Below are 57671 nucleotides of genomic sequence, written 5' to 3'. Positions count from 1 at the left end.
GAAATCTAGCAATGGGTCAAAAAGGTCTGTCTGTAGCTTTCGATTTGGCTACACATAGAGGGTATGATTCTGATCATGAGCGAGTAACAGGCGACGTCGGCAAAGCAGGTGTTGCAATTGACTCGGTGGAGGACATGAAAATCCTTTTTGATGGTATACCTTTAGATCAAATGTCTGTTTCCATGACTATGAACGGCGCAGTATTACCTATTATGGCATTTTACATTGTTACAGCAGAAGAGCAAGGTGTTACACCGGAACAGCTTGCAGGAACGATCCAAAATGATATTTTAAAAGAATATATGGTACGTAATACGTATATTTATACGCCGGAAATGTCTATGAAAATAATTGCTGACATTTTTGCATATACAGCACAGCACATGCCAAAGTTTAATTCCATTTCTATTTCCGGCTACCATATGCAGGAGGCAGGAGCAACAGCTGATATCGAGTTGGCCTATACACTTGCTGACGGATTAGAATACGTACGTACAGGCATAAACGCAGGTATTGAAATAGACTCATTTGCTCCTCGACTGTCGTTCTTCTGGGCGATTGGTATGAACTATTTCATGGAAGTTGCAAAAATGAGAGCAGCACGAAGAATTTGGGCTCAGATGATGAAGAGCTTTGACCCTAAAAACCCTAAATCTTTAGCTCTACGTACTCACTCACAAACTTCTGGTTGGAGCTTAACAGAGCAAGATCCTTTTAACAACGTGACTCGTACTCTTGTAGAGGCAAATGCAGCAGCAATGGGACATACTCAATCCCTGCATACAAATGCTTTAGACGAAGCGATTGCACTTCCAACAGACTTTTCCGCTAGAATTGCAAGGAATACACAGCTTTTCTTACAGGAAGAAACAAACATGACAAAGGTAATTGATCCATGGGGCGGTTCTTATTATGTAGAAACGTTAACAAATGAATTGATGGAGAAGGCTTGGACTTTAATAGAAGAAATTGAAGAATTAGGCGGAATGGCGAAAGCGATTGAAACAGGGTTACCAAAGATGAAAATCGAGGAAGCCGCTGCTAAAAAACAAGCCCAAATAGATTCTTCAAAAGAGATTATCATTGGGGTGAACAAATACCGTCTTGAGCAAGAGGATGCCATCGACATCTTAAATATTGATAATACAGTTGTTCGTCAAAAACAAATGGAACGCTTGGAACGTGTTAAGTCTAATAGAGATGAAAAAGCTGTTCAAGAAGCCTTATCAGCATTAACTGAGGCTGCTAAAATGGGTAATGAAAATCTTCTAGCTGCAGCAGTAAATGCCGCTCGCCAAAGAGCGACTATTGGGGAAATATCAGATGCGATAGAGGTTGTGGCAGGTAGACATAAGGCGGTGATTCGCTCAGTGAGTGGTGTATATAGTGCTAATTTTAGTGACGCAGAAGAAATTGATTCTGTGAAGCAAATGGCAGAGGATTTTAAAGAAAACGAGGGTAGACGTCCTCGAATTTTAATCGCAAAAATGGGGCAGGATGGACATGACCGTGGCGCAAAAGTAATTGCTACAGCATTTGCTGACTTAGGCTTTGACGTTGATATTAGTCCACTATTCCAAACTCCTGCAGAAACAGCTCAGCAGGCAGTTGAAAATGATGTCCATGTAATTGGAGTTAGTTCGCTTGCAGCAGGACACATGACCCTTGTACCAGCATTGAAAGAAGAACTTGCGAAACTTGGTCGTGAGGATATTTTAATCGTTGTTGGTGGTGTTATCCCAGCACAGGATTATGCTTTCTTACGCGAAAATGGAGCTTCTGCTATATTTGGTCCTGGTACTGTTATTCCGGTCGCAGCTCAAAAAGTTATCGAGGAAATTTATAAGCGACTTGGCTACGAGGAAGTGGAAGGCTAATGGCAGATGAGGAAAAGGTAACCTCTTCTTTACATGTCAAGAGCGGTGTAACATCCCAACACGACGGTATGGGAAGGTCTTCGGTTAAAAAATTTTCAAGGAAGACTACTCTTTCTATAGATACTGAAGCGTATAGTTATGAGATTAAACAGGGCTCTCGACTTCACTTGGCCAAAGCGATTACTTTTATTGAAAGCACTACCTCTGAGCAACAAACGATAGGTCAACAGCTTTTGAAACAATTGTTACCTCACACTGGTAATAGTATTCGCATAGGCATAACTGGAGTGCCTGGAGTAGGAAAAAGTACGTTTATTGAGGCCTTTGGAAAAATGTTATGTAATTCCGGTCATAAAGTAGCCGTCCTGGCAATTGATCCAAGTTCATCCCTTACTGGTGGAAGCATATTAGGGGACAAGACTAGGATGGAAGAGCTGGCAAAGCATCCTAACGCTTTTATACGTCCTTCACCTTCTGCAGGTACACTGGGAGGCGTGCATAAAAAGTCTAGGGAGACTATGCTGCTATGCGAGGCTGCTGGATATGACGTCATATTAGTAGAAACAGTAGGAGTCGGTCAAAGCGAGACTATCGTTAGGGGAATGGTAGACTTTTTCTTACTTCTTGCCTTGACGGGTGCAGGTGATGAATTACAAGGAATGAAAAAAGGAATTATGGAGCTAGCAGACGCAATCGTCGTCAACAAGGCAGATGGCGCTAATGAAGCCTTAGCCAAAAAAACGGTAGCTGAATATAAACAAATATTACATTTTCTGGCTCCCTCTGCTCCCAATTGGACAACCCCAGCGCTTGCGGTATCCTCCTTACATGACCGAGGTCTAGATAAGGTGTGGGAGACAATTAAGAGCTTCGAAGAAAAAATGAATTACCAGCATTTTTGGCAAAAGAGAAGAAAAGAACAAACGATTGATTGGTTTAAATCAATGATTGTAGATCGATTGTATGATGACTTTTTTGCCTCAATTGAAAGAAAGCAGACGATGAAACAGTTAGAACAACAAGTAAGAGAAGAAAAAATCACTGTTTCTGATGCTATTCAGGAGTTATTTTCCTCGAATTCATATAAATAATCTGATAAACTTAGTTTGAATTGAAAAAGGAGAGCTGTCAAATGAATATGGATTTTAACTTATTAATGAACGATATGATTATACAAGCGCGTAGTGAAATGGAAAACAGTGGCTATGAACAATTAACTACTCCGGAAGAAGTAGAAGCTGCTTTCGCTAGAAAAGGTACAACTCTAGTAATGATCAACTCTGTTTGTGGATGTGCTGGCGGCATCGCTCGTCCTGCAGCTGCAAATGCTGTGCATTATGACAAACGTCCTGATCATTTAGTCACTGTATTTGCTGGTCAAGACAAATTAGCTACACAACAAGCCCGTAATATGTTCGGAGATGATCATTTGCCTTCATCCCCATCATTTGTAATGTTAAAAGATGGACAAGTAGTAGCAGAAATAGGTCGTCATGAAATTGAAGGGCATGCCCCAACCTCAGTCATTACACATCTTCAAGGTTTATTCGAAGAGTATTGCGAGGAAGTATAGTCTACAAAAAAACAGCGGAAGCATAAATTGCTACCCGCTGTTTTTACATTCATTTATTTCCTATAATACGAAGCTTAGACCGAACAATAATGTGGACATTACCATGACAAATATCATGAGATATACAATAATCTTACGAAATGTTTGATTGCGCATTAAATTCTCTCCTTTTGCTTGTACTCCTATTTTATCAAAATTGAAAAAATGCACAAGAGGTAGAGATTTTTTTTTGTAATATATGTACAATAGTATAGTGAATAGTCAAACAATAGAGGATGTGCAAACAATGGAAAAGGTAGACCATATCGGAATTGCTGTAAAAAGCTTAGAAAACTCTTTACCATACTATACTGAAATTTTAGGCTTGAAACTTATACATATTGAGGAAGTAGAATCCGAAAAAGTAAGAGTAGCTTTTATCGACAGCGGAAATGTCAAACTAGAGTTACTGGAACCAATTGATGAGACTAGTACCATTCACGCCTTCATCGAAAAAAAAGGTGAAGGAATTCATCATGTCGCCTTCGGAGTGAAAAACATTCAGGAGCGACTAGATGAGTTAAAGGAAAAGGGAGTTCGTTTAATACAAGAGACTCCTAAAATTGGGGCAGGAGGGGCTGAGGTTGCTTTCATTCACCCTAAATCTTCTGGTGGAGTTTTATATGAACTATGCGATAAATCAAGGGGAGCGAAATAACTAATGGATATCTACGAAAAAATTAATGATCTATATGACCGTAAACGTAAAGTGGAATTAGGTGGAGGAGACGAAAGAATAGAAAAACAGCATGAAAAAGGGAAGCTGACTGCTAGAGAAAGAATTGAACTGCTAGTAGATGAAGGATCTTTTGTTGAGTTGAATCCATTTATAAAACATCGTACGGTTGACTTTGGCATGGACAAGCAAGAGGGGCCAGGAGATGGTGTTGTTACAGGATACGGAAAAGTAAATGGTCGAGCTATATACCTATTTTCACAAGACTTTACTGTTTTCGGCGGGGCACTAGGAGAGATGCACGCACTTAAAATTTCTAACGTGATGGACTTGGCTGCTAAAAACGGTGCTCCGTTTATAGGTTTAAATGATTCAGGCGGTGCACGTATTCAAGAAGGCGTTGTTTCTTTAGATGGATATGGACAAATTTTCTACCGTAATGCTATCTACTCCGGTGTTATTCCACAAATATCTGTAATTCTCGGACCTTGTGCGGGTGGAGCGGTTTACTCCCCAGCTATTACAGACTTTGTGTTTATGACAGATGAAACAAGCCAAATGTTTATTACAGGACCTAAGGTAATTGAAACAGTTACAGGAGAGAAGATATCTTCAGAAGATCTTGGGGGTTCTAAAGTACATAATACGATTAGTGGTAATGCACACTTCCGCGGTAAAACAGAAGAAGAAGTTTTACAAAGTGTAAGACAGCTATTGAGCTACCTTCCACAAAGCTTTGAGGAAAAACCACCAGTTCTAGAGCCATTAGAAGAAGACGATGACCGTCCAGATTTAGCAGACATCGTACCTTTTGAGGCAATTCGTCCATATGATATTCGTAAGGTAATCGATCAGGTTGTAGACAAGGATTCATTTATGGAGGTTCATAAAGAGTTTGCAAAGAATATAGTTGTAGGCTTGGCTCGTATTAAAGGAGAGGTTGTAGGATTAATCTGTAACCAACCGAAAGTTATGGCTGGTGGACTCGATATCGACTCGTCTGATAAGGCGGCTAGGTTCATTCGCTTCTGTGATTCCTTCAATATTCCATTAATCACGTTTGAAGATGTGACTGGCTTCTTCCCAGGCATAAAACAAGAGCATGGTGGTATTATACGACACGGTGCAAAGATTTTATTCGCTTATTCGGAAGCTACAGTTCCAAAGATGACTGTTATTTTACGTAAAGCATATGGTGGAGCATATGTGGCGCTTAACTCTAAATCTATCGGGGCAGACCTAGTTTTTGCTTGGCCAAATGCCGAAATTGCGGTTATGGGGCCACAGGGAGCAGCAAATATTATTTTTGCTCGAGAAATTGCCTCTAGCGATAATCCTGAACAGGTTCGTGCTGAAAAGATTGAAGAGTATCGTGAAAAATTTGCGAATCCATATGTAGCAGCTTCCATGGGGATGGTAGATGATGTTATTGATCCGAGAGAGACTCGCATCAAGTTAATCCAAGGGCTAGAGATGATGCGTAACAAGAAAGAAACTAGACCTAAGAAAAAGCACGGGAATATCCCATTATAAAGGAGTCTTTTACAAGATGAATCGTTTAATAGAAGAATTTTTTGAGTTAGTGAAGATAGATTCTGAAACAAAGCATGAGCAAGTTATTGCACCAATTTTAAAGAATAAGCTCGAGCAGCTCGGTTTTTCAGTTCTGGAAGATGATTCAGCACAGAGAACTGGACATGGAGCTGGTAATTTAATCGCTACCTTGAAGGGAAATAAGTCTTCGGCAGATAGCATCTACTTTACTACTCACATGGATACGGTTGTGCCAGGTAAGGGAATCCAACCAGTTATTAAAGAGGATGGCTATATTTACTCAGATGGTACCACTATACTAGGTGCTGATGATAAAGCAGGGATTGCAGCATTATTCGAAGCAATACGTCGTTTAAAAGAGCAGTCCATCGAGCATGGAGATATACAAGTGGTCATAACTGCTGGAGAAGAAAGTGGCCTAGTTGGAGCTAAGGAAATGGACCCTTCCTTGCTAACTGCAACTTACGGTTATGCAATAGACAGTGATGGAGAAGTAGGCGGTATTGTTACTGCAGCACCTTATCAAGCAAAGCTTTGGACTACCATTACTGGAAAAACTGCGCATGCCGGTGTTGCTCCTGAAAAAGGTGTTTCAGCGATTACATTAGCTGCTAAAGGAATCGCAGCTATGAAATTAGGTAGAATAGATTATGAAACAACTGCTAATATAGGTCGCTTCGAGGGTGGTCAGGCAACAAATATTGTTTGCGATACTGTTCATATTTTATCAGAGGCTCGTTCTATCGATAAAGAAAAGCTAGATGCACAGGTTGAGCATATGGTAAATACATTTGCAGAAAAAGCAGAGCAATTCGGTGGAAAAGCTACTACGGAAACTAAATTAATGTATCCTGGCTTCCGTTTTGAAGAAAATCATCAAGTCGTGCAGGTTGCAAAGCGTGCGGTTGAAAATATAGGAAGAAAAGCCGATATAAAAACAAGCGGTGGTGGTAGCGATGCCAATGTAATAGCTGGCTTTGGTGTACCAACAGTAATTCTTTCAGTCGGTTATGAGGAAATTCATACCACTAATGAAAGAATGCCAGTGGAGGAACTTGAAAAACTAGCAGATTTACTTGTAGAAATCGTAAAGGTTGCCGCAGAATAATGCACCAGGAGGTTTTAATCCATGTCTTCTCAAAAGGTAGTTGTGTTTCAATCCGGAAATGAAGAATATGCAGTATCTATTGATCATGTAGTTTCTATCGAAAAGCTAGATAAAGTTAATCCTATCCCTCATTTACCGACTTATTTGATAGGATTGATGAAAATTAGAGGAGAACTTGTGCCTATAATTGATTTTGAACAGATTCTATATAATCAGAGTGGTCTTATGAATGCTAATGCCCGTGTTGTTACGATGCATACGGAAGAAATGTCAGTTGGTATTCTTGTAAAAGAGGCAAAGGAGATTTTAGATATCCCTTCTGAATCTTTAAAACAGATGGGTATTATGAATTATTCTAAGACAAAATATTTCACGAATATTGCTAATCTTGAAGATAGAATGATTACAATTATAGACCCTTCTATTTTAGTTCGTTCATTAGAAGGCATACAAGATATACAATCTTATTTAGAAGACAATAAAGGAAACCTTGAAGTAAGTAGTATATAATATTAGACATGGGTAAGTTCTGTTTTTCGATTGGACAGTGGAAGGTAGCTATTAAATGGCTACCTTTTTTCCCTTTTATTTTGAAGGAGTTAAAGATGTAGAAGAGGTGAAGAGACTTGACTAAACGAAACAGAATCATTTTTCACTTAGACATGAATAGCTTTTATGCATCTGTAGAACAAGCACATAACCCTTCTTTAAAAGGTAAGCCAATCGCAGTCGCTGGGAATCCGAAGGAACGTAGAGGAATATTAGTAACATGCTCCTACGAGGCAAGAGCAAGGGGCATTTATACAACCATGTCAGTATGGGAGGCCAAAAGAAAATGCCCGGAGCTAATTTTATTGCCTCCTAATTTTGAAAGTTATAGAGCCGCCTCAAAAGCAATGTTTGATATATTACGGTCTTATACTCCAATGGTAGAGCCTGTCTCTATTGATGAAGGCTATATAGATTTAACCGATGTTGATATACAAGATGATGCAGTAGCATTTGCAAAATCCATTCAACAAAGAATATTGCGAGAGTTAGATTTACCTTGCTCTATTGGCATTGCTCCTAATAAATTCTTAGCTAAGACAGCCTCCAATATGAAAAAGCCGATGGGTATTACTGTTCTAAGAAAACGAGAGGTCTCACAACAACTATGGCACTTACCAGTAATCGAAATGCATGGCGTTGGGGAAAGCACCTCTAAAAAACTAGAATCATTGGGTATTATAACCATTGGAAATATAGCTAGTGCCAATCCTGAAATTTTAAAATCTAAGCTAGGTAAAGCTGGTGCTAGGTTATATAATCGTTCTCATGGCATAGACGATCGTGAAGTAAACCCAGAATCTATTTTTGAAACAAAAAGCGTAGGTAATTCTACTACATTACCATATGATGAAACAAATATGGATGAGCTTCAAAAAGTGCTCAGAAGACTATCTGGGAAAGTCGCGTCACGGTTAGAATCTAAAAACCTCGCTGGACGTTCTATCACCATACATATTCGGGATGCTAGTTGGAAAAATAAAACGAGAAGTAAGACTGTAACTAATCGCCTCTTTAAAGAGGATGAAATATTTCAGCTAGCCTTTCAATTATTTGAATCAGCTTGGGATAGCGAGCCTATTCGACTGCTTGGCGTCACAGTTAACAATGTATTTGATAAGGGAGAATCAGTAGAGCAATTATCTATTTTTAACTATGAAGAGCATGCAAAAGAGGAGCCAATATTAAAGCTTGTGGAGCAGCTTCAGACTAAATTTGGAGCTGGGATTATTAAAAGAGGTATCAAGTTGGATAAAAAACCTTCTTTTGAATCTAAAACAAGTTTTAGTAAAGACTTTTTAGACGACCACGAAAGATAAAAAATCAATTTAATAAGAACAGGGGTTTTACGAGTAGATGAAGAAAACAAAAACACCAGAAATGATAGGCAGAATCATTATGATTATTATAGGGGCTGTAATTGCTGCCTACGCACTAGAAGCAGTATTGATTCCAAACTCAGTAATTGACGGCGGCGTGACAGGTGTCAGTATCATGGGGAATTATTTATTTGAGATCCCTTTAGGAATCCTACTATTTATATTAAACATTCCTTTTATTTATTTAGGTTATAAACAGGTTGGTAAGACGTTTGCTTTATTTAGTATCATTGGTATCGCCGCATTATCAGTCTCAACTGTTTTGTTACATCATATTAATCCAATTTTAAGCGCGAAAGACCCGTTACTTGTTGTATTATCAGGTGGTGTAATGCTTGGGGTAGGTATTGGTATCGTCCTTCGTAACGGTGGTGCACTTGATGGAGCAGAGGTACTGGCCGTTCTAGTCTCACGTAAAGTACCATTTTCAGTGGGGGATATAATATTATTTATTAATGCATTTATCTTTGTTGGTGCAGGGTTCATATATGGTCTAGAGAGTGCACTGTATTCTGCTACCACTTATTATATTGCTAAAATAGTCATTGACGTTATTCAAGTAGGTCTTGAAAAATCCAAATCTGCTAGGATTGTTAGTAAGCATTCAGAGGAAATTGGAGCAGCTATTCAGGATAGACTTGGTCGAGGGGTAACCTATTCGAATGGAAGAGGCGGATTTACCAACGAAACAATTGACATTGTTACGTGTGTCATTACTCGAATGGAAGAAAACAAACTAATTACAATTATTAAAGAAAAGGATCCAAGTGCATTTGTAGTAATTACCGATGTAGCTGAGGTTCGCGGTGGCAGTTTCAAAAAGCGTGACATTCACTAATCAAAAACCGTTAAATGAGTCTAAAACTCGTTTAACGGTTTTTTGTAGCTATCTATAGGTTATGATATATATTTTAGGAAACAATAGCATGTTTGTATAAGTGCTAATCATGAACATACTATTGTCCCAAGCGCTCATAATGTTAAAATGATATATAACGAAGATTATATAAAATAAGGAAGTTGGATATATATGCAAATTTTGTTTTTAGGTACCGGAGCAGGTATGCCCTCTAAGCAACGTAACACAAGCTCAATGATTTTAAAGCTACTGGAGGAAAGAGGGACTTATTGGATGTTTGATTGTGGGGAAGCAACCCAGCATCAAATTCTTCGCACAACTATTAAACCGAGAAAACTAGAAAAAATATTTATCACTCATTTGCATGGAGATCACATTTATGGTTTGCCAGGGCTGCTAGGCTCTAGATCTTTTCTAGCTGGTGACGAGCAGCTAACTATATACGGTCCAAAGGGTGTAAAAGATTGGTTAGAAGTTACTTTATTTACGTCCCAAACTCGATTAAAATATCCTCTTCAAATCGTAGAGATAGAAGAGGGAATAATCTTTGAGGATGAACAGTTCATTGTAGAAGCAAGAATGCTTGAGCATGTTATTCCTTGTTATGGGTATCGTGTAACCCAAAAGCAACTTCCTCCTGAGTTACTAATCGAGAAGGCGGATGCTCTAGGGGTTCCAAGAGGTCCATTATTACGGCTATTAAAATCCGGTGAGGATGTTATATTGCCAGATGGGAAAACAGTCAAGAGCTCTGATGTAACAGGACAACCCAAAAATGGGTTTAAGGTTACCGTTTTAGGTGACACGAGACATTGCGAAAATTCTATTCTTTTAGCAAAGGACTCAGATATATTAATACATGAGGGTACCTTCGACACTGGGACGGAGGAGCTTGCCAGAGAATATGGGCATTCGACAATTACTGATGCTGCAAATGTCTGTGAAAGTGCTGGGGCTAAGCATTTAATAGTCAACCATATTAGTGCTCGTTTTATGGCAGAGGATTTGAAAACCTTGCTAAATCAAGTTTCTTCCTATAATTTCGCTATTTATATTGCAGATGATTTTAATGAGTTCAATTATATAAACGGTCAATTAGAAAAACTGGAAAATTAAACATACCAACATTAGTAGTACAAACCAAAGTCATGGTTTGTGCTACTATTTTTCTATAGTAGAAAATAAGGAAGGTCGACCCGCCTGGGGACGATATAAGAGTTCCTATTATAAATAGACCAGCTTCATCCCTAGTTTGAATGTTTTTATTTGTTTTGGCTATGTTAAAGAGTAGGGTTGATTTATGATACAAAGAAATCATTAAAATTGATTTCCGCTCCAGCCGGACGCTTTCCTCGGGGTGAGCGATAAGCCATCACCCATCGCTTACGCGCGTGGTTGTGATGTCTTATCTGTCTCACTCATCCCGTAGGAGTCGCCGTCTGGCGCTCCAATCAATAATAGGAACATCTTTAATACATCGATAAATTGCTTATAAATTTACTTGCAGAAACAAAGCCGAAAAACATCACAAATCCCAATTTCATCATTTATTTATGATCTTAATAGTATTTGAAGGTCACTTATATAATGTTTACAGTCACTATAAAAAGAATTGTTAGTCAAAATAAACCCATAACTTTAACAAAGCTTTTATTTTTAATCCAGATGATTTTTTGTAAGACATCTCTTCGATTTTATTGTTCGGAGAGGAAGCGGCGACTCCTGAGGGAACAGCGAGAGCTGAAAGCCTAAGCAGGAGCAGAGCAACGAAGAGGTTGAAGCCGTGCCCCCCGGAAAGCGCCTGCTGTAGCGGAAAACAACTACATATCATAGGAGTTAGAAGCCCTGAGCTTTTTATATTGAGAGAATTGCCTCAGCTTTTTTTCTGACAGTAAGTCTATGGATGGTTTCTGATCACCATTTTTTCGTTTCCCTATTCAAATTGTTTCCCAAGAATTCTTGATTTTTGCTGGGCTGCATCTATGCATGCAAAAATAGCCTCGTCGACCTTGTGTGACATGAGCTGCTCAATGCCTGCCTCTGTTGTACCTCCTGGACTCGTAACCTTTCTTCTAAGCTCAGCAGGCTCCACACTGCCGTTCATTAGCATATGTGCTGCCCCCTTCATCGTTTGAAAGAACAATTGACGGGCATCTTCCTTACTTAGCCCGTGCAAAACAGCCGCTGCTTCAAATTGTTCAGCAAAATAGTATAGATACGCTGGTCCGCTTCCAGACAGGGCAGTTACTACATGCATATCCTCCTCTTCTACTAGCATGACAGTTCCTATTGATTCTAATAAGTTTATTATTACCTTTTTAGATAGGTCATTTATTTTGTCATTACAGCAAAGGGCAGAAGCACTCAAACCAACAGAGGCAGAGGTGTTAGGCATAACACGTGCAATTGGCCGCTCTCCAAGATACGACTCTATTGTTTGGATGGAAACACCCGCAATGACAGATACAATTGTAGCCGTCTTATTTATATATAAAGAGATATCTTTGCAAGCGTCTATGGCATCTTTTGGTTTCATAGCAAGAAATACAATGTCAGCTTTTTGCAGAGCAAGCTTTTCTGAGCACATAATATCGATTTGGTACTTTGATTGTAAATACTGAAGGTGTTTCTGATCTGATTTATTCATCACACAAATGGAATCTGGAGAGACTTTATTTTCCTCCAATAAGCCGTGGATAATAGCTTCAGCCATTGAACCAGCGCCTACAAAAACTATGTTAGTCATACATTTATCCTCCTTCAAGTTAGTTTATCTCTACAATTTTCCTTTATTAATAATAAGCAAACGTTAGATAACATTAAATTATCATCTAAATATCCTTTCAATGATCAACAACGAGTTATATCATATGGGGAGTAATAGGATAAAAAAAGAATCCTTCTTATTGCTTTGAATAGGGAATTCCATATCCAGTACATGTATCATTTTTTGAAAGTCTTCCATCTACTCACCCCTAGATTTGAATATAAAAAAACGCTCCCGTCCCTATATTAAATAAGGACGAAAACGTTTGATTTCCGCGGTACCACCTAAGTTTGCTATAAAATAGCACATCTTTTTCCTTCTTATCGCGAAGGTCACGACTATGTTTACATAGTTGCTCCGAAGCAGGTTCCTTATATGAGAGGGAGATGAAATTTTCAGCAGGCATTTCACTCTCTTTACTCCATCATATATGTACTAGTCTTCTTCATAGCAAGAATTATCTGAATTAATGAAATTATAGAGGTCATTTTACAAAAAGTCAATCTAATTTAGTGACTCCTAACTTATTAACCTGTAAAATAAATGAATAGTCATTCATGTAAAGGAGAAACACAAAGATGATACATAAGATAATTATTCCGACTCCTTTTGCTGTAGGGGATGTTAATGCATACCTTATAAAAGGAGACGTACTTACTCTAGTAGATGCAGGGCCAAAAACGGAACAAGCACTAGTAGCTTTAAAAAATGGTATAAACGAAGCAGGTTATGAACTCGATGATATAGAACAAGTCATCCTTAGTCATCATCATCCTGATCATTCGGGTTGGATCGAGGCGTTTGAAAAAGCCCAGATTCTAGGACATGAATATAACCAAGTGTGGCTAAGAAAAGACCAAGCATTTTTATCTTATCATGATGAATTTTATTATAAATGTTTGGTCGAGGAAGGTGTTCCTAAACAATACTTAAAATGGATTGAAAAGATGAGGAGACCATTAAATTTCATCGGTAATCGTTCATTAGATGCGGTGTTGAAGGAAGGAGATACCATACCAGGTCATCCATATATGCAGGTTTTAGAAACTTTGGGTCATGCGCAGAGTCATATTTCCTTATGGGACGAACAAAATGGGGTGTTAATTGGTGGGGATTTAATCCTTGAAAAAATTTCTTCTAATCCATTAATAGAACCACCGTTGGACAAATCCGCACCTCGTCCAAAATCGATGCTTCAGTATAATGAAGCGTTAAAAAGAGTGCAAGCATTGGGCGTTCAAAAGGTATACAGTGGCCATGGAAATGAGGTATTTGGAGTCGCTGATTTAATATCTTCTCGTTTAGTAAGACAACGGGAGAGAGCATTACATGTTCTTGAAATGATGAAGGATGGGGAAAAGACTATTTTTGAACTAACTCAGAGGTTGTTTCCAAAGGTCTACGAAAAAGAGCTTGGTTTGACATTATCTGAAACCATCGGTCAAATAGATTATTTAATGGACGAAAATCTCATTCAAGAAAAGCGGACAGATGAAGGGATTCTTTTATATGAACAAGCGTAAGAGGATTCTCATTACTGGTGCCACAAGTGGAATAGGATTTATGCTGGCGCTACAACTGCAAAAGGATGGTCATCAGGTTTATGCAACAGGGAGAAATACTAATGCCCTAGGTCAGCTGGAAAAGCAAGGAGTCCATGTCCTTGTTGCTGATTTAACGAAAGAAACGGCTTATGAAAATCTCTTTGAGAAGGTGGAAACTCCAGATGTTGTCATATTAAACGCAGGCGTGGGTACCTTTGCTTATCTAACAGATTTAAAGGAAGAACAGATAGATCAAATGCTGAGTGTAAATGTAAAAGCACCTATTATGCTCACCAACTATTTTGCAAGGCTGATGAAAGAGAGAAATTCGGGACATTTTATATTTATAGCATCACAGGCAGGTAAGGTTGCCACACCTAAGGCTTCTGCTTATGCAGCATCTAAGCATGCAATCATTGGGTTTGCAAATGCAGCTCGAATGGAGTTAAAGGAATATGGTATTCATGTGAGCACTATTAATCCTGGTCCGATAGATACTCCATTTTTAGATTTAGCAGACCAAACAGGGGGCTACCGTGAGAAAATGAGCAAACATTTGCTTTCTCCTCAAAATGTCGTAGATGCTATTAAGAAAGTCATTGATAAGCCTGTTAGAGAGGTAGATTTACCTTTTTATATGAGTTTCACTAGTAAGTTATATGCTGTTTTTCCTAAAACCGTTGAATTACTAGGTAAAAGCTTTTTCAATAAAAAATAACGAAAAAACCAATCAATGCTTAGCAATAGTTGATTGGTTTTTTGTATGATCAAGATACTTTTCCTTGATAAACATTCAGTAGTTGATCGAGCTCTTGGCTACATGCTACTACAACAGGATGAGTAAACCCGAGACTTTTTGCTTTTTTGTACATATCATTTCTTTTACTAGTTATTAAGATCAATAAAGATGTTTCATGCCACTTGGTTTCCACTGATATTTTCCTCCGTTTAACAGATTTTTACTGTAATAGTTTCTTGGTATAATGATGAACTTTTTTTATTGTAAAGTATCATTAATGAAAAATTTGTCAAACTGTGGAGGAAACTAAAATATTTTTTATTTTTTTATTGTATTTATGCATCTATGTAGTAGAAATGTTGCTTCCTTGAACTCTAACAAAGAGAATTTGACTAGTATTTTAAGATTCTTGTATATAGCTATTATTAACCTAGGTACTTAGTACTTATTTCAAGTTCTTCAACTGCATACTCCATGCTATTGACAAAATACGCTTTACGGTCAATACGAGAACTAACGGACATATGTAATTGCTCATCCACGAAATGTAAAGCAACTCCATCTTCTACTGCATAACCAGGTTTCATTTTGTTTTCAGCAATCATTTCTTTATAAGCTGGTCTTCTTTTACTTTCTCCATCGTAGTGTGGACAATTACTTCCTTTTAAAATTCCAAGACAGTCAAGCTTATATAACGGACCATTTAATGGATCGGTCAGTCCTTCCTCAAACCAGCAGATAGAACCTGCACTAAGACCTGCTAAAATAATTTCTTTTTTATATGCTTTTAAAAGAATAGAATCTAGTCCCCATTCCTGCCAAAGCACTAACATATTTCGAGTATTTCCTCCACCGACATACAGAATATCTTGCTCCAAAATAAACGCTTCCAAGTCACTAAAGTTGGGCTCGAACAAGGAAAGATGAGAAGTCGAGCACTCTAGCTTATTAAAAGATTCGTAAAACCTGTTTGTGTAGTTATCTTGATCCCCACTTGCAGTTGGTATAAAGCAAACCTTAGGTGATTGCTTCTTTGCTTGCTCTAGTATGTATTGGTCTAACAGTGGATTGTCGGGCTCCATGGAGAAACCACCACCGCCCATTGCAATAATTTGTCTCATTTAAACACTCCTTCTATGGTTAATAGTTATTGTTCTACATAAGTTCATTCTAATGGTGGAAGTAAGGATTTTATATTACATGATACAATTTATGGAAAAGGGGACAGTGCGATGAATCATTGGCAAAATAGCATAGCTCAAATTAGAATTGCAAGACCTACTGATAAGTTAAGTCAGGTTGTTGATTTTTACCATAAAGGCTTAGGATTAAAAATAATTGGAAGCTTCAAGGATCATGACGGCTACAATGGGGTGATGATTGGTTTGCCAAACAAGTTGTACCACTTAGAATTTACTGCTCATAAGGACGGTTCTCCATGTCCTAGTCCGTCTAAGGATAATCTTCTCGTTTTTTATATACCTCAAAAACTCGTTCTAGACACTCTAGTTAATCAATTAATTGATATGGGATACCTTACTGTCTCATCAGAAAATCCATATTGGGAGAAGAATGGGGTTACATTTGAAGATCCAGACGGGTGGAGAGTGGTTCTCATGAACGATTCAGGAATCTGACATATTAAATAGATTGCAAATGAAGAAGCTGGGAAATAAAGCATAGTTGTTTTCCGTTCCAGCGGACGCTTTCCGGGGGCACGGCTTCAATCTCCTCGTCGCTTTGCTCCTGCGGGGCTTTCAGCTCATGCTGTTCCCCCAGGAGTCGCCGCCTTCTCTCCAAACAACAATAATAGAGAATTTTTATTAAAAAATATGTTACCGAAAATAATAAAGACGTGAAATCAAGTTGCTTATTTGACGTCTTTTAATTTATTGATTAGGTATGTCCTAGCCTCTTCAATTTTATATACAACAGGACGCTCCTACTAACACCGCACATCTTTGAGACGAATGTATTTTTATTTAAGAATGCCAGTCGTGTAATTATAATTTTTAGATAATGAAATATTATCATAGTATTTAAGCATTGTGAACAGCGTATGACGACTACTGGTCTTGGGGAATTCATTATACATATAAGTTATGTTGGTTTAGTAATGCTGTACAATCATCTATGAGCAAAAGATTCTATTTAAAGAATAGTTTTTTGTTGACTTTATACCTATAGGGGTATAGTGTAAATGAAGAAAGTAAGTGAAATTAAACCTGATAATTAATCTTTTCAAGAACATTTTCATGTATGGATTGCAGTAGCAGAAGTTATTAGAACTGGCTTACGTAAGCAATGCGTGATGACCAGAGCAGAATATAACCATCGTGTTTTTGAAATAAGGTTCTTGATTATGTAGCTAGTGATATTAACAATCATATGGAGGTAATATGGATGAAGAAAATAGTGGTTATTGGTGGTGTGGCTGGCGGAGCTTCGGCAGCTGCCAGAATTCGACGTTTAGATGAGCAAGCACATATTGTTATGTTTGAAAAAGGTCCGCATGTATCTTTTTCAAATTGTTCCTTACCATTTCATTTAAGTGGGATCGTAGAAGATAGTAAACGTCTACTAATGATGACACCAGATTCCTTTGAATCGAAATACAATATTGATGCACGTGTTAACAATGAAGTCGTTTCAATTAACCGTGATGAAAAAACTGTAACGATTAAAAATGTGGAAACAGGTGAGCTGTCTAATGAATCATACGATAAGTTAATCTTATCGCCAGGAGCAAGCCCAATTATACCAAAGCTACCTGGAACAGATTTACCACACGTATTTACTGTGCGAAATGTAGTAGATATTGAAAAATTACAAGATGCGATTGTCAAAAAAGACGCAAAAAATATTGCGATTATTGGTGGTGGGTTTATAGGTGTAGAGGTAGCTGAAAACCTTCGCTTAGCTGGGCGTGATGTAGCATTGGTCGAACATGCACCTCAGATTCTCACACCATTCGATGAAGATATGGTACAAATATTGCATAAGGAAATGATGGATCAAGGTATTCAGTTGGTGGTAGACGATGGCTTAGCTGAGATTAATATGTCCTCGATTACTTTAAGCTCAGGTAAAGTACTCGAAGCGGATATCGTAGTATTGGCAATTGGTGTTCGTCCAGAGACATCACTTGCAGTGGAAGCAGGACTGGAGATTGGTGAAACAGGTGCCATTAAAGTAAATCAAAATTTCCTAACAAATGATACAAATATATATGCGGTGGGAGATGCAATCGAAGTATATCACCGCCTAATGAATAAACCAACACGTTTAGCATTAGCTGGGCCAGCACAGCGCCAAGCACGTGCAGCTGCAGATCATATTTATGGTATTCCTAATGCAAATAAGGGTGTAATCGGCTCTTCAAATATTCAAGTGTTTGATTATGCAGCTGCCGCTACAGGATTAAATGAACGTACTGCGAAAGAAATTGGTATACCAGTGGATGCGGTATACGTAATTGCTCCAGATAAAGTTGGGCTGATGCCATCCAGCAATCCATTACATTTTAAATTGATTTATGAAGTTCCTACTGGACGTATTGTTGGTGCACAAGCTATCGGAAAAGGTAATGCAGATAAGCGTATCGATGTGATAGCAACTCTAATTACAATGAATGGAACAATTGAAGATTTAAAAGACTTAGAGCTTTCTTATTCCCCAATGTTTTCTACTGCTAAAGATGTTGTGAATTTAGCGGCACTGGTGGCAACGAATATGATGGCAGGACGTTTTAAACAAGTACGTGTAAGTGAAGTACGTTCATTAGTTGAATCGGGAGCTTTTATTGTAGATGTGCGTGAGCCCAATGAATTTGCAAATGGAGCAGTGAAGGGTGCAAAGAATATTCCTTTAAGTCAGTTACGAGAGCGCATGCATGAGATTCCAAAGGATATCCCTGTATATGTTCATTGTCGTTCAGCACAGCGGAGTTATAATGCTGTCATGGCATTAGAACATAGCGGTTATGATAAAGTTTTTAATGTTTCGGGTTCATTTTTGGGAATAAGCTTATACGAATATTTTAATGACCAACAGCAAAATCGTGAACCAATCGTGACGAAATATAATTTTAAATAATGATTTCAGCATTTGCATATTGGGCTACCTTTTTACATGAAGGGAGATGTTTATGACTTATATAACCTTGGGGCAATTTTCAATACCCATTGCATGGATTGCATTTTTTATCGCTATTCTCTACAGCGATTTTAGAAACAAAAATAAAGATGATCATACTGACAAAATAATTAGTCGTCTTTTTTGGTTTTACGTTTTAATCTGGAAATTAAGTTATATCCTATTTTCCTGGGAAAGCTTTGTCCAAGCACCTATGTCAATACTATATTTTGATGGAGGTTTAAAAGGAAATATATTAGCCTTCATGGTGATGATAATTGTACTTGTGAAGCATCGAGCGGGAATTGAGTGGGAGGTGCTATGGCAATATTGGACCCGCTTTGTAGCAGCCCACCAATTCGTAAACTATATCTTAATGGAGCAATGGGTCATTGCAATTATATGGTTAGCACTATTAGTTTTACTCGAAATGAAAGAGAAACAGTGGTTAATAATTGTTCAGTGGCCAATTATTTTATGGGTAAGTGGATGGATGGACGCACTAGTCATAGCACATTTAATGGTCATTTTGTCTTTAATTTTAAAAAAGAAAAGCTATCAGCAAATTGCTTTAATTGGTGTACTTAGCTTAATGGCTATGACAGTGACTGATTTACGTTCGACCGTTTCCACATCTGACAGAGATGCAATCGATTTAAATACTACCTCAAATGATAGATATATTTTATCTGAGAAAGACCAGAAGCTCACAGTGGTGAATTTCTTTGCGACTTGGTGTCCACCATGTCAGGCAGAGATGCCACATTTACAAAATTTTGCTGAAGAATTACCAGATCAAGTGGAATTGATTGGGATTAATTTGACTGACCGTGATAATGGTCCGAAGGCATTAGCAGGGTTTATGTCCACATATGAAGTGACATATCCCATCTTGTTAGATGAAAAGGATCGGTTTGGTAAATCCTATAATATTGTTTCTATACCCACTACGGTAGTTCTAAATAAGGACGGACAAGAGCTAGAACGGATTATTGGGCCGGTAAGTGAAGAGGTTTTACGAAATTTAACAAACAAGTATAAATGATTTATATCTTTAAATTATGGGATGTGGTCCTCTACATCCTATAATGACTTTAATATTCTTGTCTCTCGCAATTGAGGTCCAAAGCTTTTATTCTTTTGTGTTGACATATACCCTATGGGGTAGTAATATGTGTTTAGAACAAATATTGATTAAATGAGGTGAGATGATGCAATATGATGCGAAGGTTACAGCAAGGATGAAAAAAGTAGAAGGCCAGCTTAGAGGTATACTACGTATGATGGAAGAAGAAAAAGATTGTAAAGATGTGATTACACAACTAAGTGCTGTTCGTTCTGCTGTAGATCGTACAATTGGTGTTATTGTCACAGATAATTTAGTTGAGTGTTTATCTAAAGAAAATGTAGAAACTCTTGATAAAAATGCAATGGTTAAGCAAGCAGTTGATCTATTAGTAAAAAGTCGATAAGACTTTTTATTTTACAATAAAATATACCTATACGGGTAAGGAGATAATTATGGAAAAGAAAAGAACAACAATTGTTTTGTTTAGTGGTGATTATGACAAGGCAATGGCTGCCTATATTATTGCGAATGGTGCAGCAGCTTATGACCACGAAGTTACTATTTTTCACACGTTCTGGGGAATTAATGCGTTACGTAAGCAAGAATCAGTTGCAGTAAAAAAAGGATTTTTAGAAAAAATGTTTGCTAAGATGATGCCACGAGGTGCTGAAAAGCTTGGTTTATCAAAAATGCAAATGTTTGGGATGGGTCCCAAAATGATTAAGCATGTAATGAATAAGCACAATGCATTAACGCTAACACAGCTTGTGGAGATGGCTCAAGAGCAAGACATTAAATTAGTAACTTGTACGATGACAATGGATTTACTGGGACTTCAAAAAGAAGAGCTATTAGATGGTATTCAATATGCAGGTGTTGCAGCTTATTTAGCAGATGCAGAAAATGGCAATGTAAACTTATTCATATAAGAGGTGACATATGGAAACCATAATTATTATAGCAGTCGTAGCAGTGTTTTTAATATGGCGCTTTAAACCGACAAAAGGGATTCAAAATATATCTACCGGACAGTTAAAACAAATTATTAACGATAAGGATAAAGTATTTGTCGATGTAAGAACAAAAGGTGAATTCAAATCACGAAATATACCCCAATTTAAAAATATACCACTTGGTTCTGACCTTTCGAAGTTACCAAAAGACAAGGAAATCATTGTAATCTGTCAAAGTGGTATGCGATCAAGTCAAGCGTGTAAGCAATTAAAGAAATTGGGATTTACTAAAGTAACGAATGTCCGTGGCGGCATGAGTGCATATTAGGAGGATATTAAAATGAAAACAATCTTACCAGAGCAAGTACAACAAAAGCTACAAGCAGGGGAAAATCTAAATTTAATTGACGTGCGTGAGGTTTCTGAAGTTGAGGCAGGTCATATCCCGGGTATCATCCATATACCATTAAACTTGTTAGAATTTCGTTTACACGAATTGGATAAAACTAAACCGTATATTATGGTTTGCCGTTCAGGTGGTCGCAGTGGCCAAGCAACAACGTTTTTAGAATCTCAAGGTTTTGATGTGACGAATATGTCTGGCGGGATGCTTGAATGGAAAGGCGAAGTTAAATAAATTACATTTTTTTAAAAAAATTATACCCTAACCGGTATAGGTGGAGGTAACAAATGGTTAAATCAGATGTGCAATTAGATGCAAAGGGCTTAGCTTGCCCAATGCCAATAGTGAAAACTAAAAAAGCAATGAATGAAGTGGAAGAAGGTCAAGTTTTAGAAATCCAAGCAACAGATAAAGGTTCTGTCGCGGATTTAGCAGCTTGGTCAAAAACAGTAGGGCACCAATACATCGGTTCTCATGAAGAAAATGGTGTATTTTATCATTATATACGAAAATGCAATCCAGAAATTAGCGAGCAACAAGAAAAGTCATTTGAACAAACGGTTTCAAATGAAGAAGCAATCGCTGGTGATGGCTTAATCTTAGATGTGCGTGAAGCAGCAGAGTATGGATTCGGCCATATCCCCGGTGCGAAATCGATCCCAATGGGTGAGTTAGAAAATCGTTTATCTGAATTAGATCAAGAGCAAACCATTTATGTCATTTGCCGTACTGGTACTCGCTCGGATATGGCTGCACAGCAATTGACAAAAGCAGGTTTTAAAAAAATATATAATGTCTTACCTGGTATGTCAGGGTATGAAGGCGAATTACAGAAAGAGGTTGAATAATATGTCAAACAAAGTAGCAATAATTGCATCTAACGGCGGTTTATTTGATGCATATAAAGTATTTAATATCGCAACAGCAGCGGCAGCTTCTGATAAGGAAGTAGCAATTTTCTTTACTTTTGAAGGCTTGAACCTTATCCATAAGCAAGGTATGCATGCACTTGAAATGCCAGCAGGCAAAGAGCATTTTGCAGAAGGCTTCGCTCAGGCACAAGTCCCAGCAATTCCGCAATTGGTTGAGATGGCTCAGGAGCTAGGTGTAAAATTTATTGCTTGCCAAATGACAATGGATGTTATGGGCTTAACAAAAAATGATTTTGTAGACGGTATTGATGTAGGCGGAGCAGTTACGTTCCTAGAATTCGCGAAAGACGCATCACCAACATTAACATTTTAATTAGGTAATGGGAGGGGAGTTCCCTTCCGACCTAAAAATTTTTAATAAAAATATACCTATGGGGGTACTTGTTTATGACAGTAAATATATGGACAGCTGCTGATGTAGCTCGAAAAGTAATTGATAATAAAGAATTATTTATATTAGACGTCCGAAATGCAGATGCATTTGAGGATTGGAAGATTGAAGGTCATAAATTTGAGTATTTAAATATTCCATATTTTGATCTTTTAGATGGTGTAGAAGAGATACTAGACCAAATTCCTACTGATAAAGATGTTTTAGTAGTATGTGCTAAGGAAGGCTCATCTATTATGATTGCTGAAATGCTGTCAGATGCTGGCCGTGAAGTTGCATATTTAGCTGGTGGGATGAAATCCTGGTCTATGTATTTAGAGCCAATTAAAGTAGGAGATCTTGCAAATGGTGGCGAGCTATACCAATTCGTACGTTTAGGAAAAGGCTGCTTATCCTACATGACAATTTCTGAAGGTGAGGCAGCGCTTATAGATGCAGTCCGTTTCACAGAAGTATTTACAAATTTTGCACAGGAAAAAGGTGTAGAAATCAAGCATGTATTTGATACTCACTTACACGCCGACCATATTTCAGGAGGACGTCATATTGCTGCTGAAACAGGAGCAACCTATTATTTACCACCGAAAGATGCAGAAGAGGTTGTGTTTGACTACACAGCCCTTACAGACGGTTTAACTGTACAGCTTGGGTCAACAAAAATTGATGTAGGTGCGCTTTACTCACCAGGTCATACAATTGGTTCAACTTCATTTGTGATTGATGAAAAGTACTTATTAACAGGAGATATTTTATTCATCGATTCGATTGGGCGTCCTGATTTAGCCGGTCTGGCAGAGGATTGGGTAGCAGATTTACGCGAAACATTATACTCTCGCTATCGTTCATTAGCTGAAGATCTAATCGTATTACCAGCACACTTTATGATTATTGAAGAGCTAAACGAAAATGGTACTGTAGCAAAACGTTTAGGAGATCTATTTGCAGAAAATCATGGCTTAAATGTAGAGGACGAGGAAGTATTCCGTTCAATGGTAACAGACAACTTGCCTCCTCAACCAAATGCCTATCAAGAAATTCGCCACGTGAACATGGGCAAAATTACACCAAGTAATGAAGAGCAAACGGAAATGGAAATCGGACCAAACCGTTGTGCAGTACGTTAATTTTCATAACAAAGGAAATATTATTCATACACTTGTCTCTTGGAGAGAAGTTTATACTGACAAAAAATAATACGAGAAGAGGAATATAACATGAACATTACTAAAACATTAGATGCAAAAGGATTAGCATGTCCAATGCCAATCGTTCGTACGAAAAAAACAATTGATACGATTAATTCTGGAGAAATACTAGAAGTATTAGTTACGGATAAAGGTGCGTTAAATGACTTTACAGCGTGGGCAGCAGCTGGTGGGCATACAATTGTTGAACAAAAAGAGGAAGACGGCGTGTTATTCTTTTATATTCAAAAAGCTTAACAGTATAAATAGCGAGTAGAATATTCTTCTACTCGTTTTTTTTACAGAAAGAAGGGACAGACATTATGGATCTTTCCATTACATTTATAGTTGTTATTTTTGCCCTTGGATTTATAGGGTCATTTGTTTCGGGCATGTTAGGAGTTGGGGGCTCCATCATTAAATACCCCTTGCTATTATACGTTCCACCACTATTTGGACTGGTGGCATTTTCTGCCCATGAAGTATCAGGAATTAGTGCGATTCAAGTATTCTTCGCTTCTATTGCAGGTGTTTGGGCATACCGAAAAAGTGGTCTGCTCCATAAGGAATTGATCATTTATATGGGTGGGGCAATTTTACTTGGAAGCTTTATTGGTAGTTACGGTTCAGGATTTTTATCGGAGGATGCTGTTAATATTGTGTACGGAACACTCGCTATAATTGCAGCGGTTATGATGTTTATTCCACGTAAAACTATAGAGGAAAATGCTAAAATTTCGTTCAATAAAGTTCTTGCAAGTAGCCTAGCGCTCATTGTTGGAATAGGATCTGGGATCGTCGGAGCAGCGGGTGGCTTTTTACTCGTCCCGATTATGCTTACCGTTTTAAAAATACCAACACGTGTTACAATTGCGACCAGTTTAGCAATCACCTTTATTTCTTCTATTGGTGGTAGTGTAGGTAAAATTATTACTGGTCAAATTGAGTACTGGCCTGCGTTCATAATGATTATTGCAAGTATCATCGCAGCACCTTTAGGAGCAAAAATTGGTCAAAAAATGAATGTGAAAATTCTACAATGGCTGTTAGCTATTATGATTGGTGCAACAGCTATTAAAATTTGGATCGATATTTTACAGTAATACACGAAGAAAAGAATTTAAAGATGTATCTCGTGAATTAAGGTTTTTGTTTTGGATTAACGTTTCACTTTAGCTAAGATTTCTATGAATCTCTATTATAAATATATATCCTAATTAGTTCCTAGATAATCCAGTTCCATCAAATACAGTAATAATTTTATGAAAAGATGGTTATTAATGAAACAACCCATGAAATTTTAAATTGACTCAATAAACTATTTTTTGTTAAATATACGTTTTTTTAATAAAATGATGTATAGTTAAGTTCGATTAAATTTAAGGAGCAAGACATGAAAAATTTTATTGTTATTACTTTGGGTTCGTTATTAATGGCTGTTGCACTGAACTTATTCTTGGTGCCACATGAAGTTATTCTTGGTGGGTTTTCTGGGATAGGTATGATAATAGGGATTCTAACCGGATGGAATATTGGTTGGATAATTTTCCTTTTGAACATCCCCGTGTTTATTCTTGGCTTTATAAGTATTGGGAAAAAATTTGTAGCATATAGTATGTATTCTGTATTCCTTACGAGTTTAGCAATGCAATATATTCCAGTTTATCAGATTACAGAAGATATTTTATTGTCCTCTGTTTTTGGAGCAGTAATAGGTGGTGCTGCTACCGGAATGATCATTAAATTCAATGGCTCTACTGGTGGAATAGATATTATTGGGCTTGTTATTACCAAAAAGAAGGATTTCTCTTTAGGAACTTTAATGCTCGTTATGAACAGTGTCATTGTATTAGCCTCTGGTTACTTCATAGGCTGGGAGCAAACAATGTATACATTATTAGTTCTATATGTATTTGGAAAAGTAGTAGATGTCATTCATACCAAACATGTAAAAGTAACACTTATGATCATCACTGAAAAAGGTGAGGAAGTTCAAGATAAGATGCTTAAAAGCTTAGTCCGAGGGATTACTGTTTTGGACGGAGAAGGAGCATATACTAAACAACCAAGAAAAGTGCTTTTTACCGTCATCACAAGATATGAACTAGGGGAAGTAAAGAAAATGATTAAGGAAGTAGACAGTAATGCGTTTGTAAATATTACTGAAACGATTGAGGTCATGGGAGCATTTAATAAAAATTGATTTTGTAAAGTCCAGAAAACTCTGGGCTTTTTAATTTGCATTTTTATAGAAAATTATATTTGTGAATTTGCCTCTAGGTGTTAAAACATACAGCATTTAAGTGGTGACCTTCATCTCCCCTTCCTAATTGCTGAAGGGCCCATCGTCATTTTCATGCTATATAAATATAATTTAGAGTTTAATAGTCTGAAAACGGGGTAAATACATTATAGTTACTATTTAAGAAAAGGGGAGATGCTAGTTATGTGGAAAAGAATTTTATTTATCTCCGAGCATGGGGATCCACTTGAAACTTTAGGTGGTAAACAGGCTGGTGGACAAAACAACTATGTAAAAGAACTTGCCCTTGCCCTTGGAAGAAGAGGTATAGCAGTAGATGTAATTACTCATTGGAGTAACCCCAGTGCTCCTCAGGTGGAGAAATTAGGAAATATGTCAAGAGTCATTAGATTTGCTGCAGGTCATAAAGGATATATAGCAAAAGATAAGATATATGATTTGTTACCACAATTCTATGATGAAATAAAAAACAATTTATCTATACCAAAATATGATGTTGTTCATTCTCATTATTGGATGTCCGGGTTACTAGGGCTATCTTTAAAAGAAGAGTTTGGTATTCCCCTCGTTCACACTTCTCATTCATTAGGTATCGCAAAAAAACAAGCTACTGGAACTGCAGACCCGATTCGATTAGACGCAGAAAAGAAAATTTTAACATCTGCGAATAAGGTGATCGCCACTACTGAAGTTGAAAAGCAAATAATTCAAGACTTTGCAGGACCACTTACAAATATAGAAGTAATATCAATTGGAGTTGCAAAAGAATTTCAATCACAAGTCAAGAAAAAATCAGTAACTAAACCGTTGCTAGTATATGCTGGTCGTCTGGAAAAGACAAAAGGAATCGGCACACTATTAGATGCCTTTAAGAGATTAAAAAAGGAAAATCCAGAACTGGATGCTAAATTAGTGCTAGCTGGTGGTGATAAGGAAGAAATAGACATCAACTCAGGATTACCTATCAATCCAGGTTTAAGGGAGCAAGTAAAAGGTATAGAGGAATATATTGAATTCATAGGACCTCAATCTCAACAAGGTTTAAGTAATCTTTTTTCTAAAGCCACTTCAGTTATCGTACCATCCTATTATGAATCGTTTGGTATGGTGGCAGCTGAAGCTCAAGCTTGTGGTACCCCAGTTATAGCCTCTGGAGTTGGAGGACTTAAAGATGTCGTGTCTCATGGAAAAACAGGCTTACAGGTAAAGCCAAAAGATCCTTCTCAGCTGGCAACAGCTATGAAAACTATATTAAAAGACAATCTTTTAGCAAAAAGACTAGGCAGAGAAGCTGGAGAACGTGCGAAACGTATCTTTAATTGGTCTTCCATTGCAAAAGAAATAGATCAAACTTATGAGGAATTGTTATATGCAAAAGATTACGCAAATGCTAGCAACCGATCTTGATGGAACGCTTGTTGGTGATGAAAAACATTTAAAAGACTTACTTACCTATTATGAAGGTCTACAAAAGAAAGTTACTTTAGTTTATGTCACAGGTAGGCATCGGGAATCAGCCCTAGAACTTATGAAAGAGGCTAACATTCCAATGCCGAGTATTTTAATCTCGGATGTGGGAACAGGCATATATATAGGCAATGACCTTAAACCAGATGAAGAATGGAATCTTTTAATGAAGAAAAATTGGAATCCAGAGGCTATAAAGAAAATCGCTTCTCATTATCCAACTATTGTTCCACAAAAGCTGCCAGACGAATCTAGGATTTCTTATACTGCGCAAGAAGATGAGGGAAGTGTTGAAAAGCTCAAGCAAGAATTGCTACAAGCTAATATACCGCACAAATTTATCTTTAGCTCAGGAAGGGATATTGATATACTCCCTGAGGCCAGTGGAAAAGGATCTGCTTTGACATACGTGATTGAAAAATATGTAGAAGATCAAGCATCCATATTGATTGCAGGTGATTCAGGTAATGACGAAGAAATGATTAGGCTTGGATATCCATCTGTTATAGTAGCAAATGCACAACCAGAGCTAATAGCCATTCAAGATCACCCCCAATTATTTAGAGCAACTAAAAATTGTGCAGGCGGAATTCATGAGGCTTGGTTGCATTTTTATGATAATTAAATCCTTATTTAAATCACATAAGTAAACTCATTAAGACTACAGACACATTTAAAATTGTCTATAGTCTTTTTTTTTGCGTCAAAGATAAGCATTTTATCTATATTGATACGTTAATACTTCTTATTAATTTTGGCTATGTACATGGCTATGGTTGATTTTTTGTACAACACATATGCCAAATGCATGTTTACGAAATATATATTGTAAATTTGTTTAATATTGGAACTTCTAATTACTTCAACCGTATTAAAGTAAAGGAGTAGGTTAGTTTTGAAGGGTGTTATTAACACGTGGTCAACCATCTCACAGTTGTAAAAGGCAATTCGTGGGGCAGGGAGAGGTGATGAATTGAGTTTAATTCAAGTGACCTATATAGTGCTTATATGGACAATACCTAGTATGGGTTCTTGGTATTCCTTTAGGAAAATGGAGAATGAGAAACAGATAAAGGTTATAAAAGAGTTGAGAAATCCTTTATCAATTTTAGGGATTATTCCCAGTTTTATTGGTTTCCTCGTATATCTTACAGGCTCTGTTGCAGCATCTGATATAAAAGTCTTACGGGATTTAGGGATGGCATTGGCACTATTTGGTTGGTTTGTAATTTGGGGAGTAGGTTTAAAAAAAGGAGAGGAAAATTCCTTTAAGTGTATTACTAAGATATTAATAGGGATTTCCGTACTAATTGCTTATATCTATCTTTTTTAAATAGGAACCTCATTTCGTTTCGAGCGTATTAGAGGAAAAGATAGATGAAGAAAGTTATAAAAGGGGGGAGTATATGAGTGAACGATTTGAATTAAGTTTTAAAAATAAGGAAGTAAGAATGTGGTGCTATTTGATGGTACCAACGTTTATTATAGGGAGCATTTTAATATTTTATGGTGAACAAAAATATCAGTATATTCGTTTGTTAGTATTAGTAATAATCTGGACTGTCTTTTATTTGTGGCGTTATTTTTATCGTAAGAAAATGAAGAAGGAAGTAAAAAATTCTTCTTAAGCTAACAGCTGCTAGCTACAAGAATGAGTAAAGCCTTTTTCTTATTGAACTAAAGTAAGCAGTGCGGATTATAAGTGGGAGTTAGTTGGTATGGAAAACGGGCAACAGGATATGATATTAATCAAAAAATGTTTTGGAGCATATTCAATATTTACTTGGTTTAAGTGAATGATTTTGTACACCTTATGGGAGCATTACTTTAAGTTGGAGTAATGCCTTTTTTATTGATCTTAATGCAAAAGGTTAGCTGGACACGAATGGGAACTTTTACGAAATTTTAAAGTCATACTTAGAAGTTAAACTAATAGGGGTGTTATATATGAAACGATTCAGTATAAGCTCAATAGTCCTAATGTTTATTGGAATTCTATTCTTTATATTAAACTGGTTAATAGATGGTTACGTCGAACCTATTGTACTTACTGGAGTTATTTTTATAGTTATAGGGGCAGTGTTTAGTTTTGTTGCGATCTCTAAAAGAGAAAAAGGAAGCGTGAAATATATATCAATTGCTACTTTTATTATTCTACTATTTTTAGTTACTTGTTTTGAACCTTTTCAAGTTATTAGAATGATGACTTGGTTTAGAAATATTACTTAACTAACCGGTAATTTAACAAATTATTACAAAAACATAAAAGTAATAACAAAGTAAATGAGCAAAGATAAAAATATCCTAGCTCATTTTTTAGTTGTTTTAAAATTAACCTTTACTCATACCATAATAATAGGACTACAACAGTCTGAACTAGCTAGTACTGTTTCATCGAGAGTCGTCCACTCCAGAGCCAAGTATATAGAGACGTTTTAACAGGAACTCAAGTTGCTCTTTATACGTTTTGATTTATTAACTAATTTGTACGAATCTAGTTTTTATGAACATCCTGGAACGATTATAGATGCTTATTATTTTTATTCCTTTTGGTCAGATCGAATCAAGAAAGATTATGTTATCTTAGGTTAAAAGTTATGGTAAGATGTTTATGTTTGTACGCACCATTCCCTAATGGAAAAGGGAAGAAAAGTTGACACGGCAAGGTTGCAATTATATACTAGGTTACGTTATGTAAGTGCTTAAAAATAATTAGAATATAATAGACAAAAATGATGAATATGAATGATAGGTGAATGAAAATGAATATAAATAAAGAAACGCTGACATTGTTACAGGATAAAATAAAAATAATAGAAACGGTTGAGGAGCTTGATCTTTGTTTAGTTGGGCCAGTTAACTTGCCTATTAAGCAAGGCGATTTCCAAACAACCTTTCAATGGTATACCTGGGTTAAAATTGATAAAAATTTATCAAAAGAGGATATTTTAACATCATTGCCACAATCAAATTTAGCTTTTGGCCAACAATCCTCTGTTCTTGTTTATGGTGACTTCGCGAATGAGGAAGATGCTCTTATTCGTATGCATAGTATTTGTCATACAGGAGATATATTTGGTAGTCAACGCTGTGATTGTGGTTTCCAGCTTCATGAATCGATGAAAATGGTAGTAAATCATGGCTGTGGTGCCATTTTTTATTTAGCAGATCATGAAGGCAGAGGAATTGGTTTATTTTCTAAATCACTGGCTTATCTTTTACAGGAGGAAGGCTATGATACGGTTGAAGCCAATCATGCACTAGGCTTTGAAGACGATAGTCGCTCCTATGAAGATGCAATTCGCGTGTTGGAAGTATTAAGAAGCAAGCAGGTGACTTTAATAACTAATAATCCTAGGAAGCTGGCTGCGTTAAAGAACCATGGTCTTCTTGCTAAGGATCACGTGCCTTTATGGGGTGGACTGACTGAAACAAATGAATTTTATTTGAATACGAAAGTGAAAAAATCCGGACATATTGTAGAAGAGAGTCCAAGTTTAAAAGTGTGAGGTGTATACAATGAAAACCGACGAGGAATATATGAGGCTTGCATTAGACTTGGCGGCTAGTGCGAAAGGCAACACGAATCCTAACCCAGTAGTGGGTGCAGTAATTGTGAAAAATGGAGTAATTGTTGGTACGGGACTACATCGCAAGGCAGGCGAGCCTCACGCAGAAGTGCATGCATTTAATATGGCGCAACAGCATGCGGAGGGTTCCACTCTTTATGTAACCTTAGAACCTTGCTCACATTACGGTAAAACACCACCTTGTGCAAATTTAGTAAAGGAATCAAAGGTAAGCAGAGTCGTTGTAGCGACTAGGGACCCTAATCCTGAGGTTGCAGGAAGAGGCATTCAGCTGCTTCGTGACGCCGGCATTCAAGTTGATGTCGGGATATTAGAAAAAGAAGCGCAAAAGTTAAATGAGCGTTTTATACACAATATGCTTACCAAGCGTCCATTTGTTATTTCAAAGTTTGCTATGACACTAGATGGTAAACTCGCAACCTACAATGGACATTCTAAATGGATTAGTGGAGAAGTATCACGTAAAGATGTTCATACGCTAAGAAATGAAGTAGACGGTATTTTAGTAGGGGTAGGTACAGTAATAGCAGATAATCCAGCCTTAACTACAAGACTTTCTGAGCTTGATGGAAAAAATCCTACAAGAATTATCTTAGATAGCAGCCTACGGACTCCTTTAGATGCACAGGTCCTTCAAACAGAGGAAGCCAAAACGATTATAGTAACAAGTAAAGAAGTAGATTCAAACCGTGTTAAGGAATATGAATCAAAGGGAGCAAAAGTATTATTTGTTTCCAAGAGAAATAGTGGATTGGATTTAGAAGAGGTACTTAGCGAATTATATCAACAAGGGTTAACCGACATACTAGTGGAAGGTGGAGGGGCGATAAATTCGGCCTTTCTGAATGCTGGTTTAATAGATAAATACTATATTTATATAGCTCCAAAAGTACTGGGAGGCAAAGAATCCATTACCCCTTTTACTGGTGAAAATCCAGAGTCAATGGATGCTGCCAAGCAATTGTATTTTGACGAATTCCAAAAGTTTGGAGAGGATCTTCGTATAATTGCCTACCCTAAAAATAAATGAGCTACATAACTTTTGATCCAGTATAAAGAAAAATAAATAAAAAGTAACAATGGTATAAGAGTAGGAGAATAAAAATGAAATTTGGTTTTGATATTGACGATACATTAATTAATTTGAGAGAGCATGCTTTTCACTTGTACAATAAGAAACTTAATCAAAATGTGAATCTTGACGTATTTCATGCTTTAAAAACGGTAGAGATTCATGAAGCTTTTGGTTTGGAAAAAGAAGATGGAAACACCATGTGGAGAGATTGTATGGAGGAAATATATTTTACCAATTGCCCATCCTTTGAGGGTGCATTAGAAACTTTAAAATCCTTAGAAGAAGATGGCCATGAGATTTACTATATTACCTCTCGTCCGAAAAAGTATTGCTCTCAAACTCGTGAGTGGATGAAGGCACAAGGCTTTCCAATAACAGATGAAAACTTTTACTGCGGGATGCAGGATGAAGAAAAAATAGCAACAATCAAGGCATTAGAGTTAGATTATTATTTCGATGATAAGCCAGCTGTTCTAGAAACGCTCCAAAACGTAAAAACAAAAGTATTCATAAAGGATCAATCGTATAATCAGTTAATGGATATGCGAAGGCTGAAACAATGGTCTGACTTGAGGGGAATTCTAGAGGAAACAGTCTAACTCGACATAATATATTTCGTGATTCGAATACCCCATGCACATTAGTCGCCAACTAATATGCACGGGGTATTTTTTAAATGGAATAATTTTTAAATTTGAAACAAAGCAAGGGAAGGGCCGTCTAATTAAAAAATACTTAAAATCCAAAGGAAGTGACATTTTGAAAAAAATACATTTCATTATCCCGTTAACATGTTTATCTATTTTACTAATAGGATGTCAATCAATTGAAAGCAAAGAAACAAATCACGATAACCCTCAGCAATCGTCAAATGAACAAGTAGAAGGTGAGGTAATGGAAGTAATCCTATCAAGGTCATCTTTGGAAGACACTATTATTTTTAAAGATGAAGCCAGTATAAAAGAGTTTAAAGATATGATTTCAAGTTCTATAAAACAAGATGGAATTGTTAATATGTCTAATCCAGATTATGATATAGATATTATGTTTAAAAAAGATAAAAAACAAACTTATTATTTATGGGTAGGAGAGAACAGGCAAAACGGATCTTTAATGAAAGCTGATGATACCCATACGATTTATACTTTTGATGAAGAAACGAATAAAAAAATTAGCAAGTTGTTGCAAAGGAAACATTAGACTTTGGGTTCAACCACATGCTTGCCTATTTTTAATAGTAAAAAAAGATATAGGATTAGAATATATTTTTGTCATTCTATGTACTCTAGAGTTGGAGTATAAGTTCAATCCATTACTTTAGTTTTAATGATTCCGCCCAAATTATCCCCTGAAATTTCAAATTTATTGCTTTTAGATGACTCCATACTTTTTAATTGTTCCTGTTTTACATATCTTATTTGATATTGCTTACCTTCAATGGTTGTGTCATATTCGCCTTTTTCTTTTAAAAATGCGAGGTATTCTTCTAACACTAAATCTTCCTTGGTCATAATAAGACTATGTGGTTTTCCAACGTAGCGGAAATGCCAAGGTTCAAAAGCGATTCCAGTTACGTCCACTTTGTTCTCAGGATAACGTAAAATAAAGCCAAATTCTGGTGCATGTTGTGCTAACCAGTCGGCTTCCAGTGTATATTCCATCATTCCTTCGGTAGAACCAATATCAATGGATAAGCCTGACTGATGCTCACTATAGCCATTTGGTAGGGCATACTGTGAACCTAATTCTTCATAAAGTTGTTGTTGGACGATACCAGTACGGAAACCACTATTAAGCTTGAAATGCATAATTTCATCTTTTTCAGCTGCCTCGAACATTTCCTGCATAGGGGTCAGTAAATCCTTATGTACAGTCATTTCTGATTGTATTTCTACGTTATTTGCAAAGTCATTAGGTACCACTTCGATTTCGGTTGGTTCTTGTTGAAGTTTTACCTCGTTATTAATTAATATAAGATTCCCTTCATAAATCTGTTCTTCTTCAATTGTAAAGATTTGTCTGTCTTCATTGGTATAGTTAGTAAAGATCAAATACCCAAATGTTGAAAGGCAGCATAATAAGAAGAATTTTTTCAACTGTCTCACTCCCTTACTAGATATATCTAGCATAGCAAGTAGACTTTAAGATTATGGTACGATAATTCTTAATTTTTTCTTAAGGTTATCATTTTGATAAACATCACCTCTTCACTAAAAACGTAATTAATAATCTATTCAGGTTGCTAGAAAGTAAATTGAAAGTATCCATGCTGTACATGAATATCTTTGCAATTTACTCCCAAAGCAATTTAAATTAATTAGACCCATTTTTTATTTTTTGAAAGCTTGCTATAGAAGCCTGATACAACTTCTCCATTTTTTCCTCTATGAAATTCGTTCTTTCATATAATGAAAATCGAATATGGTCTATCTGCCTCATTATTTTCTCCAACAAGCCTTCTTGGAGATCTACTCGACTTGTTAAATCCTTTTGAGCTTCTTCCAAACCGCTAATCTGTTGGGTAATCGTATGATGGAAATGATGCTGTTCGTCCATTTTGGCCATTGCTTCATGTTGAAACGCTGACACCTGCTCCATACTTGAAAGTACTTCTACATTTTTTAATGAAAGATCGTCTATCTTTTGAACAATCACTCCGGAAGTTTCTTCAGATTTGTCTAATCGAACCTTTATATGGTGTTGTGTTTCATCTAGATGCTCAATATGTTCCATTAAACATTGTTTTCCAAGCTTCTCTTCTGTTATTAAGTGGTGCAACTTCTCGTTTTGTTGCTCTAATTTCTTTAAACCAGTTTGTATTTGTTTTTCAACCTGTTCATGTTGCATATTTAATTTCTTTAAGTACTCAAGTCTTTTGTTAATTTCATTCCAATGGGTTAGTTGTTGTTCTCCATATTGTTGTTGCGAATTATTTAATCGAATAATTTTATCTAAAAAAGACTGGTTAGTTGCTTCTTGGCTAAGCATGAAATCGGATAAGTAGTTACTACGAAACTCGACTTGGTTGCTAGCTTTTAATTCGCCATTATTTTTAAAAACACCTGGATGCTGGCTATCGTTGATGAATAATCCCATTAAATTTCCTCCTTATGAATTATCATATTTATTAGAATATGCATGTAGGTTAAATATAGGGATTGCGAGGCATGCATCAATTGGAATAGCGAAATAGTTTCAATTTTTACAAAATAATGAAAAAGGTATAGTTATTTATTATTAAGCTATTGTATAATATGACCTAGAGGTGTTTTATTTTGAATAAACAAATAATTGATAGTTTGGATATAAAAATAACTGGAGAAATACTTGCACAGTCTTTCCCAAAGCGCCAAGGTGGAACATCATTTACAACGTTTCTTCAGACAAAAAAAGGTCGTTTTGTGTGGAAGGTAGCGACTGAACTGCCTTATCGGAATTGGTTAAAAAGGGAAGCAGAGGTGATGGAGCTACTAAACAATGAAACAAACCTGCCAATTCCTTTGTTTAAGCATTATCAAGAGCAGCCCGAAGAGAATTCACTTCTAATGAGTAAGTTAGAAGGTGTGCCTTTAAGAGAAGCCTTACATGTTGCAAAAACAATGGAAGAAAAGAAATCCCTTTTTTACAGTTTTGGTACTCTCCTAAAATTATTACACGCTACTATGCCTCCTAAAGCATTGTTAATAGAAGATAACTGGCTTGAAAAACAATTACAAACTGCCACATATAACGTCATGCATTATGAGGTCGACGGCAATGAAGAGCTACTGACCTATTTAAAATTCAACCAGCCTAAGCCAGTACCTCAAACACTTATACATGGGGATTGTACGATTGATAATGTACTTGTGAAGGATGGTAAGGTATATGCTTTTATTGATCTTGCTGGAGTAGCATATGGAGACCCACGGTATGACCTAGCTCTTGCAACTAGATCTATACAATCAAATCCACTTTTAGTAGAAGCTTTCTATGAGGGTTATGATTCTACACCTATTTCAATAGAAGAGTTTAAATATTTTGATGGAGGTCTTTATGAATTTTTTTGAAAATGAGGTGACCTTGAAGTGAAGCTAATAGGTCCATTTATGATGATAGTTGGCGTATGCTGCATAGGGTTTGCTTTTTTTGAATTTTTTACGCTGGAATTTTTTGAGGAACCGCAGTATTTTTGGTTATTCTTTGTAGGTGCTCCCATTATCTTTTTTGGATTTGTTTTAACTGGAATAGGTAATCATAAAAAATTAATAGAACTGAATAACGAGGTAATACGTGAACAAATGGCTGCAGCCAGCCAAGGATGGGAGGAGGGACAGTTAAAAGCGGAAGCCTATTGCTCAAACTGTGGCCATCCTGTTCGTCGATCATCCAATTTTTGCTCCGATTGTGGTACCTCACTGCAAACGTAAGTATTTAGTCAGTATGATGGCTTATCTAATGAACTTCGAGTTAAAGGAGTGATACGATTGATCACATGGAAAACGTTAAGTTCCTCGTATATTTTTAAATCCCCATTTGGAAATTTAAGAAAAGACATTTGTGAACTGCCAGATGGACAAGTAATTGATGACTATTATGTAAATGAATATACCGACTGGGTTAAAGCAATTGTCCTTACAAAGGAACAACAAATTATTTTAGTAAGCCAATATCGCTACGCAGGTCAAAATATTTTTTTAGAAATTCCAGCTGGAAAGCCAGAGGGACAAGAAAGCTATCAGAAGGCAATTCTTAGAGAAGTTCAAGAGGAGACTGGCTATACAACCGACCGCGAGCCAGTTTTATTGGGTCAATTTTATGTAAACCCAGCTACTCAAACGAATAAGATTTATACCTATTTGCTACTAGATGCTTATCAAATTAGTGATCAACAACTGGATCCTACAGAATTTATAGATGTTCATACTTTTGATTTTAAGGAAATGCACTCTTTAATAAAGAATGGTGAAATTCAACAGCTTTTCACCGCCAATGCTTATTATATGGCTTTAGATTTCTTAAAGGAGAATGCAATCAAATGAGAAAAGGCTTTGCGACTCGGAAAAATACGTAGGAATACACGTAACGACCAGCGCTCCCTTAAACCTAGGCAAAGATATACAAAAAACAGATGATAGCTTGCGATTCCTAATGAATACGAAGGGCATATTATCAACAATGGTTGGCATGAAGCAAATCGACCATGCCAAGCGCAACATAGCAACGAGCATACGTACAAACATTCAATAGGAGGATAAATTGAGAACGATCATCAAGCGAGCTTTGTTTCTGTTGTTTCCTTTCGTCATTGGAGCGTATACCGTGCAAGCATTTACTATGTATTATAGCTGGAGCAATCTAGTGTGGAGCATATTAATTAGCTGCTTACTTTTTATCTTTTATATGTATTACTTGGAAACCAAACGAGACTTTTCGGTCTCCATTATTCGGCCCACTGTTAGCTTTATATTAACAGCTACCTTATTATGCTCCTTCTACATAGGAGGTAGCGCATGGTCTAATTTCATAGAAGAACCTTATAAAGAGATAGCGCCTCTATCTACTGGAGCAAAGGCAGAAGAGAAGAAAAGCAGAAAATTATTCTCTTTATTTTCAGGAGACTCTATCCAAAAAAATGTGGAGTCTAAGCAAATTGATAGTATCTCTTATTATTTTGCAGCAGATAATATTGCTTCTGTGCAGGAGTACTCCTCGCTATTAGCTAAGGAAAAGGCAAAGTTAGATCGGATTTTCGGTTCAGAGCTAAAGGACCCTTTAAAGATTGAAATATATAATAACTCCTCAGCTATTAAGGAAGTGTCCCCTGGAGCAGTAGGTTATTACAAACGTAGGAATCAATCTATTCATCTAATGAAAATGGATGATGAAAAAAGATGGGAACGGATTTTATTACACGAATATACCCACTATCGTATTCACCAATTTGCGAAGGTTAATGGATTGAGTAGTAAAATGGAGCATCTGCCTTTTTGGTTCATAGAGGGGCTAAGTGAGTACGTTGGTTATCAGGATAGGGTGATTAATCAACAGATCCTAGGTGAAACAGTGGATTATCGCTTACTAGACACAAATAAAACCATACCCCCATCACTGGAGCATTATAAAGTATACCTACAAGGCTACTTTACGGTGAAAAAGTTGGATAATCTATATGGATCAGAAATCATAGCCAAGTTGTTATTATCGGAGTCATTAAATGATTTTTATAACACATTGGAGAAAACTACAGGACAAAGCACAGAGGAATTTCAGAAAACACTTCTAGCGACTTATTAAAAAATTTCTCTTTTCTTATCAAATTAAAAAAGAGCTAGATAACTTATAAACTGTACCCTATAGAGTAGACACTTGAAAAAGAGTCTACTCTATAGGGTCTTTTTGTGTAGAATTAGTTAAAGAGGAACGAGACAGGAGAGTTTGAGATGAGTAAAAAGACATTCACTGAGAAAGAGATTAGCCTATTATCTAAAAATCCTTATGTTAGGTCGGTTAGTGAAAAAGGAATTACATATTCCAATGAGTTTAAGAAATTTTTTATGAATCAATCTGAAAATGGCATGTTTCCTAGGGAGATATTTGAAGCATCTGGATTTGATATAGAGGTAATAGGGATGTCACGTATCCGCAATTCAGCTAGACGTTGGAGAAAAGCATTCAAGCAAGACGGAATTCTTGGCTTGGAAGATACTAGGCTTAATAATTCAGGACGGCCTCTTGAAAGAGAACTTACTCCAGAAGAGAAGTGTTCCAGGTTGGAAGCACAAGTTAATTTGTTGAAAGCAGAGAATGAACTTCTAAAAAAGATACGATTCGCCGAAAGGGGACAACAGAAGAAATAACGCTTACAGCTGAACACAAATTTAATCTGATTCAGTCTGTCATTGTTAAATACAACTTGAAAAGAATGGTCAGTCATCTATGTGGAATAGCCGGCGTATCACGCTCTGGCTACTATAACCACTATTCTGAGGAAGCGGTAGAACAAAGGAAACACAAGGATAAGAAGGACGAAGCTTCACGGGATATCATCCTAAAAGCTTATCGGTTCAAAAGACGTAAGAAAGGTGCCCGTCAGATCAAAATGACCCTGGAGGGTCAATTTAAGGTTGTCTATAATTTGAAAAAAATTGGGAGAATCATGAAGAAATATGACATTGTCTGCCCTATTCGAAGGGCCAATCCATATAAGCGAATTATGAAAGCCAGTCAGGAACATAAGGTAGTCCCCAATTTACTCAACAGGGAGTTCAAACAAGGCATTCCTTTTAAGGTACTACTGACTGATATCACCTATTTGTTTTACGGAAAAGGGAAAAAGGCATATTTATCAACAATCAAAGATTCCTCGACTAATGAAATCTTGGCATATCAGGTATCAGATCAAATCACCCTCGATATAGCCCTCAATACCTTAAATAAGCTGAAGAAAAATCGGAAAGTGAGGTTGGCTGAAGGCGCCTTTATTCACTCGGATCAAGGTGGACATTACACCAGTCCTATTTACCAAAAGCTAGTGAAGAAATATAAATTAGGCCAGTCCATGTCAAGGAGAGGAAACTGTTGGGACAACGCTCCCCAGGAGTCATTCTTTGGGCATTTTAAGGACGAGGCGTATATCAGGCCATGTGATACATTGGATGAGCTAAAGAAGGAAATCAAGAGCTACATGACCTATTACAATCATTATAGATATCAATGGGATTTAAAAAAGATGACCCCTGTTGAATACAGAGATCATCTAATTAAGGCTGCCTAGCTTTTTTTAAAATGTCCTTTACATAGGGTACAGTTTACTTATTCTAGCTCTTTTTTAATGTACGCCTTAACTCAATTTTTATTTTAATTAGATTATTAATCTTCAAATTGCAGGTATTCTAAAATATTTCCAAAAGGGTCTCGAAAACTAATGAATTTTCCTGGAGGACAATCAGTTGGCTCATCTATTATAAAATGTACTTCTTTATCTTTTAAGAATTTAACCTTTTCATAAATATCTTCCGTTTGCAATCCCAATGCAACTCCTGAAGCATTTTGGTTGTTGCTTGCACTATCATTTTCCTCCAAAACAAGTGGTAAGTCTCCGTTAACGAGTGATGCAAGCTTAGGACCATACTGCTTATGTAGTTCGAAACCTAACGTATTAGTATAAAAGTCAATTGCTTTATTTAAATTTGGCACATAAATGCTTATAACACAAATTTGATTTTTCAAATTATCCCTCCTATTAATAGTATTTTTATACATATTCTACATTACTTATTGATTGTCCTTTTTAGAGGATATAAATTTCCTTAGTCGAATAATAAAAGTTAGAAATAATATTTTAATAGTTCAACATCATTTAAACAAAGGAGGATATATTAAGTGTTTATTCGGGAATATAACGATTCTGATGAGGTAGGTTGGGTAAGATGTAGAACACTATCATTTCTAAATACAGCCTACTTTGATAACGTATTGAATAAAAAAGAAAACTATGAAAATCCTGCAATCGAACTCGTGGCAGAATTAAATGGACAAATTATTGGACTCATTGATATAGAGTATGAAAAGGAAGAAAAAACCGTTTGCTCAAGAGGTCACGGTTTAGGAGGTATGGTTTGGCATGTTGCAGTACATCCAGACTACCACCGACAGGGAATCGGTGAGCAACTTCTCCAAGAAGCGGAAAAAAGAGCAATCAATTTAGGGTTGAATCGATTTGAAGCGTGGACTAGAGATGATCGTTGGGTACGGAATTGGTATGAAAAAATGCAGTTTAAAAAAGTCTATTCCTATTACCATATTTATTTCGAAGGAAATGAATTGAAAAATAGAATTCAAAGTACTATTCCTAATCTTCACTTAAAGAATACGTTTGCTCATTATGTAGGAGAAGATATTGAACAATTTTCAGAAAACCAACGAATTCATGAATGCGTTTGCTATGAAAAATATTTTAAATAAAAAATACATCTTATTTACCTAAAGAGTTGAAATGCTTTACCACGATTGTAAAGTGAGGTGTTGTATTGAAAATCAGAATGCTCTTTATGATGATTGTAGGAATATTATTCGTTACAGCTTGTGGGCAGGAAAGTCTTAATGAACGTCACGAAGTATATTTATCAGAAAAAGGTTGGGAGATAAAAGATTCAATTGAAGTTGAAACTTATATATTAGATATTCCCGATGAATTGCTTAGTAACTATGAAGCAAGTGGAATTACATTTTTGAGTGAGTATTTAGGTGAAGAAGTTATACGGCATACTTATGTGTTAAAAGAAAAAGATGATAATGGAGAACGTTTGCAAGCTGTGATATTCGAAGTAGACAAAGAAATTATTGGGGGCTATGGAGTACTTCGGACATGGGTGCCAGGCGTATTTAACTTGGACGATAAGGAACGTCTCATTAAGGAGCAAATGATTAAGTAAAGAAAGTAGATACATATAAAGTCAAATAGAGATTGCAAATATTTTTTTTAGGAGGTAAAAATAATGAATTTGGTTAACGAATTTTTAATCAGTTTAAGAGGAGCATTATCAAAAGTTGAGCTCGACGAATTAAATACAGCACATGGGGCTTCAAAAGAGGATCTTAATACCCTCAGGTCAGAATATCCAGAATGTCCAGAATCACTAATCTGTTTACTGGAAAATATAGACGGTACATATTGGAGGGAATATAAAGAAAATGAAATTGCGGTTTGTATTTTAGGCGCTGATGTTGCTGATGGCGAATATCCATATTATTTGCTATCTACACAACAGATGCTCGATAGTTCTAAGGAAGAAGAAGATGTCTCCTATCTATTAGAATATCAAGATGACGAGGAGGCTGTTGACCCTAAGATAAATCCAGAGGGACTGCTACCTGGTAAATATATTCATTTTGCCGACTGTATGAACAACGGTGGGACATCAAGACTCTTTATCGACTTTAACCCTTCAGCTGATGGTGTAAGCGGTCAAATAGTTCGATTTTTGCACGATCCAGATGAATACAAAGTGATTGCAGACAGCTTTGACGAGTATTTACAGGATATTATTGACGGTAACTTTATTTTTCTTAATAACGAAGAACAGTAATATATTGTACACTTGAATAGTGTTAAAGGGGAGGTTAACTGAAAATAAATTCTATAATTAACAATAAAGTTAAGTACATTGTTTTGTTGTTTATAATAACTTTTTTTCCTTTTTTTAATTTTTTCACTGTTACAGGTTATGCTTGTTCATGTGATGGGCCAAACACCGTGAAAGAAGAATTAGATTTTAGTTCCACAGTTTTTTCTGGAAAAGTTGTTGAAATAATAGATGAGAACAAAAATAAGTCCATACAATCTTCTGCTGATCCTATTGCTGTACATTTTGAAGTGAATGAATATTGGAAAGGGCCGAATCAGTCACCAATTACAGTTTATACTGTAAGAAATACGGAAAGCTGTGGCTACGAATTTGAATTAAATCAAGAGTATTTAGTATATGCAAATGAATCAAATGGAGAAATTCAAGTGAATTACTGTTCCAAAATTACTCCGTTGTCTTTAGCAGATAAGGATCTATCTGAATTAGGAAAAGGTGAAAAACCAATTGAACAAGTTTTTAATGACTCAACTGCTAGCAAGGATGAGGAACAGTTAACTCCTAAAAGTTCTACAAATATGAATAGTATATATATTAGTCTGCTCGCCTTAGGCTTATTACTGGTAATTATATATGCCCTAAAACGAATTAAGAAATCGCCGTAATCTTTTATGACATTTTAACATTTCGCGATTAAAAGCATGGTTATATTAAAATGGCTTTACTGATTGGGTGTTTTCATAATGATCTTTACTTTTATAAAAATCCAAAAGACGGATAAAAAGAAAAAAATGGAGGTGTATTTATGAAACTAGATTCTATAATTTTACCGATTTTAGGTACAATCTTATCTATCTTCGGAATATTACCTTTTATATTTAATTACCCATATAGTGATAGTCCTGATTCTGGTCCATCAAATTTGTGGGAACTTATTCTTATGATTTCTTATGATGGAAAAGGATTGCATTTATTTGTAGGGATTGCTTTGTTGGTTCTATCCTTTTTCCTGATTTTTAGACAAAGAAAATTACAAGTTTGATTTATTTTCCAAAGACCTCTATCGACTGGAGCAAATGATTATTTCAGCGTGTCAACAATCCAATAAAATGAAGAAGTGTATAAAAGACCTCGGTAATGCTTAGAAGGAGCCCCGGATATTTCTCCTGGGCTCCTTCTTGATATTTATAAAGTAGTTTTTATATTTTGCAATTTAGCTCGTTCATGCTGTAAAAGCCATTCTTTCCTCCACAGACCTCCAGCGTAACCAGTCAACTTTCCTCCAACGCTTATGATCCGATGACAGGGTATAACAATAGGCAATCTGTTTTTGTTATTAGCACTTCCTACAGCTCTAACCGCACGATTTTTCCCAATCGTTTCGGCTATATGCTTATAGGTAGCAGTTGTCGCATAAGGAACTTGTGTAAGTGCTTGCCAAACCGACTGCTGAAATGCAGTGCCCTCATAGTTATAGAGAAAAGTAAATTCCATACGGTCTCCATAAAAATACTCATTTAATTGCTCGATACAAGTATGAAGTATAGGAGGATGATCGACCTCAAGCGCGTGTTCTACTTCTTTTCTTTCCGTAAAGCGAATAGCATCAATAGCCTCGCTCGTACTTGAAATTTCTAATACTCCAATCGGTGATTGATAGTCTACTTGATACATTATAAGGACCTCCATAGATAAAATGTAGCGTATGCCTGCCAGCCTGTCCATTTTTCGGCTAGTTCTTTTAGTTCGTCCATCGTAGGTTTACGGTCAAGGTTTAATTGTTTTTTTAGGGCATTGTGCAATCCAACATCTGAAATAGGGAAAGCAGAGGACTCTTGTAGGCTTTTCATCAATACATAGTCAGCAGTCCAAGGTCCAATACCTCTTATAGTCGTTAAATACAAATGCTTTTGTTCAAATGTCTCTAGTTTAAATAATAGGTCCTTGTCTAACTTTCCGCCTTGCATCAGCTGAGCGATACCAATGATATACTCTGCTTTTCTAGTACTAAACTGTAAGGCTCGTAAATCATCTGTTGTTAAAGAAGCAACCATTTCAAAGGAAGGAAATGTGTAGAATTTTTTACCTTCATATTCTACAAAGTCTCCGTATTTTTCAACTAACCGCTTTTTTAAAGTATAGGCAAATGTCAAATTTATTTGTTGACCGATAATGGCCCAGGTTAATGCTTCAAAAAGATTAGGGATTCCCATGATACGTAAGCCATAGTGGTTTTGAACGATCGGGCTTAAAATAGGATCATGTTTAGCGAGCTCATAAAACCCATTCAAATCCGTAGTTAGATCAAACCATTCAATTATAAATGAAGCAGTTTGCTCTTTCTGCTTAGCAGAAGGTGTAGTAAATGGAAATCGTACATGTAGTGCATCAGGTTTCCAGTCAATTATAAACAAAATGGGCTCATCGTCATCAATTTTAATAGCCTTATAAATAGAATGATCTGTTACTTGATGTACTGTTTCTTGTTCAGATCTCATTAAATGAGCTAGACATTCCTCGAAGCTAAAGTCGGAAGGTGTAGGTATATTTAGTGTCTCAGGTTTTAATATCTCATTCATCATTGTGAACTCCTCCATTGTTTTCGATATTCACTAGGAGAGGTATGTAAGGAATTTTTAAAAGCCTTATAGAAAGTTGATGTACTTTTAAATCCTGTTTTCAATGATATTTCTAGGTTTGTATTATCTGTATTCTTCAATAAGTGGATTGCTTTTTCTATTCGAACTTTTTCTAAAAACGTACGTGGACTCTCGGACGTAACTTGTTTAAAGACTCGCTCCAGATGGAATGGACTTACTCCGATATGTAAAGAGAGGCTCTCAAGCGTTATTACCTCCTTGTAATTGCAGGTCAGAAAAGAAATGACTTCGCTTACTAGCATCTCTTGTGGCGCAAGTTCTATATCAGGCTTGCATCTTTTACAGGCTCGAAAACCAGCATTCTCTGCCTCAGATTTGGTTTCATAAAACTGTACGTTTTCCTTTTTAGGTTTTCGAGATTTACAGGAGGGCCTACAATAAATTTTAGTAGTTTTAACAGCTGTATAAAAACATCCGTCATAATTACTATCACAAGACATGATTCTTTGCCACATTTCCTCAAAAGAAAGATTTGCTTTAGCCACGAATTTTACTCCCTTTTTCAGCAAATTTTATTCATCATATCATATAACTTTTTTCGTTTGTAATCGCCTTATGTCTACTTTAACAAATAAAAGAGAAGGAATCGTCTTAATTCTTGCTATTATGGTCTAATATTTATCATTATTTTCTGAATTTTTAGTTGACTAATTTAAAGGATACTATTAATCTGTAATAAAAGTATCACATAATTTAAGTTTCGCGTATGTTATTTGTTATATAAATGCTGGTTACTTGTAGAGACTAATAAAATGAAAATTTATTAATAGTTATTGGGGTATAAAGCATATGTTACTTGTGAATTAAAGCATGTTATATAACTTTTATTTTGAGTCGTTTTTATGGTGTTATGAGTTATTTTCGTAAAGCATAGCTTAAATAAAGGAGGAATGTAAGTGAGCGTAGTTCTAACTTCACAAGAAGAGCAGCAGAGAATGGATCGTTTTATGGAACGAATTGAAATGGGAGATAAGATTGAAGCCGATGATTGGATGCCAGAGGAATACAGAATCACATTAATCAAATTAATCTCTATGCATGGGATGAGTGAAATAATGGGGGCTCTGCCAGAGAAGGAGTGGGTGCCACGTGCTCCTTCTCTATCTAGAAAGCTTGGCATTATGGCTAAAGTCCAAGATGAAATGGGTCATGGTCAGCTGTTACTTAGGGTGACAGAGGATTTGCTAAAGCCTTATGGTAAAAATAGAGCTGATTTGATGCAGGATCTCTTTAAAGGAGATCTAAAGTTCCACAATGTCTTTCATATGGGGACAAAAACTTGGGCAGATGCGGGGATTATCGGCTGGCTTGTAGACGGAGCGGCTATAATCACCCAGACAAATATGCTGGGTGCATCGTATGGTCCGTACTCAAGAGCGTTGCAGCGAATTTGTGCCGAAGAGGTATTTCACGCTCAGCATGGAGAATCGATTATCATGGCTCTCGCTGAAGGTACAAGCAAACAAAAAGAAATGATTCAAGAAGCCCTTAACCGTTGGTGGGAGCCACTCCTTATGTTCTTTGGCCCCGCATCAAAGGAAACTACTGGTTCCTCTAAACAGGATTTAACGATTAAATACAAAATAAGAACGAAAACAAATGAAGAATTTAGACAAATCTTTTTTGATAAATACATCCCTAGAATTTTATCCTTGGGGCTGACTGTTCCTGATCCAACCTTAACATTCGATAAAGAAACTAATACGTGGATATACCAGCAGCCTGATTGGAATGAATTTAAGAAAATTATTAAAAACGGTGGTCCTAGATCAGAGGCACGCCTAAATTTAAGAAGAATCTCATATGAAAATAATGCATGGGTCCGTGATGCGCTTAGTGCGACAGTAAGCTAAGGAAGGAGCAGCTAATATGAAAGAAGAAAATTTTTATCAAGAATATGAAATATTTAGCAAACGAACCCCAAGCTCAGCTTTTTTACATCAGTTTAGTTTACTCGCTCCGAATGAAGATATGGCTTTTATAATGGCTCAAGAAAACTTTATGAGACGAGAGCCAGTAGCTGACATATGGATCGTCAATCGCAAGCATATCCGTAAGCTTGACCTAGAGGAGAAGGAAACGTTAGCAAGACTAGACAACAAGGATTATCGCACGACAAAGGGGTACGGGTACCTAAAGAAAAAGTGGCGACACTATGAGCAGCAAATATTAGATGAAAAAGAAATATTATCTTGGGGAGGAGATCGGAAATGACTGTTGATATGAGCAAGGAACATAAGGAAGCTATCGCCAGCTTGCTTTTTCAGCTAGCAGATGACGATTTTATGTATGCGTATCGTGGATCAGAGTGGCTAGGCCTCGCTCCTCATATAGAAGAGGACGTCGCTTCCTCATCCATTAGCCAGGATAGTATGGGGCATGCCGTCATGTATTACAACCTACTTGAAGAATTGGGATTGGGGAATGCTGATGATCTTGCTCATCTGAGGGAGTCCAGTAAAAGGAAGAATAGCATACTGACGGAAAGAGCCAACGGAAAAGGCTCGTACATGGAGATTCCACAATATGACTGGTCTTTACAAGTAGTCAGAAGCTATTTTTATATTACTGCCAAAAAGGTTAAAGTCGATTCCTTGTGTGCTAGTTCATATATTCCTTTGGCTGAAATTGCTAAAAAGGTAAAGATGGAAATTTACTACCACCGGTTGCATTGGGAAACATGGTTTAAGCAATTATTGAATTCAACCGACTTAGCTAAGCAGAAAATGACAGATGCAATAATGCTAGTGAGTGATGACTTTGCTGATTTTTTCTCCTATGGAGTAGACAAGGAGATTATAGAAAAGCATCAGTTAATAGAACCAGAAAACTTATTAATGGAAAGATGGTTACAAAGCGTAACTCCTACCTTTGAATTTCTTCAGCTTGCTAAGCCAAGCATATCTACTGTTCCAAATAAAAATGGTCGCAATGGAGTGCATTTGAAGGACTTAGATGAGGCGATTGAAACTCTTTCAGAGGTATATAGGATGGATCCGGCGGCTTCCTGGTAAGGCTCAAATGAAAAGAGGTGACAAGAGTGACCCAAAGCTTAATAGTTTTAAAGGATTTAGTGATCAATGCCCTTTATGAAGTAATGGATCCGGAGATAGACTCGGTTAGTATTATGGATCTTGGTATGGTGGAGGAGATAAAAATAGATGGTGGGAAAGTTCATATCCATTTATTGCCTACCTTTTTAGGCTGTCCTGCGTTAGAAATTATTAAAGGCAATACTAGGGCTGCAATCGAGCGAGTACCAGGTGTACTGGGAGTGGAGGTAGATTTTATTTTTCATCCTCCCTGGACTTCGGAAAGGATAACAAAACGAGGGCATGAAAATCTAAGGAAGTTTGGCATAGCACCTCCTCCTATATTTAAGGAAGGAGAAGATGTGTGGCAGGTGGACTGTGCTTATTGTGGGTCAACCTATACTACCTTAGAGAATCTTTTTGGTCCAACGGCTTGTAGAAGCATTTTGTACTGTAAAAACTGTAAAAACGTATTTGAAGCAATGAAACCAATCTCTACTATTATGTAAAGGAGGATTATGAATGGCTAAATTAGTCGCAATGTATAAGCACCCAGAAAACAAAATGGAATTTGATGAACACTACTTTAATGTACACGCTCCAATTACACAAAAAATCCCAGGTCTACGAGAAATGAAGGTAACTAAGTTTACTGGTTCTCCAATGGGAGGAGAGTCAGAATATTATTTAATGTGTGAAATGATCTATGATGATATGGATTCCTTGAAAGCTGGACTAAAATCAGCTGAAGGAAGGGCTTCAGGAAAGGATTTAATGGGATTTGCAGGAGACTTAGTTACGCTAATGATAGGCGAGGATGCATAATGTCCTTCAACTTCATTGAAACAAGCATTAAGGATCATATTGGGTTAATCGAATTAAATCGTCCAGATCGGCTCAATTCACTAAATAGAAAAATGGTTAGTGAAATAATGGATGCACTGCTAGCATTTGAACTCGAAAAAGAAGTTCGGGTTATTGTCATAACAGGAAGAGGCAGGGCATTCTCGGCTGGTGCTGATATTGAGGAAATGATGGAGGACGATCCAATCAGTCTTGAGTTACTAAATCAATTTTCTGATTGGGATCGTATAGCTACTGTTAAAAAGCCAATTATTGGAGCGGTCAAAGGATTTGTCTTTGGTGGGGGCTTTGAGCTTGCACTTGCTTGTGATCTCTTGATAGCAGCCACAGGAACGGAGTTTTCATTCCCAGAGGTAGGACTTGGTGTAATGCCGGGCGCTGGTGGAACCCAAAGATTGACGAAGCTAGTCGGTAAAACAAAAGCACTAGAATGGCTTTGGACCGGGGAAAGAATCCTAGCAGCCACGGCTCTCGACCATGGCATTATCAACAAAATAGTAGCGAGCGAGCTACTTATGGAAGAAACTATGAGGCTGGCCCAGAAACTTGCTAAACAACCGCCTATTTCTCTCCGTCTCATAAAGGATTCCGTTAACAAGGCGATAGATTACTCCCTCCATGAAGGTATGCAATATGAAAGAAAAAACTTTTATTTGCTATTTGGTACCGAGGATCAAAAAGAGGGAATGAATGCATTTATGGAAAAAAGAAAACCGAACTATCAAGGGAAATAGCGAGGTGTTGAGAGTATGTATGAGACGATTAAGTTTGAAGTGAAAAATGGAGTAGCGTGGATTACACTTAACAGACCAGATAAGCTAAATGCTTTTACCTCAGAAATGAATAGAGAACTTAAGGCTATCTTTAAATCGGTATCAGCTAACGAGAAAGTACGATGTATCGTGTTAACTGGAGAAGGAAGAGCATTTTGTTCAGGGCAGGATTTAGCTGAAGTAGATGATCAGATGGATCATGGTAATCTACTCAGAGAGTCCTATTATCCAATGCTTCTCCAGTTACGGCAATGTGAAAAGCCAGTAGTAGCTGCAGTTAATGGAGTAGCGGCAGGAGCAGGTTTTAGTCTGGCTTTAGCGTGTGACTTTCGAGTGATAGCAGATAAGGCTAGTCTTATCAACGCCTTCATACATGTGGGACTTGTACCTGATTGTGGGAACCTGTATTACTTAACTAAACTAATAGGGTATGCGAAAACGTTAGAGCTATCTATTTTAGGAGAGAAGGTTACGGCACAAAAAGCAGTGGAGCTAGGTTTAGCAAACAAGGTAATACCTTTGGAAAGCTGGGAAACTGAAGTAACTAATTTTGCAGAGCATCTTGCAGCTCTACCGACAAAAGCAATTGCTCTTATAAAACAGAATTTGAAAGCGGTTTCAGATATGAGGCTAGAAGATTACTTAGAATTAGAGGCACAAACGCAGCGTATTGCCGGTCTGACAACTGATCACCATGAAGGTGTTGAAGCCTTCTTACAAAAAAGAAAACCTGTTTTCACAGGAAAATAAGGAGTGGGTACTTTGACGACTGTTAAAGACGACAAAACGGAAAAAGAAACTATTAAAAGAGAATTTTATCATTTAATAATAGATGGTGAAAAAATGAAAGGGTCGAGTGGTGAAACGATAAAAACCTACAATCCAGCAACAGGCGAACTAGTGGCAGAAGTTGCAAAGGCTTCAAAAGAGGATGCAGAAAAGGCAATAGCTGCTGCACGTCATTCATTTGATCATGGAAAGTGGAAAATGTATCCCGTTGGTCGAAGGGCACAAGTTTTAAATAAAATAGCTGCCATCATGCGATCTCGGTTTAATGAACTAGTAGAGCTAGAAATTTTAGATACGGGAAAATCACTACACGCCGCTCAGGGTCAAGTAACACAGGCAATAGAGGATTTTGAATTTTACGCAGGGGCCATTGTTGGTCATAGAGGGACGGTTAATAACGTACCCGGTCAGTTTCACAACTACACCGAAAAGGAACCCGTTGGCGTATGTGCACAAATTATACCGTGGAACTACCCACTGATGATGGCTGCCTGGAAGGTTGCTCCGGCAATTGCAGTAGGATGTTCGGTTATTGTAAAACCAGCTTCTTTAACTCCTCTTACTGCCATTATACTAGGGGAAATTTGCCTGGAGGCAGGCGTGCCAGCCGGAGTTGTTAATGTCATTCCAGGGTCTGGGGCGGATATAGGTAACTATTTAGTAGAGCATTCCCAAGTGGATAAGGTTGCTTTTACAGGGTCCACTCCTATTGGTAAGGATATTATGGGGAAGGCATCTGAAAGCTTAAAGCGAGTAACACTTGAGCTCGGTGGTAAGTCGCCTAGTCTAGTCTTTGCTGATGCAGATATAGATGCGGCAGTAGATGGCTCCTTGTTTGGTATTTTCTATAACTCAGGTCAATCCTGTGAAGCTCGTTCTCGATTGTATGTCCAAGAGGATATCTATGATGAATTTATGAGTAAGTTTGTAGAAAAGACAAAAAGGCTTCAATTAGGAAACCCTTTTGATAAAGGGACACATGTTGGGGCAATTATAGATCAAACCCAGCTGGACACTATAAATGGATATGTTCAGTCGGCAATTAAGGACGGAGCAGAGATTCTAGCTGGAGGTCATAAATGTTCTCCTAAAGGATATGAAAAAGGATTCTGGTTTGAGCCGACGATCATTACTAATGTGAATCACGACATGAACATAGTTAAGGAAGAAATTTTTGGACCTGTTGTGGTGGTAATGAAGTTTAAAGATGAAAAAGAAGCTATTAAGCTAGCTAATGATACTACTTTTGGTCTTGGCTCTGCGGTTTGGTCTAAAGACGGAGCAAGAGCAACAAGAGTAGCTAATCAAATAAAAGCGGGAATTGTAATGGTAAATTGTCCGTTTTCTGCATTTCCAGGCACTCCGTTTGGTGGCTATAAGCAGTCAGGCTTTGGCCGAGAGCTTTGTATTGAAACATTAGATTTATACTCAGAAACGAAGAGTATTTTATCATATTATGGTAGCCGTCCTTTGAACCCTTTAGGACTATAAAATAACAGGACAGGAGCTAGAGTGGTTCCTGTCCTTTTTTAGTATAGTAATAAAAAATATGGAGGTGCTTATATTGATTAACTGCATAGTTGTTGTGGGTTCTGGGGTAATGGGGCGAGGCATTGCTTACGTAGCAGCACTTTCTGGTTTTGCCGTAACGGTGGTGGACACAAAATCTACTGCCTTAGAACATGCTAAAAAAGAAATTGAGAGCTTATTTGAAAAAGGTATTAAACGACAAAAGATAACTTCTGATATGGCGGAAAAGTCTTTAAACAAGCTGAGGTATGAACAAAATCTTTCTTTTGCAGCGGAAACTGCTGACTTAGTTATAGAAGCTGTGCCTGAGCAACTAGCGATTAAGAAATCCGTCTTTGAAGCATTAGAATTGCATGCTCCGGCTAAATGTTACTTTGCTACTAATACGTCTACCATGAGTCCTACGGAAGTTGCTTCCTTTTCTAATCGTCCGGATAAAACAATTGCCATGCACTTTTTTAATCCGGTACATAAAATGCCATTAGTAGAGATTGTAAGAGGGCTTGAGACGAGTGATGAAACAGTTGCTGCTATTAAACAGGTTGCTGAGCAAATGGGAAAGGAAACGGTAGTAGTTAAAGAATTTCCAGGCTTCATAACTAGTCGAATCAGTGCTTTGGTTGGCAACGAAGCGTTCTATATGCTTCAGGAAGGAATCGGTACGCCAGAGGAAATTGATAAGGCGATTAAGCTCGGCTTGAATTATCCGATGGGTCCGTTTGAGCTAGGAGATCTCGTTGGTTTAGATACTAGACTGAACAATTTAAAATATTTACATGAAAAGCTTGGTGAAAAATATCGACCTGCCCCCCTCCTTGAACAATACGTCAAGGCTGGGCGTCTTGGAAGGAAGACAGGCAAGGGAGTATACATCTATACCAGTGAGGAGGAGTGAAGATGAAAGAGGTTGTAATAGTCGATGCGGTTCGTACTCCTATCGGGAGATATAATGGGTCTTTAAAAAGTATTAGACCCGACGATTTGGCTGCCATGGTTATTAAGGGACTTCTTGAAAGAAACGAACGCGTTCCAGTGGACCAAATAGAAGAGGTTGTCCTAGGTAATGCAAACCAAGCAGGGGAGGATAATCGTAATGTGGCAAGAATGTCCGCATTACTTTCTGGTCTTCCAATAGAGGTTGGAGGCACGACAATAAACAGACTTTGTGGTTCTGGCTTAGATGCTATCGTTTATGCCGCTCGAGCCATAGCAGTTGGCGAAGGCGATATATACATAGCTGGTGGAACAGAGAGCATGACTCGTGCCCCTTATGTAATGGCAAAGCCTATGAAAGAATTTCCCCGAGGGAATATGGAGCTTATAGATACGACAATTGGATGGAGATTTATAAATCCATTGTTAGAAGAAAAGTATGGTACCGATTCGATGCCTAAAACAGCTGAGAACGTTGCCGAGAAATATAAAATAACTAGAGAAGATCAGGACCTCTATTCCTTTGAAAGTCAGCAAAGAGCTAAAAAAGCAATGGCTGAAAATCGCTTCTTGAACGAAATAATACCAGTGAAGTATACAAATCAAAAGGGTCAGGAAGTGATCATTGATACTGATGAGCATCCGAGACCAGAAACAAGCTTGGAAAAGCTGAACAACCTTCCTCCTATTTTTAAAGGAGGGACTGTAACAGCTGGAAATGCGTCTGGTGTAAATGATGGAGCAGCAGGCTTGCTTCTAATGAGCGCAGACAAAGCGAAGGAATTAGGTTTAAAGCCTATAGCGAGGTATATTGCATCCGCTACTGCTGGTGTAGAGCCTGGTGTAATGGGAATAGGACCTGTATATGCAACTAACAAAGTACTTAAGCGCGCAGGAGTTTTAAAAGAAGAAATTGGCTTAGTCGAATTAAATGAGGCATTTGCTTCACAGTCGTTGGCTTGTATTCGGGAATTAGAACTCGACCCAACAATTGTAAATGTGAATGGTGGTGCAATCGCTCTCGGACATCCGTTAGGTGCTAGCGGAGCAAGGATAGTGACTACACTTCTATATGAGATGAGGAGAAGAGAAGTGAGATTCGGTCTTGCCACTATGTGTGTAGGCGTAGGTCAAGGTATAGCTGCAGTATTTGAAAATATACAGTAATTCTTAGTTAATAAATAAAGAAAAAGAATAGCCGAAAGCCAAAAGACCTCGTAGAGATATCTGCGAGGTCTTTTGGCTACATTAAACTACCAGATTATTTAGTTGGAACGCTCTTTTGTCTGTTAGGATAAAATACGGTGATAAGTAACGCCAGTATGGATAGTATAGTCATGAAAATATAGGCATCGCTTGAACCGTAAATGGATGCTAACGCTTTAAGCTGATCGATACCAGCTGTAGGGATTTCCTTCGAGATATTTTCGGTATGCTTTAATGACTGAACCGTGAAAATAGTAACAACAACTGCTGTTCCAATCGAGCCAGCAAGCTGACGAACCGTATTGTTAACTGCAGTACCATGTGTTATAAGCAACTTAGGCAAGGCATTTAGCCCAGCTGTATTTAGTGGCATCGTGATGAAGCTTAGCCCAATACGCAAGAAAATCGTTCGGATCATTAAAAATGTAAAGGACGTCGAATCATTTAAATCTGTTACGATCCACATGCTTGGAATAATGAATAACAATCCAGTTATAAACAATGGTTTGGCACCATACTTATCGTATAGTTTTCCTGTAACCGGTGACATGAAAGCGTTAACTAACGCTCCTGGTAATAATAATAACCCAGCATCAAGAGCTGTAAAGCCTCTACCGTCCTGCAAGTAAATGGGCAGTAAAATCATATCTGCATACATAATCATCGTAACAAGCACATTAATTATGGATGTCATAGTGAATGTCTTATTTGTAAAGACATTTAAATTGAGCAACGGATCCTCTGATCGTAATTGACGCATGCAGAAAATGTAAGTAATGACTATTCCAGCAACGATAGAGCTTATAATAATTGGATTAGTCCAGCCTTGACTGCCTGCGCTACTAAAACCGTAAAGTAAAAATCCAAATCCAAGTGTAGATAATATAACACTTAGACAATCTAGATGAGCGGTTTCCTGATCAGATATATTGATCAAGTATTTAAGTGCAAGTACGATAATAAATACGACAAAAGGCAATAAACCAATAAATAGCCAGCGCCATGAAAAGTATTCAAGTATAAATCCAGCCAATGTAGGAGCAATGGCTGGAGCGAAGATAATAGCAAAACCGATTAAGCCCATTGCACTTCCACGTTTTTCAGGTGGATATATGAACATAACAATACTCATCATTAACGGCATGATTATTCCAGCTCCAGCTGCTTGAATCATTCGACCAGTTAGAAGAATACTAAAGTTCGGAGCAAGTGCGCAAAAAATGGTGCCCAACAGCAAAAGGGTCATTGAGCTTATAAATAGCTGTCTGGTGGAGAAGCGCTTCATTAAATAAGCTGTAATTGGTATAAGTATACCATTTACTAACATAAATCCTGTCGCTAGCCATTGTACTGTACTTGGGGATACTTTAAAAACGTCCATTAAACTACTAAGCGCAACATTTAATAGAGTTTGATTTAATGTTGATAAAAAACATCCTATGATTAAAACTGTCATTAATACTTTCTTATTTATATTAGTAGGCATACAAAAATCCTTCCTATTTGACTTAATCGACACCGTGTCAATGAAGTTGATTATACCAACTATTTTTATGAAATGACATAAACAGTTTACATAATAATGTGGTTTAAACTACAATAATAGACATAGTGTCAAAGAAGTTACAGATAATAGATGGAGTGATTAAAATATGTCTACAACTAAAAAAGATCCACGAGCAATGCGATCTCAGAGGATGCTTAAAGAGGCATTAGTAGCATTGTTGAACGAAAAAACTGACCTTCAAGCGCTGACGGTTAAAAAAGTGGCAGACAAGGCCGAATTGAATCGAGCAACATTTTATTTACATTTCGTAGATTTAAATGACTTATTAAAAGATCTAGTGAAGGACATATTTTCAGATTTAGAAGAAAAGTTAAAACCCTTACTCCTATTAGAAAGCTCGAATGAACGAACTCAGTTATTATCATATTTAGACTATTTCTATAACCATCGCATCATGTTCTCCGTTTTATTTAAAGAAGACCGTTTTAAGCGCAAAATGCATAAAGAAATAAAGTCATTTATCAAAGCGCGGAGAACAACAAGACAAGTATTAGATGGGCCAGAACGTGTCTCACTGGATATACTTGCTTCTGCAATGTTTGGGGTGATTGAATGGTGGTTGGAAGAAGGTACGGAGCATAGCTCAGAATATATCGTCAATCAAATCGAATTACTATTTAGAAGATAAATTGTTTTTCTGTGTTAATATAATGGCATTTATTTTTAACGTGTTGATACAGCTAGTACTGATTCTCCAAGAATGACTAATTCAGAAAATTAAATTATTTTCAGGGAAATAATTAGTATACTCTTATAACAAATTAAAGAAAAAATTCTGAAAAAGTGATATATTATTAATTAGGTAAAATAGAAATGAGTGATTAATAACATGTCTAATACACAGTCAATGATCTTCACTGTTTATGGTGATTATATAAGGCACTACGGCAATAAAATATGGATTGGAAGTCTGATTCGCCTACTCAAGGAATTCGGACATAATGAGCAATCCGTACGCGTAGCAGTTTCTAGAATGATGAAACAAGGTTGGCTTGAGTCTGAAAAACAAGGTAATAAGAGCTATTATTATCTAACTAATCGAGGCAAAGTAAGAATGGAAGAAGCGGCAAATCGAATATTTAAGCTTATGCCTAACGAATGGGATGGGAAATGGCGTATGTTAATGTACACAATTCCCGAGGAAAAAAGACAAATAAGAGATGAGCTGCGAAAAGAGCTGCTTTGGAGTGGTTTTGGAAGTTTTTCTAGTGGATGCTGGATCTCTCCGAATAATCTAGAAAAAGAAGTAAAATTATTAATAGATAAATATGAAATACATGAGTATGTAGACTTTTTTGTATCTGACTATAAAGGTCCAAAAGAGAACCAAGCTTTAGTTGAAAAAAGCTGGCCACTTATTGATATAGAAGCAAAGTATAAAGAATTTATAACAGCTTATAGTCATCAGTATATTGTGCATCAAAGTATGATAAATGATAATAAAATGTCCTCTGCAGACTGTTTTGTAGAACGAACAAGGTTAGTCCATGAATACCGAAAGTTTCTTTTTATTGATCCTGGTCTTCCGAAGGAGCTATTGCCAGAGATCTGGAACGGAAATCATGCTGCTCTTTTGTTCGAGCAATACTATAAATTACTTGCACCATTAGCAAGTGAATTTTTTGAGGGTGTTTTCCAAGAGGATAATGATTTGAAAAGAAGAGATGAAGAATATGATGTTAATTACCATCCTCTATTAAAGGAACTCTAGGAGTAGTGTTATTTCTAATAAATAAATAAATAGTAGAAACTTCTTTAACAGTTATTCGTAAGTATATGAATACAAAATGGAGGTTTACTTAGATGATGGAATGGTGGAAGCGTAAAAAAGAGGTAAGCATTAAAAGAAAAAAGAATAAAGTCCAAGTATCAAAGTGGAGTTATTTTGATTTTTTTTTCACTTTAGCTGATATTATTATACTGCCAATTCGTTTTGTTTTTTGGATACTTCGAGGTATTGGTAGAGCGATAGGAAATCTTTTTGATGGGATATAATATGATGGAGACACCATGCCAAATGGTGTCTTTTTTAGTTGTTTAGGAAATTATAAAGTTATGAACCTGTGGGTAAATTGATGTCCAGCTTCATCGCCTTGCCCCTCGGGGTCAAATGGATAAAAGCTCC

General features: G+C 36.9%; 69 protein-coding genes and 1 other annotated feature (1 of these 70 running past the window's edge). Of the genes, 58 read left to right on the top strand and 11 right to left on the bottom strand.

Annotated features, from left to right (window positions below):
• The 3 genes in view from scpA to Q0371_RS03920 are tightly spaced (at most 41 nt apart) and all read left to right on the top strand, a layout consistent with a single transcriptional unit that may run on beyond the window.
• Positions 1–1877: the 3' portion of a methylmalonyl-CoA mutase gene (scpA, locus tag Q0371_RS03930; protein WP_298468539.1), read on the top strand. The gene continues 283 nt to the left of window position 1, outside the view; only the last 1877 of its 2160 coding nucleotides appear in the window; the start codon falls outside the window, past its left edge; it ends in the stop codon at positions 1875–1877.
• Entirely contained in the window at positions 1877–2968 is a 1092-nt protein-coding gene (gene meaB, locus Q0371_RS03925; protein ID WP_298468536.1) for a methylmalonyl Co-A mutase-associated GTPase MeaB, read from the top strand. Before scpA ends, meaB begins: the two co-directional genes overlap by 1 nt.
• A 41-nt stretch (positions 2969–3009) precedes the next feature.
• On the top strand, positions 3010–3450 hold the full coding sequence (locus Q0371_RS03920) for a BrxA/BrxB family bacilliredoxin (RefSeq protein WP_169358196.1): 441 nt from the start codon (positions 3010–3012) through the stop codon (positions 3448–3450).
• A 60-nt stretch (positions 3451–3510) separates the two neighbouring features.
• Here the strand turns inward: Q0371_RS03920 and prli42 are convergent, their stop codons facing one another.
• Positions 3511–3606: a stressosome-associated protein Prli42 gene (prli42, locus tag Q0371_RS03915; protein ID WP_151109618.1), complete on the bottom strand. Its 96-nt coding sequence runs from the start codon at positions 3604–3606 to the stop codon at positions 3511–3513.
• A 130-nt stretch (positions 3607–3736) separates the two neighbouring features.
• On the opposite strand from prli42, the gene mce reads away from it, so the two are divergent.
• The 7 genes from mce (at position 3737) to rnz (ending at position 10730) form a co-directional block, all read left to right on the top strand.
• Positions 3737–4147 (top strand): methylmalonyl-CoA epimerase, encoded by a 411-nt coding sequence (gene mce / locus Q0371_RS03910; protein WP_169358197.1) that lies wholly within the window; start codon positions 3737–3739, stop codon positions 4145–4147.
• A gap of 3 nt (positions 4148–4150) precedes the next feature.
• A complete protein-coding gene (locus tag Q0371_RS03905) occupies positions 4151–5698 on the top strand; it encodes an acyl-CoA carboxylase subunit beta (RefSeq protein ID WP_169358198.1) in 1548 nt (515 codons plus the stop codon).
• 16 nt (positions 5699–5714) lie between these two features.
• Complete coding sequence (locus Q0371_RS03900; RefSeq protein WP_298468522.1) at positions 5715–6827, top strand: M20/M25/M40 family metallo-hydrolase; 1113 nt, start codon at positions 5715–5717, stop codon at positions 6825–6827.
• A gap of 21 nt (positions 6828–6848) precedes the next feature.
• Complete coding sequence (locus Q0371_RS03895; protein ID WP_298468521.1) at positions 6849–7337, top strand: chemotaxis protein CheW; 489 nt, start codon at positions 6849–6851, stop codon at positions 7335–7337.
• Between the two features lie 116 nt (positions 7338–7453).
• Complete coding sequence (locus tag Q0371_RS03890; protein WP_298468518.1) at positions 7454–8695, top strand: DNA polymerase IV; 1242 nt, start codon at positions 7454–7456, stop codon at positions 8693–8695.
• 37 nt (positions 8696–8732) lie between these two features.
• Positions 8733–9593 carry a YitT family protein gene (locus Q0371_RS03885; RefSeq protein WP_298468515.1) on the top strand — a complete coding sequence of 287 codons (861 nt, stop codon included), beginning with the start codon at positions 8733–8735 and terminating at the stop codon, positions 9591–9593.
• Positions 9594–9785: 192 nt separating this feature from the next.
• Positions 9786–10730: a ribonuclease Z gene (gene rnz, locus Q0371_RS03880; protein ID WP_298468512.1), complete on the top strand. Its 945-nt coding sequence runs from the start codon at positions 9786–9788 to the stop codon at positions 10728–10730.
• 817 nt (positions 10731–11547) lie between these two features.
• Here rnz and proC read toward each other — a convergent pair.
• Positions 11548–12360, bottom strand: coding sequence for a pyrroline-5-carboxylate reductase (gene proC, locus Q0371_RS03875; RefSeq protein ID WP_298468511.1), 813 nt, complete (start codon positions 12358–12360; stop codon positions 11548–11550).
• Between the two features lie 269 nt (positions 12361–12629).
• Positions 12630–12839: a binding site (T-box leader), on the bottom strand.
• 120 nt (positions 12840–12959) lie between these two features.
• On the opposite strand from proC, the gene Q0371_RS03870 reads away from it, so the two are divergent.
• Together Q0371_RS03870 and Q0371_RS03865 are read left to right on the top strand one after the other, a co-directional pair.
• A complete protein-coding gene (locus Q0371_RS03870) occupies positions 12960–13904 on the top strand; it encodes an MBL fold metallo-hydrolase (RefSeq protein WP_298468508.1) in 945 nt (314 codons plus the stop codon).
• Positions 13891–14643, top strand: coding sequence for an SDR family NAD(P)-dependent oxidoreductase (locus tag Q0371_RS03865; protein WP_298468505.1), 753 nt, complete (start codon positions 13891–13893; stop codon positions 14641–14643). Before Q0371_RS03870 ends, Q0371_RS03865 begins: the two co-directional genes overlap by 14 nt.
• Before the next feature lie 49 nt (positions 14644–14692).
• Here the strand turns inward: Q0371_RS03865 and Q0371_RS03860 are convergent, their stop codons facing one another.
• Positions 14693–14857: an aspartyl-phosphate phosphatase Spo0E family protein gene (locus Q0371_RS03860; protein WP_251552987.1), complete on the bottom strand. Its 165-nt coding sequence runs from the start codon at positions 14855–14857 to the stop codon at positions 14693–14695.
• Between the two features lie 232 nt (positions 14858–15089).
• Positions 15090–15785 carry a peptidase E gene (locus Q0371_RS03855; RefSeq protein ID WP_298468498.1) on the bottom strand — a complete coding sequence of 232 codons (696 nt, stop codon included), beginning with the start codon at positions 15783–15785 and terminating at the stop codon, positions 15090–15092.
• Between the two features lie 111 nt (positions 15786–15896).
• Between Q0371_RS03855 and Q0371_RS03850 the strand changes: the two genes are divergently transcribed.
• The 22 genes from Q0371_RS03850 to Q0371_RS03745 all read left to right on the top strand — a co-directional run bounded on the left by Q0371_RS03850 (position 15897) and on the right by Q0371_RS03745 (position 33325).
• Complete coding sequence (locus Q0371_RS03850; protein ID WP_298468496.1) at positions 15897–16301, top strand: VOC family protein; 405 nt, start codon at positions 15897–15899, stop codon at positions 16299–16301.
• Positions 16302–17067: 766 nt separating this feature from the next.
• Positions 17068–18759 carry an FAD-dependent oxidoreductase gene (locus tag Q0371_RS03845; protein WP_298468493.1) on the top strand — a complete coding sequence of 564 codons (1692 nt, stop codon included), beginning with the start codon at positions 17068–17070 and terminating at the stop codon, positions 18757–18759.
• Positions 18760–18811: 52 nt separating this feature from the next.
• Positions 18812–19843: a TlpA disulfide reductase family protein gene (locus tag Q0371_RS03840; protein WP_298468491.1), complete on the top strand. Its 1032-nt coding sequence runs from the start codon at positions 18812–18814 to the stop codon at positions 19841–19843.
• Between the two features lie 166 nt (positions 19844–20009).
• Complete coding sequence (locus Q0371_RS03835) at positions 20010–20270, top strand: metal-sensitive transcriptional regulator (RefSeq protein ID WP_169358320.1); 261 nt, start codon at positions 20010–20012, stop codon at positions 20268–20270.
• Positions 20271–20313: 43 nt separating this feature from the next.
• Positions 20314–20796, top strand: a complete 483-nt coding sequence (locus tag Q0371_RS03830; RefSeq protein WP_298468552.1) for a DsrE/DsrF/DrsH-like family protein — start codon at positions 20314–20316, stop codon at positions 20794–20796.
• A gap of 10 nt (positions 20797–20806) precedes the next feature.
• Positions 20807–21148, top strand: coding sequence for a rhodanese-like domain-containing protein (locus Q0371_RS03825; RefSeq protein ID WP_298468489.1), 342 nt, complete (start codon positions 20807–20809; stop codon positions 21146–21148).
• Between the two features lie 12 nt (positions 21149–21160).
• A complete protein-coding gene (locus tag Q0371_RS03820; RefSeq protein WP_298468487.1) occupies positions 21161–21457 on the top strand; it encodes a rhodanese-like domain-containing protein in 297 nt (98 codons plus the stop codon).
• A gap of 53 nt (positions 21458–21510) precedes the next feature.
• Complete coding sequence (locus Q0371_RS03815) at positions 21511–22071, top strand: sulfurtransferase TusA family protein (RefSeq protein WP_298468484.1); 561 nt, start codon at positions 21511–21513, stop codon at positions 22069–22071.
• Position 22072: 1 nt separating this feature from the next.
• Positions 22073–22468, top strand: a complete 396-nt coding sequence (locus tag Q0371_RS03810; RefSeq protein WP_169358214.1) for a DsrE/DsrF/DrsH-like family protein — start codon at positions 22073–22075, stop codon at positions 22466–22468.
• 74 nt (positions 22469–22542) lie between these two features.
• On the top strand, positions 22543–23670 hold the full coding sequence (locus tag Q0371_RS03805) for an MBL fold metallo-hydrolase (RefSeq protein WP_298468479.1): 1128 nt from the start codon (positions 22543–22545) through the stop codon (positions 23668–23670).
• A gap of 90 nt (positions 23671–23760) precedes the next feature.
• Complete coding sequence (locus tag Q0371_RS03800; RefSeq protein WP_169358216.1) at positions 23761–23988, top strand: sulfurtransferase TusA family protein; 228 nt, start codon at positions 23761–23763, stop codon at positions 23986–23988.
• A gap of 65 nt (positions 23989–24053) precedes the next feature.
• Positions 24054–24833: a sulfite exporter TauE/SafE family protein gene (locus tag Q0371_RS03795; protein WP_298468476.1), complete on the top strand. Its 780-nt coding sequence runs from the start codon at positions 24054–24056 to the stop codon at positions 24831–24833.
• A gap of 290 nt (positions 24834–25123) precedes the next feature.
• Positions 25124–25933 (top strand): YitT family protein, encoded by an 810-nt coding sequence (locus Q0371_RS03790; protein WP_298468473.1) that lies wholly within the window; start codon positions 25124–25126, stop codon positions 25931–25933.
• A 243-nt stretch (positions 25934–26176) separates the two neighbouring features.
• Entirely contained in the window at positions 26177–27400 is a 1224-nt protein-coding gene (locus Q0371_RS03785; protein WP_298468470.1) for a glycosyltransferase, read from the top strand.
• Positions 27363–28085 carry an HAD-IIB family hydrolase gene (locus Q0371_RS03780; RefSeq protein ID WP_298468467.1) on the top strand — a complete coding sequence of 241 codons (723 nt, stop codon included), beginning with the start codon at positions 27363–27365 and terminating at the stop codon, positions 28083–28085. The genes Q0371_RS03785 and Q0371_RS03780 overlap by 38 nt, the downstream gene beginning before the upstream one ends.
• 348 nt (positions 28086–28433) lie before the next feature.
• Complete coding sequence (locus Q0371_RS03775) at positions 28434–28793, top strand: hypothetical protein (protein ID WP_298468464.1); 360 nt, start codon at positions 28434–28436, stop codon at positions 28791–28793.
• A gap of 73 nt (positions 28794–28866) precedes the next feature.
• Entirely contained in the window at positions 28867–29088 is a 222-nt protein-coding gene (locus Q0371_RS03770; protein ID WP_298468461.1) for a hypothetical protein, read from the top strand.
• Between the two features lie 319 nt (positions 29089–29407).
• A complete protein-coding gene (locus Q0371_RS03765; RefSeq protein ID WP_169358222.1) occupies positions 29408–29689 on the top strand; it encodes a hypothetical protein in 282 nt (93 codons plus the stop codon).
• 533 nt (positions 29690–30222) lie between these two features.
• Positions 30223–30969, top strand: coding sequence for a GTP cyclohydrolase II (locus Q0371_RS03760; protein WP_169358223.1), 747 nt, complete (start codon positions 30223–30225; stop codon positions 30967–30969).
• Between the two features lie 10 nt (positions 30970–30979).
• Positions 30980–32080: a bifunctional diaminohydroxyphosphoribosylaminopyrimidine deaminase/5-amino-6-(5-phosphoribosylamino)uracil reductase RibD gene (gene ribD / locus Q0371_RS03755; RefSeq protein WP_298468456.1), complete on the top strand. Its 1101-nt coding sequence runs from the start codon at positions 30980–30982 to the stop codon at positions 32078–32080.
• Between the two features lie 74 nt (positions 32081–32154).
• The gene (locus Q0371_RS03750; protein WP_298468453.1) at positions 32155–32724 is read left to right on the top strand and encodes an HAD family acid phosphatase; all 570 of its coding nucleotides are present in this window, start codon (positions 32155–32157) and stop codon (positions 32722–32724) included.
• 160 nt (positions 32725–32884) lie between these two features.
• Complete coding sequence (locus Q0371_RS03745) at positions 32885–33325, top strand: hypothetical protein (RefSeq protein ID WP_298468450.1); 441 nt, start codon at positions 32885–32887, stop codon at positions 33323–33325.
• Between the two features lie 104 nt (positions 33326–33429).
• Here Q0371_RS03745 and Q0371_RS03740 read toward each other — a convergent pair whose 3' ends face one another.
• Together Q0371_RS03740 and Q0371_RS03735 are read right to left on the bottom strand one after the other, a co-directional pair.
• The gene (locus tag Q0371_RS03740) at positions 33430–34221 is read right to left on the bottom strand and encodes a M15 family metallopeptidase (RefSeq protein ID WP_298468447.1); all 792 of its coding nucleotides are present in this window, start codon (positions 34219–34221) and stop codon (positions 33430–33432) included.
• Positions 34222–34438: 217 nt separating this feature from the next.
• On the bottom strand, positions 34439–35221 hold the full coding sequence (locus Q0371_RS03735; protein ID WP_298468444.1) for a hypothetical protein: 783 nt from the start codon (positions 35219–35221) through the stop codon (positions 34439–34441).
• Between the two features lie 179 nt (positions 35222–35400).
• Between Q0371_RS03735 and Q0371_RS03730 the strand changes: the two genes are divergently transcribed.
• From Q0371_RS03730 to Q0371_RS03705, 6 genes are all read left to right on the top strand, one after another.
• A complete protein-coding gene (locus Q0371_RS03730) occupies positions 35401–36174 on the top strand; it encodes a phosphotransferase (protein ID WP_298468442.1) in 774 nt (257 codons plus the stop codon).
• Between the two features lie 18 nt (positions 36175–36192).
• Positions 36193–36534, top strand: a complete 342-nt coding sequence (locus Q0371_RS03725; RefSeq protein ID WP_298468439.1) for a zinc ribbon domain-containing protein — start codon at positions 36193–36195, stop codon at positions 36532–36534.
• A 57-nt stretch (positions 36535–36591) separates the two neighbouring features.
• The gene (locus tag Q0371_RS03720; RefSeq protein ID WP_298468436.1) at positions 36592–37146 is read left to right on the top strand and encodes an NUDIX hydrolase; all 555 of its coding nucleotides are present in this window, start codon (positions 36592–36594) and stop codon (positions 37144–37146) included.
• A complete protein-coding gene (locus tag Q0371_RS03715; RefSeq protein ID WP_298468433.1) occupies positions 37133–37354 on the top strand; it encodes a hypothetical protein in 222 nt (73 codons plus the stop codon). The genes Q0371_RS03720 and Q0371_RS03715 overlap by 14 nt, the downstream gene beginning before the upstream one ends.
• Positions 37355–37363: 9 nt before the next feature.
• Positions 37364–38401, top strand: a complete 1038-nt coding sequence (locus Q0371_RS03710) for a collagenase (protein ID WP_298468430.1) — start codon at positions 37364–37366, stop codon at positions 38399–38401.
• Positions 38402–38547: 146 nt separating this feature from the next.
• Positions 38548–39881, top strand: a protein-coding gene (locus tag Q0371_RS03705; protein ID WP_298468427.1) for an IS3 family transposase whose coding sequence is annotated in 2 segments (ribosomal slippage) — positions 38548–38956 and positions 38956–39881 — 1335 coding nt in all. Because the reading frame shifts where the segments join, the coding sequence is not laid out codon by codon here.
• A 95-nt stretch (positions 39882–39976) separates the two neighbouring features.
• Here Q0371_RS03705 and Q0371_RS03700 read toward each other — a convergent pair.
• Positions 39977–40336 carry a VOC family protein gene (locus Q0371_RS03700; RefSeq protein ID WP_298468424.1) on the bottom strand — a complete coding sequence of 120 codons (360 nt, stop codon included), beginning with the start codon at positions 40334–40336 and terminating at the stop codon, positions 39977–39979.
• Between the two features lie 153 nt (positions 40337–40489).
• Between Q0371_RS03700 and Q0371_RS03695 the strand changes: the two genes are divergently transcribed.
• From Q0371_RS03695 to Q0371_RS03675, 5 genes are all read left to right on the top strand, one after another.
• Complete coding sequence (locus Q0371_RS03695; protein ID WP_298468421.1) at positions 40490–41071, top strand: GNAT family N-acetyltransferase; 582 nt, start codon at positions 40490–40492, stop codon at positions 41069–41071.
• A gap of 65 nt (positions 41072–41136) precedes the next feature.
• A complete protein-coding gene (locus tag Q0371_RS03690) occupies positions 41137–41541 on the top strand; it encodes a DUF4830 domain-containing protein (RefSeq protein WP_298468418.1) in 405 nt (134 codons plus the stop codon).
• Between the two features lie 63 nt (positions 41542–41604).
• Positions 41605–42195 (top strand): SMI1/KNR4 family protein, encoded by a 591-nt coding sequence (locus tag Q0371_RS03685; protein WP_298468415.1) that lies wholly within the window; start codon positions 41605–41607, stop codon positions 42193–42195.
• A 167-nt stretch (positions 42196–42362) separates the two neighbouring features.
• Positions 42363–42857: a hypothetical protein gene (locus Q0371_RS03680; RefSeq protein ID WP_298468412.1), complete on the top strand. Its 495-nt coding sequence runs from the start codon at positions 42363–42365 to the stop codon at positions 42855–42857.
• 140 nt (positions 42858–42997) lie between these two features.
• Positions 42998–43234 (top strand): hypothetical protein, encoded by a 237-nt coding sequence (locus Q0371_RS03675; protein WP_298468409.1) that lies wholly within the window; start codon positions 42998–43000, stop codon positions 43232–43234.
• A gap of 143 nt (positions 43235–43377) precedes the next feature.
• Here Q0371_RS03675 and Q0371_RS03670 read toward each other — a convergent pair whose 3' ends face one another.
• Genes Q0371_RS03670 through Q0371_RS03660 form a run of 3 tightly spaced genes read right to left on the bottom strand, consistent with a single transcriptional unit; the run spans position 43378 to position 45337 of the window.
• The gene (locus Q0371_RS03670) at positions 43378–43866 is read right to left on the bottom strand and encodes a methylated-DNA--[protein]-cysteine S-methyltransferase (protein WP_298468407.1); all 489 of its coding nucleotides are present in this window, start codon (positions 43864–43866) and stop codon (positions 43378–43380) included.
• The gene (locus Q0371_RS03665) at positions 43866–44774 is read right to left on the bottom strand and encodes a DNA-3-methyladenine glycosylase (protein ID WP_366518556.1); all 909 of its coding nucleotides are present in this window, start codon (positions 44772–44774) and stop codon (positions 43866–43868) included. Before Q0371_RS03665 ends, Q0371_RS03670 begins: the two co-directional genes overlap by 1 nt.
• On the bottom strand, positions 44771–45337 hold the full coding sequence (locus tag Q0371_RS03660) for an Ada metal-binding domain-containing protein (RefSeq protein WP_298468404.1): 567 nt from the start codon (positions 45335–45337) through the stop codon (positions 44771–44773). Before Q0371_RS03660 ends, Q0371_RS03665 begins: the two co-directional genes overlap by 4 nt.
• A gap of 450 nt (positions 45338–45787) precedes the next feature.
• Between Q0371_RS03660 and paaA the strand changes: the two genes are divergently transcribed.
• The 10 genes from paaA to Q0371_RS03610 all read left to right on the top strand — a co-directional run bounded on the left by paaA (position 45788) and on the right by Q0371_RS03610 (position 53940).
• Positions 45788–46705, top strand: coding sequence for a 1,2-phenylacetyl-CoA epoxidase subunit PaaA (paaA, locus tag Q0371_RS03655; RefSeq protein WP_298468547.1), 918 nt, complete (start codon positions 45788–45790; stop codon positions 46703–46705).
• A gap of 16 nt (positions 46706–46721) precedes the next feature.
• Positions 46722–47066, top strand: coding sequence for a 1,2-phenylacetyl-CoA epoxidase subunit PaaB (gene paaB / locus Q0371_RS03650; RefSeq protein WP_169358240.1), 345 nt, complete (start codon positions 46722–46724; stop codon positions 47064–47066).
• On the top strand, positions 47063–47866 hold the full coding sequence (gene paaC, locus Q0371_RS03645; RefSeq protein ID WP_298468398.1) for a 1,2-phenylacetyl-CoA epoxidase subunit PaaC: 804 nt from the start codon (positions 47063–47065) through the stop codon (positions 47864–47866). Before paaB ends, paaC begins: the two co-directional genes overlap by 4 nt.
• Positions 47867–47892: 26 nt before the next feature.
• Complete coding sequence (gene paaD, locus Q0371_RS03640) at positions 47893–48393, top strand: 1,2-phenylacetyl-CoA epoxidase subunit PaaD (protein WP_298468395.1); 501 nt, start codon at positions 47893–47895, stop codon at positions 48391–48393.
• A gap of 13 nt (positions 48394–48406) precedes the next feature.
• Positions 48407–48709: an EthD family reductase gene (locus Q0371_RS03635; protein WP_298468392.1), complete on the top strand. Its 303-nt coding sequence runs from the start codon at positions 48407–48409 to the stop codon at positions 48707–48709.
• On the top strand, positions 48709–49482 hold the full coding sequence (locus tag Q0371_RS03630; RefSeq protein WP_298468389.1) for an enoyl-CoA hydratase-related protein: 774 nt from the start codon (positions 48709–48711) through the stop codon (positions 49480–49482). Before Q0371_RS03635 ends, Q0371_RS03630 begins: the two co-directional genes overlap by 1 nt.
• A gap of 15 nt (positions 49483–49497) precedes the next feature.
• Positions 49498–50271 (top strand): enoyl-CoA hydratase-related protein, encoded by a 774-nt coding sequence (locus Q0371_RS03625; protein WP_298468386.1) that lies wholly within the window; start codon positions 49498–49500, stop codon positions 50269–50271.
• Positions 50272–50283: 12 nt separating this feature from the next.
• Positions 50284–51801, top strand: a complete 1518-nt coding sequence (locus tag Q0371_RS03620) for an aldehyde dehydrogenase family protein (RefSeq protein WP_298468383.1) — start codon at positions 50284–50286, stop codon at positions 51799–51801.
• Between the two features lie 73 nt (positions 51802–51874).
• Complete coding sequence (locus tag Q0371_RS03615) at positions 51875–52735, top strand: 3-hydroxyacyl-CoA dehydrogenase (protein ID WP_298468380.1); 861 nt, start codon at positions 51875–51877, stop codon at positions 52733–52735.
• Between the two features lie 2 nt (positions 52736–52737).
• Complete coding sequence (locus Q0371_RS03610; RefSeq protein WP_298468377.1) at positions 52738–53940, top strand: acetyl-CoA C-acyltransferase; 1203 nt, start codon at positions 52738–52740, stop codon at positions 53938–53940.
• A gap of 94 nt (positions 53941–54034) precedes the next feature.
• On the opposite strand, the gene Q0371_RS03605 is transcribed toward Q0371_RS03610, so the two are convergent.
• Positions 54035–55465: a DHA2 family efflux MFS transporter permease subunit gene (locus Q0371_RS03605; RefSeq protein WP_298468375.1), complete on the bottom strand. Its 1431-nt coding sequence runs from the start codon at positions 55463–55465 to the stop codon at positions 54035–54037.
• A gap of 166 nt (positions 55466–55631) precedes the next feature.
• Between Q0371_RS03605 and Q0371_RS03600 the strand changes: the two genes are divergently transcribed.
• From Q0371_RS03600 to Q0371_RS03590, 3 genes are all read left to right on the top strand, one after another.
• Positions 55632–56174 carry a TetR/AcrR family transcriptional regulator gene (locus Q0371_RS03600; protein WP_298468372.1) on the top strand — a complete coding sequence of 181 codons (543 nt, stop codon included), beginning with the start codon at positions 55632–55634 and terminating at the stop codon, positions 56172–56174.
• A 201-nt stretch (positions 56175–56375) separates the two neighbouring features.
• A complete protein-coding gene (gene paaX, locus Q0371_RS03595) occupies positions 56376–57257 on the top strand; it encodes a phenylacetic acid degradation operon negative regulatory protein PaaX (protein ID WP_298468369.1) in 882 nt (293 codons plus the stop codon).
• A 92-nt stretch (positions 57258–57349) separates the two neighbouring features.
• Positions 57350–57541: a hypothetical protein gene (locus Q0371_RS03590; protein WP_298468366.1), complete on the top strand. Its 192-nt coding sequence runs from the start codon at positions 57350–57352 to the stop codon at positions 57539–57541.
• The last annotated feature ends 130 nt before the right edge of the window (positions 57542–57671 follow it).

The sequence above is a fragment of the uncultured Psychrobacillus sp. genome, assembly GCF_938022135.1.
Classification (GTDB): Bacteria; Bacillota; Bacilli; order Bacillales_A; family Planococcaceae; genus Psychrobacillus.
The sequence above is the reverse complement of the archived record's forward strand: the minus strand, read 5'-3'. Positions and strand labels throughout refer to the sequence as shown.

Coding starts and splice junctions, on each gene's coding strand:
- meaB (WP_298468536.1), top strand. CDS start 1,877: ATGGCAGATGAGGAAAAGGTAACCTCTTCTTTACATGTCAAGAGCGGT.
- Q0371_RS03920 (WP_169358196.1), top strand. CDS start 3,010: ATGAATATGGATTTTAACTTATTAATGAACGATATGATTATACAAGCG.
- prli42 (WP_151109618.1), bottom strand. CDS start 3,606: ATGCGCAATCAAACATTTCGTAAGATTATTGTATATCTCATGATATTT.
- mce (WP_169358197.1), top strand. CDS start 3,737: ATGGAAAAGGTAGACCATATCGGAATTGCTGTAAAAAGCTTAGAAAAC.
- Q0371_RS03905 (WP_169358198.1), top strand. CDS start 4,151: ATGGATATCTACGAAAAAATTAATGATCTATATGACCGTAAACGTAAA.
- Q0371_RS03900 (WP_298468522.1), top strand. CDS start 5,715: ATGAATCGTTTAATAGAAGAATTTTTTGAGTTAGTGAAGATAGATTCT.
- Q0371_RS03895 (WP_298468521.1), top strand. CDS start 6,849: ATGTCTTCTCAAAAGGTAGTTGTGTTTCAATCCGGAAATGAAGAATAT.
- Q0371_RS03885 (WP_298468515.1), top strand. CDS start 8,733: ATGAAGAAAACAAAAACACCAGAAATGATAGGCAGAATCATTATGATT.
- rnz (WP_298468512.1), top strand. CDS start 9,786: ATGCAAATTTTGTTTTTAGGTACCGGAGCAGGTATGCCCTCTAAGCAA.
- proC (WP_298468511.1), bottom strand. CDS start 12,360: ATGACTAACATAGTTTTTGTAGGCGCTGGTTCAATGGCTGAAGCTATT.
- Q0371_RS03870 (WP_298468508.1), top strand. CDS start 12,960: ATGATACATAAGATAATTATTCCGACTCCTTTTGCTGTAGGGGATGTT.
- Q0371_RS03865 (WP_298468505.1), top strand. CDS start 13,891: ATGAACAAGCGTAAGAGGATTCTCATTACTGGTGCCACAAGTGGAATA.
- Q0371_RS03855 (WP_298468498.1), bottom strand. CDS start 15,785: ATGAGACAAATTATTGCAATGGGCGGTGGTGGTTTCTCCATGGAGCCC.
- Q0371_RS03850 (WP_298468496.1), top strand. CDS start 15,897: ATGAATCATTGGCAAAATAGCATAGCTCAAATTAGAATTGCAAGACCT.
- Q0371_RS03845 (WP_298468493.1), top strand. CDS start 17,068: ATGAAGAAAATAGTGGTTATTGGTGGTGTGGCTGGCGGAGCTTCGGCA.
- Q0371_RS03840 (WP_298468491.1), top strand. CDS start 18,812: ATGACTTATATAACCTTGGGGCAATTTTCAATACCCATTGCATGGATT.
- Q0371_RS03835 (WP_169358320.1), top strand. CDS start 20,010: ATGCAATATGATGCGAAGGTTACAGCAAGGATGAAAAAAGTAGAAGGC.
- Q0371_RS03825 (WP_298468489.1), top strand. CDS start 20,807: ATGGAAACCATAATTATTATAGCAGTCGTAGCAGTGTTTTTAATATGG.
- Q0371_RS03820 (WP_298468487.1), top strand. CDS start 21,161: ATGAAAACAATCTTACCAGAGCAAGTACAACAAAAGCTACAAGCAGGG.
- Q0371_RS03815 (WP_298468484.1), top strand. CDS start 21,511: ATGGTTAAATCAGATGTGCAATTAGATGCAAAGGGCTTAGCTTGCCCA.
- Q0371_RS03810 (WP_169358214.1), top strand. CDS start 22,073: ATGTCAAACAAAGTAGCAATAATTGCATCTAACGGCGGTTTATTTGAT.
- Q0371_RS03805 (WP_298468479.1), top strand. CDS start 22,543: ATGACAGTAAATATATGGACAGCTGCTGATGTAGCTCGAAAAGTAATT.
- Q0371_RS03800 (WP_169358216.1), top strand. CDS start 23,761: ATGAACATTACTAAAACATTAGATGCAAAAGGATTAGCATGTCCAATG.
- Q0371_RS03795 (WP_298468476.1), top strand. CDS start 24,054: ATGGATCTTTCCATTACATTTATAGTTGTTATTTTTGCCCTTGGATTT.
- Q0371_RS03790 (WP_298468473.1), top strand. CDS start 25,124: ATGAAAAATTTTATTGTTATTACTTTGGGTTCGTTATTAATGGCTGTT.
- Q0371_RS03785 (WP_298468470.1), top strand. CDS start 26,177: ATGTGGAAAAGAATTTTATTTATCTCCGAGCATGGGGATCCACTTGAA.
- Q0371_RS03780 (WP_298468467.1), top strand. CDS start 27,363: ATGCAAAAGATTACGCAAATGCTAGCAACCGATCTTGATGGAACGCTT.
- Q0371_RS03770 (WP_298468461.1), top strand. CDS start 28,867: ATGAGTGAACGATTTGAATTAAGTTTTAAAAATAAGGAAGTAAGAATG.
- Q0371_RS03765 (WP_169358222.1), top strand. CDS start 29,408: ATGAAACGATTCAGTATAAGCTCAATAGTCCTAATGTTTATTGGAATT.
- Q0371_RS03760 (WP_169358223.1), top strand. CDS start 30,223: ATGAATATAAATAAAGAAACGCTGACATTGTTACAGGATAAAATAAAA.
- ribD (WP_298468456.1), top strand. CDS start 30,980: ATGAAAACCGACGAGGAATATATGAGGCTTGCATTAGACTTGGCGGCT.
- Q0371_RS03750 (WP_298468453.1), top strand. CDS start 32,155: ATGAAATTTGGTTTTGATATTGACGATACATTAATTAATTTGAGAGAG.
- Q0371_RS03735 (WP_298468444.1), bottom strand. CDS start 35,221: ATGGGATTATTCATCAACGATAGCCAGCATCCAGGTGTTTTTAAAAAT.
- Q0371_RS03715 (WP_298468433.1), top strand. CDS start 37,133: ATGCAATCAAATGAGAAAAGGCTTTGCGACTCGGAAAAATACGTAGGA.
- Q0371_RS03685 (WP_298468415.1), top strand. CDS start 41,605: ATGAATTTGGTTAACGAATTTTTAATCAGTTTAAGAGGAGCATTATCA.
- Q0371_RS03675 (WP_298468409.1), top strand. CDS start 42,998: ATGAAACTAGATTCTATAATTTTACCGATTTTAGGTACAATCTTATCT.
- Q0371_RS03670 (WP_298468407.1), bottom strand. CDS start 43,866: ATGTATCAAGTAGACTATCAATCACCGATTGGAGTATTAGAAATTTCA.
- Q0371_RS03665 (WP_366518556.1), bottom strand. CDS start 44,774: ATGATGAATGAGATATTAAAACCTGAGACACTAAATATACCTACACCT.
- paaA (WP_298468547.1), top strand. CDS start 45,788: ATGGATCGTTTTATGGAACGAATTGAAATGGGAGATAAGATTGAAGCC.
- paaB (WP_169358240.1), top strand. CDS start 46,722: ATGAAAGAAGAAAATTTTTATCAAGAATATGAAATATTTAGCAAACGA.
- paaC (WP_298468398.1), top strand. CDS start 47,063: ATGACTGTTGATATGAGCAAGGAACATAAGGAAGCTATCGCCAGCTTG.
- Q0371_RS03635 (WP_298468392.1), top strand. CDS start 48,407: ATGGCTAAATTAGTCGCAATGTATAAGCACCCAGAAAACAAAATGGAA.
- Q0371_RS03630 (WP_298468389.1), top strand. CDS start 48,709: ATGTCCTTCAACTTCATTGAAACAAGCATTAAGGATCATATTGGGTTA.
- Q0371_RS03625 (WP_298468386.1), top strand. CDS start 49,498: ATGTATGAGACGATTAAGTTTGAAGTGAAAAATGGAGTAGCGTGGATT.
- Q0371_RS03610 (WP_298468377.1), top strand. CDS start 52,738: ATGAAAGAGGTTGTAATAGTCGATGCGGTTCGTACTCCTATCGGGAGA.
- Q0371_RS03605 (WP_298468375.1), bottom strand. CDS start 55,465: ATGCCTACTAATATAAATAAGAAAGTATTAATGACAGTTTTAATCATA.
- Q0371_RS03600 (WP_298468372.1), top strand. CDS start 55,632: ATGTCTACAACTAAAAAAGATCCACGAGCAATGCGATCTCAGAGGATG.
- paaX (WP_298468369.1), top strand. CDS start 56,376: ATGTCTAATACACAGTCAATGATCTTCACTGTTTATGGTGATTATATA.
- Q0371_RS03590 (WP_298468366.1), top strand. CDS start 57,350: ATGATGGAATGGTGGAAGCGTAAAAAAGAGGTAAGCATTAAAAGAAAA.